The 57671-nt window shown below is 45.6% G+C and carries 51 protein-coding genes and 4 pseudogenes; 33 read left to right on the top strand and 22 right to left on the bottom strand.

Going from position 1 to position 57671, the window contains the following annotated elements; genetic code table 11:
- Positions 1-211 precede the first annotated feature (211 nt).
- The gene (locus RIM23_RS07025; protein ID WP_446365684.1) at positions 212-433 is read right to left on the bottom strand and encodes a hypothetical protein; all 222 of its coding nucleotides are present in this window, start codon (positions 431-433) and stop codon (positions 212-214) included.
- Positions 430-1221, bottom strand: coding sequence for a YybH family protein (locus RIM23_RS07030; RefSeq protein ID WP_446365686.1), 792 nt, complete (start codon positions 1219-1221; stop codon positions 430-432). Before RIM23_RS07030 ends, RIM23_RS07025 begins: the two co-directional genes overlap by 4 nt.
- A 296-nt stretch (positions 1222-1517) precedes the next feature.
- On the opposite strand from RIM23_RS07030, the gene murG reads away from it, so the two are divergent.
- The 14 genes and pseudogenes from murG to RIM23_RS07100 all read left to right on the top strand — a co-directional run bounded on the left by murG (position 1518) and on the right by RIM23_RS07100 (position 15818).
- Complete coding sequence (gene murG, locus RIM23_RS07035; RefSeq protein WP_446365688.1) at positions 1518-2585, top strand: undecaprenyldiphospho-muramoylpentapeptide beta-N-acetylglucosaminyltransferase; 1068 nt, start codon at positions 1518-1520, stop codon at positions 2583-2585.
- Positions 2586-2591: 6 nt separating this feature from the next.
- Complete coding sequence (locus RIM23_RS07040) at positions 2592-2804, top strand: hypothetical protein (RefSeq protein ID WP_446365690.1); 213 nt, start codon at positions 2592-2594, stop codon at positions 2802-2804.
- Entirely contained in the window at positions 2788-3117 is a 330-nt protein-coding gene (locus tag RIM23_RS07045; RefSeq protein ID WP_446365692.1) for a hypothetical protein, read from the top strand. Before RIM23_RS07040 ends, RIM23_RS07045 begins: the two co-directional genes overlap by 17 nt.
- A 426-nt stretch (positions 3118-3543) precedes the next feature.
- Positions 3544-3826 (top strand): annotated as a pseudogene (locus RIM23_RS07050) (amino acid permease); the annotation flags it as partial.
- Positions 3827-4080: 254 nt separating this feature from the next.
- The gene (locus RIM23_RS07055) at positions 4081-6444 is read left to right on the top strand and encodes a hypothetical protein (protein WP_446365694.1); all 2364 of its coding nucleotides are present in this window, start codon (positions 4081-4083) and stop codon (positions 6442-6444) included.
- 205 nt (positions 6445-6649) lie between these two features.
- On the top strand, positions 6650-8863 hold the full coding sequence (locus RIM23_RS07060) for a type I restriction-modification system subunit M (protein ID WP_446365696.1): 2214 nt from the start codon (positions 6650-6652) through the stop codon (positions 8861-8863).
- Positions 8864-9223: 360 nt separating this feature from the next.
- The gene (locus tag RIM23_RS07065) at positions 9224-9523 is read left to right on the top strand and encodes a hypothetical protein (RefSeq protein ID WP_446365698.1); all 300 of its coding nucleotides are present in this window, start codon (positions 9224-9226) and stop codon (positions 9521-9523) included.
- A gap of 52 nt (positions 9524-9575) precedes the next feature.
- The gene (locus RIM23_RS07070; protein ID WP_446365700.1) at positions 9576-9851 is read left to right on the top strand and encodes a UPF0175 family protein; all 276 of its coding nucleotides are present in this window, start codon (positions 9576-9578) and stop codon (positions 9849-9851) included.
- A gap of 266 nt (positions 9852-10117) precedes the next feature.
- Positions 10118-11452, top strand: a complete 1335-nt coding sequence (locus RIM23_RS07075; protein ID WP_446365702.1) for a restriction endonuclease subunit S — start codon at positions 10118-10120, stop codon at positions 11450-11452.
- 8 nt (positions 11453-11460) lie between these two features.
- Positions 11461-11715, top strand: coding sequence for an antitoxin (locus RIM23_RS07080; protein WP_446365704.1), 255 nt, complete (start codon positions 11461-11463; stop codon positions 11713-11715).
- Positions 11716-11839: 124 nt separating this feature from the next.
- On the top strand, positions 11840-12055 hold the full coding sequence (locus RIM23_RS07085) for a hypothetical protein (protein WP_446359433.1): 216 nt from the start codon (positions 11840-11842) through the stop codon (positions 12053-12055).
- The gene (locus tag RIM23_RS07090; RefSeq protein ID WP_446359434.1) at positions 12045-12461 is read left to right on the top strand and encodes a putative toxin-antitoxin system toxin component, PIN family; all 417 of its coding nucleotides are present in this window, start codon (positions 12045-12047) and stop codon (positions 12459-12461) included. Before RIM23_RS07085 ends, RIM23_RS07090 begins: the two co-directional genes overlap by 11 nt.
- A 9-nt stretch (positions 12462-12470) precedes the next feature.
- Positions 12471-15491, top strand: coding sequence for a type I restriction endonuclease subunit R (locus RIM23_RS07095; protein WP_446365706.1), 3021 nt, complete (start codon positions 12471-12473; stop codon positions 15489-15491).
- Between the two features lie 18 nt (positions 15492-15509).
- Positions 15510-15818, top strand: coding sequence for a ChaB family protein (locus RIM23_RS07100; protein ID WP_446365708.1), 309 nt, complete (start codon positions 15510-15512; stop codon positions 15816-15818).
- On the opposite strand, the gene RIM23_RS07105 is transcribed toward RIM23_RS07100, so the two are convergent.
- The 6 genes from RIM23_RS07105 to RIM23_RS07130 all read right to left on the bottom strand — a co-directional run bounded on the left by RIM23_RS07105 (position 15769) and on the right by RIM23_RS07130 (position 20085).
- Positions 15769-16035, bottom strand: coding sequence for a hypothetical protein (locus tag RIM23_RS07105; protein WP_446365710.1), 267 nt, complete (start codon positions 16033-16035; stop codon positions 15769-15771). The genes RIM23_RS07100 and RIM23_RS07105 overlap by 50 nt on opposite strands.
- 101 nt (positions 16036-16136) lie before the next feature.
- Positions 16137-16748: a hypothetical protein gene (locus RIM23_RS07110; RefSeq protein ID WP_446365712.1), complete on the bottom strand. Its 612-nt coding sequence runs from the start codon at positions 16746-16748 to the stop codon at positions 16137-16139.
- A gap of 85 nt (positions 16749-16833) precedes the next feature.
- Positions 16834-17475, bottom strand: coding sequence for a Uma2 family endonuclease (locus tag RIM23_RS07115; protein WP_446365714.1), 642 nt, complete (start codon positions 17473-17475; stop codon positions 16834-16836).
- A 204-nt stretch (positions 17476-17679) separates the two neighbouring features.
- Positions 17680-18744: a fatty acid desaturase gene (locus RIM23_RS07120; protein WP_446365716.1), complete on the bottom strand. Its 1065-nt coding sequence runs from the start codon at positions 18742-18744 to the stop codon at positions 17680-17682.
- A 194-nt stretch (positions 18745-18938) separates the two neighbouring features.
- On the bottom strand, positions 18939-19187 hold the full coding sequence (locus RIM23_RS07125; protein WP_446365718.1) for a hypothetical protein: 249 nt from the start codon (positions 19185-19187) through the stop codon (positions 18939-18941).
- Positions 19188-19422: 235 nt separating this feature from the next.
- On the bottom strand, positions 19423-20085 hold the full coding sequence (locus RIM23_RS07130) for a class I SAM-dependent methyltransferase (RefSeq protein WP_446365720.1): 663 nt from the start codon (positions 20083-20085) through the stop codon (positions 19423-19425).
- A 75-nt stretch (positions 20086-20160) separates the two neighbouring features.
- Between RIM23_RS07130 and RIM23_RS07135 the strand changes: the two genes are divergently transcribed.
- Entirely contained in the window at positions 20161-21132 is a 972-nt protein-coding gene (locus RIM23_RS07135; RefSeq protein ID WP_446365722.1) for an alpha/beta fold hydrolase, read from the top strand.
- Between the two features lie 363 nt (positions 21133-21495).
- On the opposite strand, the gene RIM23_RS07140 is transcribed toward RIM23_RS07135, so the two are convergent.
- The gene (locus RIM23_RS07140; RefSeq protein ID WP_446365724.1) at positions 21496-22551 is read right to left on the bottom strand and encodes an anthranilate phosphoribosyltransferase family protein; all 1056 of its coding nucleotides are present in this window, start codon (positions 22549-22551) and stop codon (positions 21496-21498) included.
- A gap of 233 nt (positions 22552-22784) precedes the next feature.
- Here RIM23_RS07140 and RIM23_RS07145 point away from each other — a divergent pair, with 233 nt between their 5' ends.
- Together RIM23_RS07145 and RIM23_RS07150 are read left to right on the top strand one after the other, a co-directional pair.
- The gene (locus tag RIM23_RS07145) at positions 22785-22988 is read left to right on the top strand and encodes a hypothetical protein (RefSeq protein ID WP_446354058.1); all 204 of its coding nucleotides are present in this window, start codon (positions 22785-22787) and stop codon (positions 22986-22988) included.
- 98 nt (positions 22989-23086) lie between these two features.
- Positions 23087-23524 (top strand): hypothetical protein, encoded by a 438-nt coding sequence (locus RIM23_RS07150; RefSeq protein ID WP_446365726.1) that lies wholly within the window; start codon positions 23087-23089, stop codon positions 23522-23524.
- Positions 23525-23734: 210 nt separating this feature from the next.
- Here RIM23_RS07150 and RIM23_RS07155 read toward each other — a convergent pair whose 3' ends face one another.
- Positions 23735-25636 (bottom strand): ferredoxin--nitrite reductase, encoded by a 1902-nt coding sequence (locus RIM23_RS07155; protein ID WP_446365728.1) that lies wholly within the window; start codon positions 25634-25636, stop codon positions 23735-23737.
- A 251-nt stretch (positions 25637-25887) separates the two neighbouring features.
- Here RIM23_RS07155 and RIM23_RS07160 point away from each other — a divergent pair, with 251 nt between their 5' ends.
- A complete protein-coding gene (locus tag RIM23_RS07160; RefSeq protein ID WP_446365730.1) occupies positions 25888-27084 on the top strand; it encodes a HEAT repeat domain-containing protein in 1197 nt (398 codons plus the stop codon).
- 238 nt (positions 27085-27322) lie between these two features.
- Here RIM23_RS07160 and RIM23_RS07165 read toward each other — a convergent pair whose 3' ends face one another.
- Positions 27323-27565 (bottom strand): hypothetical protein, encoded by a 243-nt coding sequence (locus RIM23_RS07165; RefSeq protein WP_446365732.1) that lies wholly within the window; start codon positions 27563-27565, stop codon positions 27323-27325.
- Between the two features lie 66 nt (positions 27566-27631).
- Entirely contained in the window at positions 27632-28429 is a 798-nt protein-coding gene (locus RIM23_RS07170; RefSeq protein ID WP_446365733.1) for a DUF4058 family protein, read from the bottom strand.
- Positions 28430-28738: 309 nt separating this feature from the next.
- Between RIM23_RS07170 and RIM23_RS07175 the strand changes: the two genes are divergently transcribed.
- Positions 28739-29191, top strand: coding sequence for an Hsp20/alpha crystallin family protein (locus tag RIM23_RS07175; RefSeq protein WP_446365735.1), 453 nt, complete (start codon positions 28739-28741; stop codon positions 29189-29191).
- 605 nt (positions 29192-29796) lie between these two features.
- Here RIM23_RS07175 and fdhD read toward each other — a convergent pair.
- From fdhD to RIM23_RS07190, 3 genes and pseudogenes are all read right to left on the bottom strand, one after another.
- On the bottom strand, positions 29797-30630 hold the full coding sequence (fdhD, locus tag RIM23_RS07180) for a formate dehydrogenase accessory sulfurtransferase FdhD (protein ID WP_446365737.1): 834 nt from the start codon (positions 30628-30630) through the stop codon (positions 29797-29799).
- Positions 30631-30658: 28 nt separating this feature from the next.
- Positions 30659-32065 (bottom strand): annotated as a pseudogene (locus RIM23_RS07185) (molybdopterin-dependent oxidoreductase); the annotation flags it as partial.
- Between the two features lie 120 nt (positions 32066-32185).
- Complete coding sequence (locus RIM23_RS07190) at positions 32186-32650, bottom strand: hypothetical protein (protein WP_446365739.1); 465 nt, start codon at positions 32648-32650, stop codon at positions 32186-32188.
- A gap of 98 nt (positions 32651-32748) precedes the next feature.
- Between RIM23_RS07190 and RIM23_RS07195 the strand changes: the two genes are divergently transcribed.
- The 3 genes from RIM23_RS07195 (at position 32749) to RIM23_RS07205 (ending at position 35933) form a co-directional block, all read left to right on the top strand.
- On the top strand, positions 32749-33474 hold the full coding sequence (locus RIM23_RS07195; protein WP_446365741.1) for a sulfite exporter TauE/SafE family protein: 726 nt from the start codon (positions 32749-32751) through the stop codon (positions 33472-33474).
- 795 nt (positions 33475-34269) lie between these two features.
- Entirely contained in the window at positions 34270-35166 is an 897-nt protein-coding gene (locus tag RIM23_RS07200) for a hypothetical protein (protein ID WP_446365743.1), read from the top strand.
- A gap of 158 nt (positions 35167-35324) precedes the next feature.
- Entirely contained in the window at positions 35325-35933 is a 609-nt protein-coding gene (locus RIM23_RS07205; RefSeq protein WP_446365745.1) for a DUF3859 domain-containing protein, read from the top strand.
- A 6-nt stretch (positions 35934-35939) separates the two neighbouring features.
- On the opposite strand, the gene RIM23_RS07210 is transcribed toward RIM23_RS07205, so the two are convergent.
- A complete protein-coding gene (locus RIM23_RS07210; RefSeq protein ID WP_446365747.1) occupies positions 35940-36548 on the bottom strand; it encodes a hypothetical protein in 609 nt (202 codons plus the stop codon).
- Between the two features lie 255 nt (positions 36549-36803).
- On the opposite strand from RIM23_RS07210, the gene RIM23_RS07215 reads away from it, so the two are divergent.
- The 3 genes from RIM23_RS07215 to RIM23_RS07225 all read left to right on the top strand — a co-directional run bounded on the left by RIM23_RS07215 (position 36804) and on the right by RIM23_RS07225 (position 41520).
- Entirely contained in the window at positions 36804-38579 is a 1776-nt protein-coding gene (locus RIM23_RS07215; protein ID WP_446365749.1) for an asparagine synthetase B family protein, read from the top strand.
- A 306-nt stretch (positions 38580-38885) separates the two neighbouring features.
- Positions 38886-40061: a diaminopimelate decarboxylase family protein gene (locus RIM23_RS07220; protein ID WP_446365751.1), complete on the top strand. Its 1176-nt coding sequence runs from the start codon at positions 38886-38888 to the stop codon at positions 40059-40061.
- A gap of 187 nt (positions 40062-40248) precedes the next feature.
- Positions 40249-41520 carry an MFS transporter permease gene (locus tag RIM23_RS07225; protein WP_446365753.1) on the top strand — a complete coding sequence of 424 codons (1272 nt, stop codon included), beginning with the start codon at positions 40249-40251 and terminating at the stop codon, positions 41518-41520.
- A 211-nt stretch (positions 41521-41731) separates the two neighbouring features.
- Here RIM23_RS07225 and RIM23_RS07230 read toward each other — a convergent pair whose 3' ends face one another.
- Positions 41732-43450: an asparagine synthetase B family protein gene (locus RIM23_RS07230; RefSeq protein WP_446365797.1), complete on the bottom strand. Its 1719-nt coding sequence runs from the start codon at positions 43448-43450 to the stop codon at positions 41732-41734.
- A 134-nt stretch (positions 43451-43584) separates the two neighbouring features.
- Here RIM23_RS07230 and RIM23_RS07235 point away from each other — a divergent pair, with 134 nt between their 5' ends.
- Positions 43585-44943: a TrpB-like pyridoxal phosphate-dependent enzyme gene (locus tag RIM23_RS07235; protein WP_446365755.1), complete on the top strand. Its 1359-nt coding sequence runs from the start codon at positions 43585-43587 to the stop codon at positions 44941-44943.
- Between the two features lie 10 nt (positions 44944-44953).
- On the opposite strand, the gene RIM23_RS07240 is transcribed toward RIM23_RS07235, so the two are convergent.
- A complete protein-coding gene (locus RIM23_RS07240; protein WP_446365757.1) occupies positions 44954-45547 on the bottom strand; it encodes a hypothetical protein in 594 nt (197 codons plus the stop codon).
- Positions 45548-45630: 83 nt separating this feature from the next.
- Positions 45631-47496: a cellulase family glycosylhydrolase gene (locus tag RIM23_RS07245; RefSeq protein ID WP_446365799.1), complete on the bottom strand. Its 1866-nt coding sequence runs from the start codon at positions 47494-47496 to the stop codon at positions 45631-45633.
- 779 nt (positions 47497-48275) lie between these two features.
- On the opposite strand from RIM23_RS07245, the gene RIM23_RS07250 reads away from it, so the two are divergent.
- A complete protein-coding gene (locus RIM23_RS07250) occupies positions 48276-49169 on the top strand; it encodes a hypothetical protein (RefSeq protein WP_446365759.1) in 894 nt (297 codons plus the stop codon).
- 66 nt (positions 49170-49235) lie between these two features.
- On the opposite strand, the gene RIM23_RS07255 is transcribed toward RIM23_RS07250, so the two are convergent.
- The 3 genes from RIM23_RS07255 to RIM23_RS07265 form a co-directional block, all read right to left on the bottom strand.
- Entirely contained in the window at positions 49236-49409 is a 174-nt protein-coding gene (locus RIM23_RS07255; RefSeq protein ID WP_446365761.1) for a hypothetical protein, read from the bottom strand.
- A gap of 90 nt (positions 49410-49499) precedes the next feature.
- Positions 49500-49856 carry a hypothetical protein gene (locus RIM23_RS07260; RefSeq protein ID WP_446365763.1) on the bottom strand — a complete coding sequence of 119 codons (357 nt, stop codon included), beginning with the start codon at positions 49854-49856 and terminating at the stop codon, positions 49500-49502.
- A gap of 690 nt (positions 49857-50546) precedes the next feature.
- Positions 50547-50687, bottom strand: a complete 141-nt coding sequence (locus tag RIM23_RS07265; RefSeq protein ID WP_446365765.1) for a hypothetical protein — start codon at positions 50685-50687, stop codon at positions 50547-50549.
- 123 nt (positions 50688-50810) lie between these two features.
- Here RIM23_RS07265 and RIM23_RS07270 point away from each other — a divergent pair, with 123 nt between their 5' ends.
- From RIM23_RS07270 to RIM23_RS07295, 6 genes and pseudogenes are all read left to right on the top strand, one after another.
- Positions 50811-51047: a helix-turn-helix domain-containing protein gene (locus RIM23_RS07270; protein WP_446365767.1), complete on the top strand. Its 237-nt coding sequence runs from the start codon at positions 50811-50813 to the stop codon at positions 51045-51047.
- A 17-nt stretch (positions 51048-51064) separates the two neighbouring features.
- A pseudogene (locus RIM23_RS07275) lies at positions 51065-52187 on the top strand (RNA-guided endonuclease InsQ/TnpB family protein); the annotation flags it as partial.
- A 758-nt stretch (positions 52188-52945) separates the two neighbouring features.
- Positions 52946-54727 carry a group II intron reverse transcriptase/maturase gene (ltrA, locus tag RIM23_RS07280; RefSeq protein WP_446365769.1) on the top strand — a complete coding sequence of 594 codons (1782 nt, stop codon included), beginning with the start codon at positions 52946-52948 and terminating at the stop codon, positions 54725-54727.
- A gap of 77 nt (positions 54728-54804) precedes the next feature.
- Positions 54805-55077, top strand: a pseudogene (locus RIM23_RS07285) (hypothetical protein); the annotation flags it as partial.
- Positions 55077-57104: a M48 family metalloprotease gene (locus RIM23_RS07290; protein WP_446365771.1), complete on the top strand. Its 2028-nt coding sequence runs from the start codon at positions 55077-55079 to the stop codon at positions 57102-57104. The pseudogene RIM23_RS07285 and the gene RIM23_RS07290, both read left to right, overlap by 1 nt.
- Before the next feature lie 100 nt (positions 57105-57204).
- Positions 57205-57630 (top strand): hypothetical protein, encoded by a 426-nt coding sequence (locus RIM23_RS07295; protein WP_446365773.1) that lies wholly within the window; start codon positions 57205-57207, stop codon positions 57628-57630.
- Positions 57631-57671: the final 41 nt, after the last annotated feature.

Raw genomic sequence — 57671 nt, forward strand, 5'->3', positions numbered from 1 at the left:
TTTATGTATTGTAGAAGAATTCTATCCCAAATATATATTTTTTTTACTAAAATCTAAAAGCGAATTCTTCGACAAACCACAAGATCATATTTTAGACAATCAACAAAACCCATATAATATGTTAGCAAATAAAAAACACAAAGATAAGATTTTATCAATTCTCGAACCATAAGATCAGATATAATTCTCTTCAAAACCACCATATCACATCTTATGCTACGCCCAACCCCCAGATCAGATGTTCGCCAATCACCAACCCCCAGATCAGATCTTCGCCAATCCCCAACCCCCAGATCAGATCTTCGCCAATCCCCAACCCCCAGATCAGATCTTCGCCAATCACCAACCCCCAGATCAGATGTTCGCCAATCCCCAACCCCCAGATCAGATGTTCGCCAATCACCAACCCCCAGATCAGATCTTCGCCAATCACCGATCAACAACATTCAAGCGTCGAGTAATCATAGTCATCCCATCACCCCGAATCAATACGGCTGAAATCCAGCGATCCTGGGGGTTTAAGGGTGCTCGTCCCACTTTAAAAATGCCGCCTGCGGATAGTAAATCCAATTCAAAGTCACTAGGTTGGCTGTAGCGATCGCGACTGATCGGTTCTTCTAAGGCTGTTCCCAATAGCAGGTTATCTCCGAGGGGTTCTTGGACGATCACATCAAAGTTAAACGACTGACCAATACGCACCTGTTCCGGTAGAATCACTTGCAGGTTAGGGGGATTGACGCCAGAGGTGAGTTGGGAACGTTCTGCCAAAATTTCCGAGGAAACGATTTTTTGGTTTTCGTAGCGTTGGCGCGATCGCAACGTGGATTCAAGCTTAATCATCGTACCGCCGTTTGGCTGAGTTCCGGTTACGGTAGTTACTGTTTCCGCCACCATACCATCGCCTTGATTTTCCCAAGACTGTAACTCGGTGCGATACATCAATTGGGGATAGCGTTCCCACAGTTGCTTCAGGGCTTGCTCCATCTGCAGATGAGTCAAGCCATCAGAATGTTTAAAATCCTGGCTATAGAACTGCATCACACCCTGCACATCTCGGCGATTTGCTGCTGCATCGATTTGCGCCAGGAGTTCTTTTAGCTGAGGTGGGGCGGTTGCTGGATCTTCTGCTTTTGTCGCGGTTGCCCATCCCACAGTTAAACCCACCGCCAAGCACAAAATCATTGACCCATTCAGGGAATACGCCTTGGTTTTCGCACTCAAGGAACCTGGCTTTTCACACCCTGGGGAGAATTCAAAGCCGCTCTCTAACCCCCCTTTCAAAGGGGGGCAAGGGGGGATGGAGAGAGGTTTTCCATATCCCGTGAAAAGTACACTCAAGGAACGGGAAACGCGACGAAATAAATTGACCGGATGGTGCATTAGGGGCATCGTAGGAAATAGTTTATATAAAGAAATTGGCTTCCAATTGGACAGATAAAATGGTATATTCGCTTGCTTTACTACCAATTTTCGATTTTAACTCGACACAAGAGTAGCCTTTAGGAGGAACAACGACCTTGGCTGACACTCCAATTCGCTTATTGATTGCTGCCAGTGGCACAGGGGGACATTTATTTCCGGCGCTGGCGCTAGCTCAACAGTTACCAGAGTACCAAATTGAGTGGCTGGGCGTGCCGAACCGTGTGGAACAATCTGTGATTCCCCAACACTATCCCCTGCACAAGATTCCTGTCGAAGGCTTTCAGAAACCCTTGGGACTAAATACAGTTCGCATTTTTGGACGCCTCGTGGGTTCCATCCGACAGGTGCAGCGACTCATCCAAACCGGGCAATTTGATGCTCTGTTTACCACAGGCGGTTATATTGCAGGACCTGCGATCGTCGCGGCACGTTTACAGGGATTGCCTGTTATTTTACACGAATCCAACGCCATTCCCGGAAAAGTCACCCGCTGGCTGAGTCCCTGGTGTAATCAGGTGGCGCTAGGATTTGACGCCGCCTCGAAGTATTTACCCAAAGCCCATACTGTCACCGTGGGTACACCCGTTCGGGCTGATTTTAGGAAGCCTCAGCCCTTAGATTTACCGATTCCCGAAAATGTGCCTTTAATCGTCGTGGTTGGCGGTTCCCAAGGAGCGGTGAGTGTGAATCAACTCGTGCGTCAATGCGCTAAGACTTGGTTTGAATTGGGCGCTTGGATGGTACATTTAACCGGGGAGAAAGACCCAGACGCTTCCACTTTAGAGCATCCCCACTATATCGAAATGCCTTTTTATAACAACATGGCAGCCCTACTACAACGGGCGAATTTAGCCATTAGTCGGGCGGGTGCAGGTTCGTTAACGGAACTGGCGATAACGGGGACACCGGCTATTTTAATTCCTTATCCTTACGCCGCAGAAGATCACCAAAGCTTTAATGCCGCTAGTTTTGCCCAAAAGGGAGCGGCTCTTGTTTTTTCTCAATCTGAACTCACCCCCGAATTACTCGAAAGTAAGGTTTCCTATTTGCTCAAATCTCCGGAAATTCTCCAGCAAATGGCAGAAAAAGCTGCATCGTTAGCGGTAACGGATAGTGCGGAACAATTAGCAACGTTGGTGCGTAGGCTGGTGGAGAAAAAATAAGATAGCTTGGCGGTTAAAACCGCAGCTACACAAACGAAACCTGCCTACGCAGGTTTGATTGGTGCAGGAACTACATTACTAGTTGCACAAAATCATGAATTGCCTGCTGTTGGGATAGAAATTAACCCATTTGCCGCTTTTCTCAGTCGAAATGTATCTATACTTTTAGAAAGTTGGAGCAACACCTTAGTGAAAAATACTCATGATACGTCACACTGAAGGAGCAGGATTTAAACTTGCCGCCACCGCCATTATCTGGGGTTTTGCCACGGGAATGCTAGGGATTTGCATTCCATTAGTTTCGATGACTGAAAGTGGTGTTATTTTACCATTAGCGGTGATTATAGGAGCCAGTTTCACGACTGCCGTAGTTTGGTTATCGTTCAATCGAGTATCTAGAAATAGATTAGATTTGATTAACAGCATTGAGTCGTTAAATGAATCAGAAGCCACGTTAAACACTATTGATAACAGTGACAACGTTGATAGTCACAAAAGATTCAAACAACTGGAACCGATAGATAACGAGTAACAGTTGATTGAAATTTCCCATGTATCCCTGCGTAGGGGCGCACCGACGTGCGCCCTTGATACTGACGTGCGCCCTTTTCCCTGACTGACGTGCGCCCTTGATTAAGTGAGCGATCGCGTTGCCTCTAATCGATGATTCTGTGGACAAAGGTGGAAAACTAGTCACCTTTGTAGGTTGGGTAGAGCGTAAGCGAAACCCAACGCCATCGTTAGCCTGTTGGGTTTCGTTCCTCAACCCAACCTACGAGAACATTTTGTGCAAAACTGACATGCTCCCGTGGGCATTGCCCACCCTACGGTATATTAAAGATTTCGGCAACACCAAAATATTTCTGGGCGCAAGGATGGTGCCCCTACATTTCTTAAATTCGACTCTATTAGAGTTGGTACGATCAGCAGCATAACGATGACTCAGGGGAGTATCTCAATGCCAGAATCCAACGCGCCACCCTCGCTAAAACGAGAATTGGATGTCCGGGGTGCTATCCTAGTCGGACTGGGTTCGATGGTGGGAACCGGGGTATTTGTCAGTATTGGTATCGCCGCCGGAGTCGCTGGAACATCGGTAATCTTAGCCGTCGCGATCGCAGCCTTACTCGCCGCCTGTAATGGGTTAAGTAGCGCCCAACTCGCGGCGAATAATTCCGTTAGTGGGGGAACTTATGAATATGGTTATCGCTATCTTACCGCTTGGCTGGGCTTTACCCTTACCAACCTTTGTGCTCTACGACTATCTGCCCAAGAACGACTGTATCCCAAATGGATAGCTGGGGTAGGATTAGCCGGGTGTCTCGTCTTAGCCTTTTGGGTGGAACAACAAATTTGGTTGGTTGGTCTGGGATTAATTGTAGCCGGATTAGCCTGGAAAACGATAGTATTGCCATTGGCTTTAGGGTTACACAATCACTAATTCAGTGCAGCGATGATCGGTGATAATGGGTCAGCAGGTGAAAGGGGGAAACGATTGTCCGGAGTCACAAAGAGACGCCGCAGACGAATCCGGAAAAAATCATCAGCCAACGGCTGTTTGGTTGTATTAGGTACTATCGCAGCATTAATCGCCACGGGTGCGATCGTTACTGGGGGAATATGGCTAGGGATTCGCCTGATGATTGATCCCAATGCGGCGATCTGGCTGAATCGCATCTTACCCGGATGGACAAACATCCCCATCGCTGATGCTTCACCGCCGCAAACCCTGGCAATGATACGCGACGAGTTGCGCCAAAATGGGTTAATTGCGGGAGAACTTGTATCCCTCAATACAGGGGAACCCTATCGAGAAACCCCTATTTTATTACCCATCTTAAAATCTAAGCCGAACTGTCAAACCAATTGCCAAAAAATTGTCGAACTGAGACTCTATCAACCTGTCGAATTCCAGCAAACGGAACTCGCTTACCAACTGGTCACTCAGCTTACCATCAACGAACCAGAAGAGTATTTTGTTCTTTCCTCCACCGACGCCATTAATGGGAGTGCGTCTCGTTCCCTAGCCTTTACTCAATTTAACCGTTTAGAAAATAAAGCCCCCGCCACAGGAGTTTGGTTTAACCTTTGGGGAGTTCGCCTCACCGATGAATCCCCGAAAAGTTATGGACAAATCCTCCATTACAACCCCGAACAAATGCACCTGAGTGTTCTGTTGGAATGGCAAAGTCCCACTGATAAACCCCCCTATTGGCAACAAGTCACCGGGGAATCAACCCCAGAATTAGTGATTAATCAAACGGTGGGTTTAGAACCCAAATTCCAGGTGTACCAGGTTCAACCTCGCCAGTTTCTGCTCAATCCGATTCAATTAACCGAAATTTCTCTGAATACATTTGCTTCCGATAGTCCCACCTATCGCAATTCCTTAATGTTAGCCCGGAATGGGTTATGGTCTTGGGCATATCGACGATTGCAACAAGACAAGAAAAACACTGAATCTGCGACAGTCCAAGCGCAATTGGATGTGATTCGACTTCATGCCCAATTTACCGAGGCACAAGCCAACAAAACTTGGGCAAGTCAAGGACAACAAATTCTAGCCTATCTCATTGATGGACGCTGGACAGATGCCTTGCAGGTATTTCAAACCGCCGCCTTGAATGGTTCCGCCCAAGACATTGCTAATTTACTCAAAACCGATACAGAGGGATTATGGCGACGGGTAGAAGCTGCCCTCAATATTAGTCCTAATGATCGCACCGTAAAAACCTGGGGGGCTTTAATTCTCGCCGCCCAAGAAGGGCGGGCTAAAGCCATCTCTTGGTTGCAGCAACTCCCACCCCCTGAATCAGAATCCGATCAGCCTCAACTGGATAATGATGCCCAGATTTATGCTTACCTCGATTCTCTGGATGTCGCCTTAGCCCAAGTCCCACCCATCATCCCTCATTTAAGTCAAATTTTAGCTACTGCACAATCGATTGAAACTGTCAAGCCCGAAGATTGGCGACAACCGGAAGTGGGAAATGGTACAGCAACATTTCCTGTATCATTCACCGCCCAATCCTCAATCCCTAATCCCCAATCCCTAGTTCTCCAAAAAGCACCCCAACAGGTTTGGTATCAGATAGAAGTGGCGGCGTTTAATGATGGTCAGCGCTGGCGTAAAACGCCATTTAGAGACTTGCAATTACCAACTGTTGCACCAACTCAGCGTCTTTGGCAATATCTCGGCTTAGATACTGATCCGCGCCTGCAAATCGCCGTCTGGTCGGCGGAGGGACGCCAGGAGACTATCTTCGCGACTGTCCAAGCGGTGTCTTATCGAGATGGTGTGATCCAGCTTTTAGCCGCAGGAGGTGCCTTACCTAGCAAAGAAAATAGCCGTCCTATGGCATATTCTCAAACAGCGCTACGCTGGCTAGAACCGGGTTCAATTAGCTTATCGGATCTCAACCAACTTCAGCCGCAATGGGTAGCGGCAATATTACCAACACTGTGGCAGGAATTGGTCAAAAGTGGCAAGCGATCGCCTGAAGTCGAACCCACTATCCCGATGATGTTGCAAGAGATCGGACATTGGTTAGTACAGCCTCTGGATTTGACCGGGAATGATGAACCGGAAGCCGTTTTAACCCTGTATGAGGATCTATCGAGTACCAGCCAAACCCTGAATATCAAACGCCCGGAAACGAACAAGCAGGAGTATAAACCCCGGACATTAATATTTTCGGAGAAGGGGGCGTTACTCTACAGTGAATTCTCCACCAATGGGAATACATCACTAACTGCGATCGCGGATTTGGGGGATGGGGGAACAGCGGCGTTAGTCCTAGCGGGTGAGAATAAATATAGCCTTAAGCGTTGGTCAGATCAGCGTAAACGTTTTGAGTAAAAGCAGATTGATCATCCTGAAAATGAATGGCACTGAAAATTTGCCTGGTTAGATCGCCAAAACCTTTGATATACCGTAGGGTGGGCATTGCCCACCAGCATACCAGTCAGTGACATTCTCCTTAAAATCATTGTCATGTAAGCATCTTATTCGCGACCCATTCCTAGAAACTTGGCACAATAAAAAACAACCCTATTAAACCTCTATGACGACTACCGTACAAAACGCCAATCATCAAGAGTTAGTCGGCTTGATCTGGAGTATCGCCGATAAACTCCGAGGTCCCTACCGCCCCCCTCAATATCGTCAGGTGATGTTACCGATGATTGTGCTGCGTCGTCTTGATTCTGTCCTAGAACCCACCAAGGAAGCCGTTTTAGCCGCAAAAAGCAAGTATGAGAAAGTCTTGACGGGGGAGGCGTTTGAAAAGGCGATCGCGAAAGTTGCGATCGGGGAGAATCGCCAACAGCCTTTATATAACCTCAGCGAGTTTACCTTTAAGAAGCTTTTGGGGGACTCGGAAGGATTAGCCGATAACCTCCGCGCCTATATTAATGGCTTTTCTCCCCTGGCGCGGGACATCTTCGATAAGTTTGACTTTGACAAGCAGATTCAGAAACTCGATGAAGCCAATCGCCTCTATGAAGTCATGCAAGCGATCGCGAGTCCGGATGTAGATTTGTCTCCGGCGCATCTCTCGAATCTACAAATGGGGTATTTGTTCGAGGAATTGGTGAGGAAGTTTAATGAACAAGCAAACGAAGAAGCCGGAGACCATTTTACCCCCCGTGAAGTGATTCGCCTGATGGTAAATTTGGTTTTCTGTGAGGAGGAGGATGTTTTTCAAAAAGGGATTTATCGTACCGTATACGATCCCACGGCGGGAACCGGCGGAATGCTATCAGTAGCCGAGGAATATATTAAACGGCAAAACCAGGACGCAAATTTGGCATTATTTGGGCAAGAATATAACCCCGAATCCTACGCCATTTGTTGTTCTGACCTGCTGATTAAAGATGAACCGATTAATAATCTTGTCTATGGGGACACATTAGGACTCAAAGACGCGAAGCAAAAGAGTAATAACTTTGTTCCCCACGATGGTCATAGCGATAAGAAGTTTCACTATATGTTTGCTAATCCGCCCTTTGGGGTGGAGTGGAAACCGGAGCAAAATTTCATCGAGTCTGAATATCAAACCCTGGGGTTTAAGGGTCGCTTTGGCGCAGGTTTACCCCGGATTAATGATGGGTCGCTGTTGTTTCTCCAACACATGATTTCTAAGATGTACCCTGCACCGGAGGCGAAGGGAGATGGGTCACGCATTGCCATTGTGTTTAATGGTTCACCTTTATTTACTGGGGATGCGGGGAGTGGGGAGAGTAATATTCGCCGTTGGATTATCGAAAATGATTGGCTTGATGCAGTGGTGGCGTTACCGGATCAGATGTTTTATAACACGGGAATTTTTACTTATATCTGGTTAGTGACGAATAAGAAAGCATCCCACCGGAAAGGGAAGGTACAGTTAATTGATGGGACGCACCATTATCAGAAGATGAAAAAGAGTCTGGGGAATAAGCGGAATGAGTTATCTTCTGACCATATCGCGGAACTGGTGCGACTTTATGGGGATTATCAGCATAATGGGATAAGTAAGGTGCAGGTTGATGGGGAAAGCCAAGAACGGGTTTGTTCTAAGGTTTTTGATAATCGGGAGTTTGGTTTTCTTAAGATTACGGTAGAACGTCCCTTACGGCTGAATTTTCAAGTCAGTGAGGAACGCTTGGCGCGATTGTGGGAACAAACAGCATTTGAGAATTTGGCAACCAGTAAGAAGCGCAAAGACGAGAAGGGGAAGCAGCTTGAAATTGAGATGGGGCAAGATTTACAAAAGGAGATTATTGCTGCACTGTATTGTCTGGATGGGAATAAACTTTATTTGTCCCGTGAGGTGTTTATTAAGGACATGGAAAAGGTCTTAAAACAAGCCGGATTAAAGCTGAAAAGTCCAGTTAAAAAGGCGATTTTAGCAGCATTGGGGGAAACTGACCCAGAAGCGGAAATCTGTCGGGATAGCAAGGGAAAGGTTGAACCGGATACCAGTTTACGAGATACGGAGATTGTGCCTTTACCGGAGGATATCCCTTTACCTTTACCGTTGGAGTATGACGGCAAAACGGGTTTAGATGGGTTAAATAAATTAGTAAAAGTGCATTGTTTGGCGTATCTAGAGGCGGAGGTTTTACCCCATGTCACTGATGCTTGGATTGATTTTGATAAGACGAAGGTGGGGTATGAGATTCCCTTGAATCGGCATTTCTATGTGTATCAGCCTCCTCGCCCCTTGGCGGCGATTGAGGAGGATATTAAGTCTTTAGAGGCGGATATCATGGCGATGTTGGGGGAGGTAGTGTAACATTGGTGGTGACTTAAGGTAGAAAGTTCGACAAGGGGAGCTTTTCACCCTCATCCCCTAACCCCTTCTCCATCCCCCTCGTTCCCCCCTACGATGCTGCTGGCGAATTGGAAAAACCTAACCCCCCATCCCCCTTCCCACCCCTCTCGTTCTCCCCTACAAGGGGAGATGGCAAAGGATGCTTCGCTTTTTTTTGCACGGAAGGGGGAGCATCAAAGCCCCTCCAAATAAAAAATATATTCCGTTTCCCTCTCCTTGTAGGAGAGGGCTAGGGAGAGGTTTGGAGAGGGGTTGAGCTTAAGTTGACACGGATGGTTGTGTAATGAATCAGCTAAAAGAATCAAAGGGAGGATAAAGGTTATGCAGGTAACGATTAATTTACCGGATAAGTTAACGGCAAAGGTACAAAATAAATGGGGGAATTTACCGCAAGAAATTCTCCGTCAATTGGTGTTGAAAGCGTTTAAGGAAGGGCTAATTGATTTTGAGGAGTTTCAGGAGTTGGGAACCTTTGCATCTAAAGGGGATTTAAATGAGTTTTTAAAGCAAAATAAGATGCTTCATAGTTCGGGGTTACTTAATTTATATGGTTGCTGTGCAGATGATCCGATTGAAGTTGATAACTTGGGGGTAGATGATAGCCTTGATGATGAGTTATAAAAGAGTTTGAACAAGTAAAGGGTTTAAAGATTGAGGATTGGGAGGAAAATTAATGGCTTTAATTATTTCAGATGAACAGTTGGAAACTATCGAACTTCCGGCTGAGGTGCAGCAAAAAGCTTTACAAAAAGCCAAGGAGGGCTATGTAATGATTTTACTAGAAGCAGGGGAGATTACCAGTAGTCGGGCGGGGAAAATTCTAGGATTTTCTCGTTTAGACGTTATTGAAAGGATGAAACAAGGGGATATTTCCATTTTTGATGATTCTCAAGATTTGGAAGAATTAGCCCAGGAAGTTGAACAGGCAGAATTAATGTTGGAGCAATAGAAATCTTGAATGATTATCGTTTCTGCTTATTTAGGATTCTACTTTCTGGATTTATCCACCTTTGTATAACAAGATTTTGGAATTATACCAAGTTGCAGTCTAAAGTAAAATCTGTCATGCTGAGCAAAACGCAGTGAAACGGAGTGACGCGAAGCATCTGTCCAGATTCCGACGCTCGTTCCTCGCTATAGCTGCGCTTCACGCTTCGCTCAGAATGACATGATAGAACGCAACTTGGTATTAGCAGGAGAAAAGGAGGACGAATAATGGGAAAGTATCAGGGGTATGAAAAGTACAAGGATTCTGGTGTTGAGTGGTTGGGGGAGATTCCTGAACATTGGGAAATCTGGAAAGTAACTCACGGATTTAAAAATGTGGGAAGTGGTACAACACCCAAAAGCGATAATCCTGACTTCTACGATGGTGATATTCCTTGGATCACAACATCGGAGCTTAGAGAAAGTGTAATTGAAGATACTTCTCAAAAAGTTACAAAAGAAGCTTTAAGAAACTACTCTACTTTAAAAATTTATCCGAAAGGTAGTGTCGCAATTGCTATGTATGGAGCAACTATAGGGAGGTTAGGAATATTAGGAATTGATGCAACGGTTAATCAAGCTTGTTGCGTATTCTCAGAATCAGAAGTTTTCCATTTACCATTCTTTTATTATTGGCTATGGATGCATAGACCTAATTTAATAGCTCTGTCGGCTGGTGGTGGACAGCCTAATTTAAGTCAAGATGATTTAAAACAATTGAGATTAGCAATTCCGCCACTAGAAGAACAGGATGCGATCGCACAATTTCTCGACCACAAAACCAGCCAAATAGATGCCCTCATTTCCAAGAAAGAAGCCCTCCTCGAAAAACTCGACGAAAAACGCACCGCCCTCATCAGCCACGCTGTCACCAAAGGACTCGATCCAACCGTCCCCATGAAAGATTCTGGCATCGAGTGGCTAGGTGATATCCCTGCACATTGGGAAGCGGTAGGCTTAACCAAATATTTGCAGTCCTTAGTAGATTATCGAGGCAAAACACCGGAAAAGACAAAAGATGGGGTTTTCTTAGTAACAGCAAAAAACATTAAGAATGGTGTAATTGACTATTCATTATCTCAAGAGTTCGTCAAAGAAGATGAGTATGATGAGATAATGAGACGCGGTAAACCTGAAATTGGCGATGTTTTGTTAACAACTGAAGCACCCCTTGGAGAAGTGGCAAATGTTGATGATACCAATATTGCTCTTGCCCAAAGGATCATAAAAATGCAAGGAAAAACTGATAGTTTAGATAACTACTTTTTGAAATATTGGATGTTGGGAGCATTTTTTTATCAAAACCTTCAATCCCTTTGTACTGGTTCGACTGCACTAGGAATTAAAGCTAGTAAACTTTGTTTACTAAAGGTTATTCTTCCGCCACTAGAAGAACAGAAGAAAATTGCTCAATATTTACGAGAAAAAATAGCCGAAATTGATCAACAAAAAACAAAAATTCAACAAGCCATCGACCTCCTAAAAGAATACCGCACAGCCCTAATTACCAACGCCGTAACAGGCAAAATCGACGTGCGCCAAGTCCCCATTCCTCAACCCTAGAAACCCCTATGAACACCGAATATCACGTTAAACTCATCCAACAAGGGAACACCCAAACCCTACCCATTCCCCCAGAACTTAACCTAGACACCACAGACGTTACCATCCGTCAAGAAAATGGCAAACTGATTATCGAACCCTATAAAAAGAAATCCCTTCTCGAAGTTTTCTCCACCCTCGAACCCTTAGATAAGAATTCCCCGATATTGACGAAGGATTACAGCAGTTTGCTCTGCTATGCGGTACATTGTCGATCCCCCTAAATCCCCCTTAAAAAGGGGGACTTTGATCTACTGTACTTTATGGAGAGCGCAAAGCGCTGTATTACCCCTAGATGACATCAAACTTTAAAAAAGCTATACTCCTATTTAAAGGACTTTAGAAACAATGAAACAAACCCTTAAACAAATCAAAATTAGTGATATCCCTGATGCACTGCAACGCTTGGGGATAAGCCAAGACACCACCATTAATTTAACCATCGAAACCGTCGAAGAAGAACAAGAAGACATCCTAACCCTATTTCAACAAATTGGTCAGGAAGCGCAAGCCAAAGGACTAACTGACGAAATTCTAGAAGAACTGTTAGCTGATGAATCCTGACTTAATTGTTATTGACACTAATATATTTATCAGCGCCGTTCTTAGCCCGAATGGAACTGCATATCAAGCCTTTAGCAAAGCCATTAAACACTTTACGATAGTTCACACCGACCAAACCTACCAAGAACTCGCCCAACGGATTTATAAACCTAAATTTGATAAATATATTTCTAACCAAAGGAGAGAAGACTTTCTAGCCAGTATCCGCAATAACAGTCAATTCAGTCAAACCACATTAGCAATAACCGATTGTCGCGACCCAGACGATAACAAATTTCTCGAATTAGCCCTAGAAATTCAAGCCAAATTTTTATTGACAGGCGATAAAGACTTACTCTCCCTCAAAACTCAAACCCCATATCAAAACTTAATTATCAGTCCCAGAGACTTCCTAAACCTCGACTAATTTAATACCATGCACCAAGAAAAGGAATTTGAAACTATCATCGAACAAGAACTCCTCAACCACTACAGCTATCACCCCGGAAACCCAAAAAACTACGACCCAGACACCGCCCTTTTCCACAGTGAGATTATCAACTTTATCCAAACCACCCAACCCCAAAAATGGGAAAAACTGACTCGCACCAGCCCAGGAGAAGCCCAAAAAATCCTAATCGCCAGCCTCACCAAAGAACTCAAAAGTCGGGGAATGCTTGATGTCCTCCGTAACGGCTTCAAATGCTACGGTAAAACCTTCAAAGTTGCCCACTTCCAACCTAACACCGGGATGAACCCCGAAACCATCGCCCTCTACCGTAAAAATCGCCTCACCCTCACCCGCCAAGTCACAATCAAAACCAACGGAATTCCCGATATTATCCTCAGTCTCAACGGCTTACCCATCGCCACCATCGAACTGAAAAACCAACTCACCGGACAAACCTACCGCAACGCCATTCACCAATACCAAACCGAAAGAGACCCCAAAGACCCCCTATTTCGCTTCAAAGAACGTTGCTTAGTTCACTTCGCCGTCGATACCGAAGAAGTCTGGATGACCACCAAACTCGCTGGAACTGAAACCACCTTTCTCCCCTTCAACAAAGGCGATAACCACGCCGCCGGGAATCCCCATGTTCCCGGAGAATACCGCACCAGTTACCTTTGGCAAGAAGTCCTCCAACGCGATAGTATTTTAGACATTCTCGCCCGTTTCCTCCACCTAGAAACCCAAGAAATCCAAATCCCCACCGCCACCGGAATCAACTACCAAACCAAAGAAACCCTAATTTTCCCCCGTTACCATCAACTCGATGTGGTGCGGAAACTCATCGCCCACACCAAACACCATCAATCAGGACATAACTACCTAATCCAACATTCAGCCGGATCAGGAAAATCTAACTCCATCGCCTGGTTAGCCCATCGCCTCGCCAACCTCCACAATGACCAAGATGAAAAAATCTTTGATACCGTCATTGTTATCACTGACCGCAAAATATTAGACCAACAACTCCAAGACACCATTTATCAATTTGACCATAAAACCGGAGTTGTTCACAAAATAGATGAAAACACCCAACAACTCGCCAAAGCCCTAGGTGCAGGTGTCCCCATCATCATCTCCACGATTCAGAAATTCCCCTTTATTTCCCAAGCAATCCAAACCCTAGAGAAAAAAGGCAAAACCGTCACCATCACCACCAAAGACAAACGCTTTGCCATTATCGTCGATGAGGCACACAGTTCCCAAAGTGGAGAAACCGCAGCCGAACTTCGAGGAATCCTCAACAACGATGGGATTGAAGCAGCCATCGCCCACCAACTCCTCGACGATGAACCCGATGATAACCTCAGCGACGAAGCCCAACGAAAACTATTACGAACCCAACTCACTCGCACCAAACAACCCAACCTCAGTTACTTCGCCTTTACCGCCACCCCCAAACAACGCACCCTCTTACACTTCGACGAACCCGGAGAAACCGGACAAGCGCCCTTTCATCTCTACACCATGCGCCAAGCCATTGAAGAAGGCTTTATTAAAGATGTACTCGCCAACTATACCTGTTACGCCCGTTATTACCAGTTAATACACCGCTCAGAAACTAACCCCAACCTCCCCCGGCGCAAAGCCGCCAAAGAAATCGCCCGTTTCGTCGAACTCCATCCCCACAACATCGCCCAGAAAGTCGAAATCATCGTTGAACATTTCCGCAACCATACCCGCCATAAAATCGGCGGTCGGGCTAAGGCGATGGTGGTCACCAGATCCCGTGAACAGGCGGTAAAATACAAACTCGCCTTCGACCAATACCTCAAAGACAAAGGCTACACCGACATTAAATCCCTCGTCGCCTTCTCCGGTTCAGTCCCCCTCAAAGAGTTCCCTAACGAAAGCTTTACCGAAGTGAGTATGAATGGCGGAATCAAATCCACCGAAATCCCAGACAAGTTCGCCAGCAATGACTACCAAGTGCTACTCGTCGCCAACAAATTCCAAACCGGCTTTGACCAACCCCTCCTCCATACCATGTTCGTCGATAAACGCCTTGCTGGAGTCCAAGCCGTGCAAACCCTCTCCCGCCTCAACCGTACCGCCCCAGGGAAAGAAGACACCTTCGTTCTAGATTTTGTCAACCCACCCGAAGACATCTACAAAGCCTTTAAACCCTACTACGAACAAACCCCCATTGGCGAAACGGCTGACCCCCAACACCTGAATGACCTCGCCTTCCAACTCTATCAATGGCGACTCTTTAGCCAAGAAAATGTTAACCAATGGTGTGAAATCTGGTTCCGCCCCAAAACCTCCCTCACCGGAGGAGAACACAAAAAGCTCAATACCCTACTCGACCCCATTATCAACCAATACAAAACCCTAGAAGCAGCCGAACGAGACCAATTTAGAAGCCAACTCACCAGCTTCCGTAATTTGTACCTTTTCCTCGCCCAAATCATCCCCTACCAAGATTCCGACCTAGAAAAACTCTATGCTTATAGTCGCTTCCTCCTGAAGAAACTCCCCCGCAGTACGGATGCGCCTAACGTAGACCTATCAGGGGATATCGAGATGAAGTTCTATCGCCTGGAAAAAATCAGTGAAGGCAAAATCGACCTCAACGAAGGCGAAGCCAACCCCCTCAAAGGAGCAACCGCAGTAGGGACACGCCAACCGGATCAAGAGGTTCCCCTCTCTCAACTGATCGACTCTCTCAACGAACGCTTTGGTACAGACTTCACCCCCGCTGACCAACTCTTTTTTGAGCAAATCACCAAAAGCGCGATCGCGAACAACCACCTCAAGCAAGCCGCCCAGGTCAATACTAAAGAAAACTTCGCCCCCGTCCTCGACCAACAGCTTGAAAACCTCTTCATCGAACGCATGGAGGGGAATGAGAAGATCTTTATGGAGGTGATGAACAACCAGGAGTTTAAACAAGTCGTCTTTGACAAACTGCTCGAATCAATCTATAAGCAGCTAAATTCATAGGCGACACAGAATGAAGATTTGGCTATAAATGTAAAAATCTGTAACAAACAAGCGATCGCGGATTTGGGTGATGGGGGAACGGCGGCGTTAGTCCTAGCGGGTGAGAATAAATATAGCCTTAAGCGTTGGTCAGATCAGCGTAAACGTTTTCAACAGATTTTCTGTGCTGCCTATAATAGCGCATCTCGCGATGGACTCAATGATAACCAAGCCCATCAAGTTGCGTGGAATTCGGTTAAAAATAGCTACGAAGAGGTATTATTTGGCGATATCTTGGCTATAAACCAACCAAATCAGCATCAACGCCCCTATTGTCAGATCCTGTGAGATAGCCTACGTCAATAGCTCCAGAATAGCTGGGGCTAGGGAATTCTTGAGGCGCAGCTTCTTTCTCGGCTTCAGTTTTCTGGTGACTTGGTAAACCGCTTTGTAGTTCGAGAGCGATCGCGAGCCATTCGGATAGGGAGATACCAGCACTGTCAGCTTGTCGCTTCAAGGCTGCATACACTTCATCACTAAGTTCTAGCGTTACAACTTGGCTCACGGCTGTTCCCTCAACGATTGCTATACAACCCTAGAGTAACATTCCAACCTACAGGAGTGAAACCGCAGTGCGCGATCGCACCTTATTGGGTATCCTTTGGATTACTCAAAATAAATTCTAAAGGGTTCCGATAGAATACCTAATATTTGATTTAACTGAGGAATAAAATATTCAGTCAAATCAATTTTTACCCGATCCTTTTCTAAAAGTATAAACTTCCAGTTCGTTCCGGTTGAAACAGCACCATACACCGCTTGCTGTTCTCGTCCATTACGATTGTTAAATATTTGGGCGGCAACCATTTGAGCCACACATTGTCCCAAACCAATGCGGATATCATTATCTTTGGCTTCAACTAAGGTTAAGACAGGAGCAGTTACCAGTGATTGATTGCTGGATGCACTTAACATAAAATCACAAGCCCCCATTAAACCTTTAGCGTCATCAACATTAAACGTATTTCCCGAAAAATAACCAATTTTGTTCTGAAATCTGCGCCTTATCTCCAACAATATTGGCGTAATAATTAATTCAGAACGAGCTTTTTCTGTACTAATACTTACGGCTAAATCTAAGTTTTCTTCTAAGGTTTCCTGAAGGCGTTGGGAAGGTTCAATCGGGGCAACCTGACTAAAAAAATGAGGAATATCCTCAACAGTTAATTCCAGGTTAGAAACCGCTTGATCAAGACTTTTGAAGTCACTGTATGACATAGTTCCAGAGTCAGCAGCGAAATGGGAATAGGATAACCAGCATTAATCAATGAGCCGTTCTTGGGACGATAAACGATAGAATCACTCAAGCTTGAAACTGGGACAACAACCAAGCGCTCACTTTACCATGATTCATTTGCCGACTACGCCGAAACGCTTCTTCTAATAGAGAAATCTCTAAACCAGGAAAAACCTGAGATTGGTAAATTCGCCGACTCCCGCCATTTTGAATCTCAAAGGCGATAACCTGAACATTTTTTACATCAATAATCCAATACTCCCGAACTCCCAAGGATTCGTAAAGGAGACGTTTTTCTCCTTTGTCATCGGCTAAAGAAGAATAGGCAACTTCAATGACTAAATCCGGGGGTGGGTAGGTATCAAGATTGATAATCGTCGCTTCCCAAGGTACTACTTCCGCCTTCTCACCGACATAAAACGAGACATCCGGTTGGGCTTCCTCACAGCCCGTCTTACGATACGTGCAGTTATCATGACCATCAAAATCAATCTGATTGAGTCCTGCAAAGAGGCAGACGGCGTGAATAACGATAAGGTGGTCACGGGAATGGGGGTTACCCGGTGGAGACATCTCTAGCCTCATACATCCGTTATAGTAGTAGCCTTTCGCTTTTTCGTATGCTGGATCACTGATTGCCTGAAGGTATTCCTCCCAAGTCGCATTGACCCAGGTATCGGTTGGTAGTTTGGTTTGCAGTTGACTCATGACAACCTTGCTGATGGCTCGCGATCGCTAATATTGTAACTTAGCACGCTCAGATGAGGATGGTGGGCATTGCCCACCCTACGATCAAGGGTGGAGGCGATCCCAAGAGGCTTGTTGAGCGTGCCATTCAAATTAATACCAGATCCCCGACTTCTTCAAGAAATCGGGGATCTCAGAGTTTACTCGATTCGTGACAATACCGTATTAATTGTCTCCAGCCAAGGCTTTTCGATAGTCTTTAAACGACTGATAGCACTCTTGTTGACTATAGAGGTGACATTGGTCGGTAATTTGTTTCATCAACGACCAAGAAAAACGGCATTCTCGTAGTTCATCTCCCCAATTTTCCTTGAGAATCCGATGGGCTAACCGCAAATTATAGGACGGGATCGCACTGGAAACGTGATGAGGAATGTGAACATTAATGTCATGGCAGAGAAATTCTACCCAACGGGGATAATCACAGTGAACCGAACCAAATAACTGAGCCTCAGCCTCATTCCATTCCGGTTCCGGGGTAAAGGGAATATCGGGTGCTGTGTGGTGAACAATGGTAAACGTACTCATCCAGAAATGGTACACCAACCAGGGAATCAGCCAGAATTTGACGACTCCCCATACACCTGTTGTCGCAATGAGTAAGGGAAATGCAACAGCAGCAAAACCGATAACAAGCAAGGCTGAAAACTTGACCTGAGAACGCTGTTTTCCTTGAAAATTCCCCCACTTAAAATGCAGTAATGCCCAATGGAATATCGAGCCAATCCACCATAATCGACTTCGTGTTAGTTTGTAAAACAACTTCACTAAAACCGAGTGGCTGGCATAATACTCTACTGTAAAGGGTTCCCATGCATTATCTTCGCCAAGCTTATTCGTGTGGGCATGATGGTAGTTATGGAGAATGCGCCAGCTATGAAAGGGATAAATTAAAGGTAAAAATGCCAGGTGTCCCACCAAATCATTCACCCAACGGCGATTGGCAAAGGAACGATGACCGCAATCATGACCGATGACAAAAAAGCCGGTCAATGCTGTACCGGTGAAAATCCATAATAGGGGTAAACAAAACCAGGGTGCGATCGCTAAACCCCCATAGCCTAGACCCACCATTAAAATATTCACCAGAACCACTGTCCAGGCTTTGCGACGGTTTTTTTGAAACACTTCACGCGGTAACGTCTGCAAAATGTCTCTCAACCTTAAGGTAGTCGTAACCCTTTTTAAGGAGTAATCGGGAGTTTGTTCTTTGATTGTCGATATAGTCATGAAAGAATTCAATACATGAGATTTAGTGAATTGCGAATAGTCAGGCAAAAAAAATCCTGCCCCGTCATCTATTATTGGCAGATAGAAGGGTATCTCCTTGTGCTGATCAGTCAGATTCAGCAAAACTTAGCACCCCGATAATGAGTTCTGGGGTGCTGTCACAGCATGACTTAAACCAAACACTACGATTCCCCTTAGTTATTGGCGTCGGATTGTACCGTAGCCAACCGTTGTTTTTGGAGGATTTGGAGCTGCTGCAAGAGTGAATCTACTTCTGCTTGCAAATGTAGATACTTGACTTGCTGATCAGCCTGGTAAATCGACTTCATTAATTTTATCAGCCGTTGGTCACTCGTGCCGCTTACCGTCCCGCGATCGCTCTCAGTTGCAGCTTCCCGATTCGGGTTTGGTGGACAGATTACACTAGATGAACGATTTAGCATTCGTTAAATAGTTATTTTTACTTACTCACACCACAGGCTATTGTATACTGAACATCAAGTTTTGTTGCATCATATAGGTCAATTTTATGACTGGCTGAGTCATTCATTATGAAAGCCAACGGACTTGATAGGCTGGAACCCCCATCTGTCAAGTATTTTCCTCGCGGTAGGCTAATCGTCTTCCATTCCCGCGTAAAACCCCAATCTCGTAAACGTTGCATCATTTAACTCTTCCTTAGACTCCCTGTTGGTTGTCTTGACGTTGGGCGATGACGGCGTAGAAGGGATCACCCCCGCCAACTCCCAGCATTTGCAAAAAACTGGGAACAGAAGAAGAACGGGTAATTACTTCTGGGGTACCAAATCCGGGTACAGATTGAAAATAACGCTTGACAAGTTGCACACGACTTGCATCAGTCCCCTCTCGCCATGCCGCGATCGCTTTTTGGAAGAACATTCGATTAGAAAAGCTGATAATGGCGATACCACCGGGTTTGAGGATGCGGTGAATCTCCTGAAACACGGCATCAGGGTATTGTAGGTACTGAATCGAGACACAGTTGAGAACCGCATCAAACTCTTGATCTGGCAAAGGTAGCTGAGGATTTTTATTCAGATCTTGGACAAAGGAATGGTTTAAGCGGGGATTGCGTGCTAGTTCCTGTTCATTCATCCCGTGTCCTTCAACATGGGCGAATTCCATGTCATCGGGCAAGTGGGACACATGACTACTCATCATATCCAGGATGCGAGTATGAGGTTTCAGGCGTTCTCTATACAGTTGAGTGAGTTGATCCAAAAACCCAGCATCAACATGGGTGACGAAGCGAGGGAAAGAGTAAAACAGCGTATCGTCGGTATCGTCTAGTTTCGTCCGTTGGTTGGATTGCAGCAGCATAGTCTTTAGCGGAAAATTAGGATGCTATCTTTTAGTTTAAGAAAAATTACGCAATGTTAAGTATACCCATCGCCTATGCCCGTCTACGGTTGTGATCCGATCGCCTTTGAGGGAGTTACGGGTGAGCGTTATTGGTTCTACGAACCGTTTCATTTTACGGGAATTCGCGATATTGACGAACGGCTGAGTAGTTTTCCCGTTGTCGTCTTTTTGCCACAGGCTCGACCTGCCGATCAGACACCGTTGGTGATTGGCATTCAAGGAATGTGTGCGCCTTATGGCTGGAATGCCTTTATTGTGCCAACTCTGACCCAGATGGGGATTGCTGTGGCATTATTTGACACACCCCTAGCAGGTGAACGCAGTTTCACCCGGACGTTTTCGGGGGTGGCGCACGTTGAAATCAAACCGCTTCTGGATCGCGGTATTTCCTTTGATACTCAACTGATGCTGCGGATGTTCAGTGTCACAGCGCGGGATATTGGCTTAGTGCGGAATTTCTGTCGCGATCGCTATCATCTCACTGATCCTCGGTTGGCGCTATTTGGCGTTAGTATGGGCGTTTTGTTTAGTGCGTTTGCCTTTACCACAGAGGGGATAGGAGAACGATTACTGGGTGCGATCGGTCATGCTAACCTGCAAACCTTTGCCAAAAGCTGGGGTGGCTTTATTTTGCCAGAACTGGCTGCATCGCCTCTAGGGTGGTTAGCCGAAGCGCTGCTGGGCAAAGTTCAACCAGATCTCCAGAGTTTCGTTCCCCTATTGCGAGTCGCTAATTCTCTCAAACATCCTGATAAATTTGGTCAAGCTTGTAACCCGATGACCTATGCGGATCGGGTAGAGTCTCATCGTCGGATTCGCTTCTTAGTCGGTCAGCGCGATCGCATGGTTAATGTAGCAGATGCCAAGGCTTGTGCCAAGCGGTTTCCTAATAGTGATTGTTATGTTGTTCCCGGTATGGGTCACGGGACAAACGATTTTGGTCCTACGTTTACCGATCATGTTCGCTATTTTCTCGTAACTCAGTTAGCAGATTGGCAAGGTTAACGTAATGGCGGCTAAACCAACAAAGTTCGCTTGACAAGGAAATGAAGAAAAACTAGGGATTTTGAAACCCGCCTGCGCGGGTTTCGTTTGTGTAGCTGCGGTTTTAACCGCCCAGTTAACGGTTAAGTTAACTTTCAACCCCTATTTAGGGCTGGCTGCACAACGGCAAAACCCTTATCTATCAAAGCTTTGAGTAACATGGACATTGGATCATCTTCAAGGAAATAGGGTAAAACCCCTTCATACCCTTGCACCGCTATCAGGGAAAATGTATGATTGCTCCCCCTGCTCCCAGACGCGCCATGGCGCGTCTCTACATGCTCCCCCTGCTTCAAGAACTCCCTACCCCTCCACAAGACTTATTCAGCAACCCCTATTTACAGTAGACTCAATCTCAGCCAACTGCTGCTGAAGTGCACCTGTTATTAACAAAGACTCCGCCTTGCTTAATCCATCTTCTAACGTAGGGCAAACCCCACAACGCCAGAGATAAAACCCACCATTCCAAATCACTGATTTTTGAAATTCTGAAGATTTTCCAGCTAAAACCTCTTGAATTTTTACTAATAATTGTTCCTTTGACTCTAAAGGAACATCCTTGCCTTCAAAGCCATAATCCCTAGGGTGAAGTTTCAGGCGTTGGTAGGGTTCGCTGTCTCCAGGTTTATGGATTGAAATAATCGCCGTCCGTTCCCGGGGCAAATCGCAACTTCCCTCTAACCCCTTGACTAATGTGTAATTGTTGACGCCTCGTAATGCTAATGTTCCCTGCATAAATTCTTCCGTTGGGGGATGGACAAAACCAGCCACTAGATGTACCTTCCCAGCATAAGGAAGCCAAATTAATTCAACAGTGGCAAAGGGTGGACGCTTACCAATCTGATCCCGATAGGTAACCAAACCTTGAGTCGCCGGAAAATGGTTAGGGGTATAAATAAAACCAAAGCGAGTTGTTTCTAAAACCTGATGAACTTGGGCAAGATTAAAGCGGGTAAAATCGATTCCCAATCCTTGCCAAATTTCCACTAAGGGAATGCCATATTTGGTGGGCATACAGTCGCCGCCATGTTGGATTACCGGAACCCCTGAAGCCGCCAGCATCAGCGCCGTTAGGGGAGTAACTGGGGCGGTTCGCGATCGCCCGTCGTAAGGTGTCCCCATTACCGTTACTATCGGATCACCGGATAACCGGGGTATTGTGCAACCGAATTGCTCATACGCATCCAACATTCCCGCAAGTTCGTCACTCGTGGGGCGCTTAATTCGATGGGCAATTAAAAACGCTCCAATTTGAGCCGGAGTCGCTTCTTCATTCAGGATCATTTCTGTGGCTTTGGCTGCTTCTTCACGAGTTAAATCTTTGTGAGTGTGGCTACCGCTACCCACTTTCTTTAGCAGTTCTCTGAAAATAATACTCATGATGGGGGATGAAAAATAGGACGATGGGACTATAACCACAATGGTTGAGGACGATAGCAGATTGAGAGAGAACCATTAGTGATTCCTGAACAAAGATGCCATCGCTTCGGCATTGAGTGGCTGTGAGGATTAGTTAACAAATCTACAATTAAATTTTATGTATTATTCGATACAGATTTTTATTTTGGTATATTCTGATACAAGAAGCCGATCGAGAATCAGACGGAACAGATATGAAAAGCCCAAAACCGCAACCCCCTCTAACCAGCCTCTCGGCTAGTGAAGTTTTTCGCTATCTGCAACCAGGAATGTGGCTGAGACTAGAGGAACTCCCCAATCCATTCGCCCACTATGAGGCGTTGATACTCTCCCAAGTCTCGGATCATGAATGGCTAACGTGGATTCCTGAACATGGAGAATATTTGTTAGTGCTGTAGCCACTTTTAGCGAAAGGACAACCTCCTCTAGCTAAGTTTTTCAGCCAATATTACCTCCCTAAAATACTTACATTTATCGAAAAATTGGAGTTTTGGCAATGATTAAGACGAAACTTTCTCCCTGCGAGAGTTTACTCTATCACTGGATTCTGTTTCATACTAAAACCAATCAAAAAGTCAATTTGAATTGGCATAACTTCCAAGCTTGGACGGCAGAATTCCTTGAACATTCGGTTAGCTTGAGCGAAGTTCACACCGCACTCACGGAGTTACAGAGACTAAAATTAATTACCGTCCAAGGAACCGAAGTTGCCCCAAACAACACCCCAAACAACACACCCTTAGAACTTTCACCATTACCACAGAAATTACTAACCACCAATCGGAAGTTTAAGCTTTTTTCCTGGGGTTCTGTTATGTCCTTAATCTTTTTAGTATTGTGGTTAGGTTCAGGAGCTATGTATTTTAAGTTGTACTCAGGAGACTCAAATCATTATACCAACCCCTATCAATTTTTGGGTGAAAAAATCAAATAATTTGATTGCCCAATTTAGTCAATAGGGGACGGAAAGGATGAAGGGTGAAAGAGTTTGCCCGAATGTAGGGACTCTTTTCACTATTATCTTTTTTGGCTTCACCCGAATTGCACTAAACCCGTCCCTGACTAAATGGGAGAATTATTTATTCGACAAACCAACGACAAATGACGTAGCTTGCTTCTCGCTCCCTTGGGTATGACAAATGCCTTAAGCATCAATAACCACTTGTCCTTCAGGCAAAGCACAACAGGTCAAAACCATTCCCTCCTCTAAATCTGCCACTGCATCATAATTTTCCTCATACTTCACTCGACCTTTCAATAACTTTTTAGCACAAGTTCCGCAAGTGCCAGCACGACAACTACTTTCGATTTCAATACCTTGGCTTTCAGCCGTATTCAGGATAAATTCCTGGGAATTACAGTCAACCTGCTTCCAAGAGTCCGCGAAAAATATTTTTGTTTGGGCTTGATCTCCGTTTGTTTCCGTCTCAGGTGAAGGTTGAGTCTTCTGCGGAACAGTCTCCTGGATGTCTGGTTCTGGTTCGAGAACCACTCCATCCTTAAGTTTAGCCTCAAAGTTTTCAATTAATAGATTCCGGAGAATCGGTTTTAGATCATCGCAAGCAATTCCTTTTTCCAATAAGTCTCCTAATTTTGCATCTTTGCCCACTTTTCCCCCGGTATAAAGATTCACCCCTTCGACAGGTTTGCCATCTTTACGAACTTTCGTACCCATTAAGCCAATATCGGCAACTTGAGGTTGTCCGCACGAGTTTGGACATCCTGTCCAGTGTATCCGAACTCTTTGGGGAATATCTAATTCTTGATCTAGTTCTTGCGCCAGTTTTAATGCCCGTTGTTTGGTTTCAATGATGGCAAAATTACAATAGCGATTCCCGGTACAAGACACCAATGAGCGGGTGAGAGTCGAAGGATTAATTGGAAACTGCTGTAGTAACGGTTCACTCAGAAATGCTTCGAGTTTTTCATTAGCAATGTAGGGAATAATTAAATTTTGTTCAACCGTTAAGCGAATTTCGCCATTCCCATAAACATCAGCTAATCGGGCTAAATCAAACATGGTGTCGGCTGACAAGCGCCCCACTGGAACCAGTAAGCCAACATAGCTGTAGCCTGGTTGTTTTTGGGGATAAACCCCAATGTAATCCTTTTTCTCTTGAGTAATCTCATTGTCAGGCGCAGCAGGGAGAAGTTCTTTGCCATAAGTTTTTTCGACTTCTGCCCGGAATTGCTCAACTCCCCATTTATCAATTAACCACATCATCCGGGCTTTTTGGCGGTTTTTTCGTAATCCTTCTTTTAATCCATTCTTGGTATAAACGGTGAGAATCGCACCACTCAAGTTAATCACATTTTCTTCATTTACCGGAACCCACGCATTTAAGGGAATCGCTTCGACACAACGCTGAGCTGATAAATAACCGCCGACTAAAACATTAAAGCCTAATTCTCCATCTCGATAGGCAGGGATAAAGGCAATGTCATTAATTTCAGCGTGAATGGAGTTATCTCGTCCTCCTTCAATGGCAATATTGAATTTACGGGGAAGATTAGTAAATGCATAATTACCTTCTCCGTTATTGGTAATCATGTCCTGCAATTTTTGCAGCATATCACGGGTGTCAACTAACTCGTCAGCATCAATTCCGGCGACGGGTGATCCGGTTAAATTCCGCACATTATCCATTCCCGACTGCATACTCGTCAGATTAACGGATTGCAGTTGACGGAAAATTTCCGGAATATCTTCTAAACGAACCCCTCGCAGTTGAATATTTTGCCGAGTGGTAATATCAGCACTACCATCATCACCATAACGCTGCACAATATTGGCGAGAATTCGCATTTTCTCACTGTCAAGAGAACCATTCGGTATGCGTAAGCGCAACATGAATTTGCCAGGAGTCACTGGGCGGAAAAAGACACCTAACCACTTGAGGCGGAGTTCTAAGTCGGTTTTATCAATGTTTTCCCAGCCAACTTGGATTAAGCTTTCGAGTTCCTGTTTAATGTCTAGCCCATCTTTCTCGGCTTTGGCTTGTTCCACTTTGTTTATTTTTATGGATACGTCTGTTGTTGTAGTCATAGAGCTATTGTGATGAATTTTTACGGTTTTCGGTTCTCTAAAATTTAGCCTCTTAATTTCAGTAAGGTAAGCAAGGTTAAGGTGGTAAATTGTATATTTGGATACGCTTTTGATTTGAATTTGAAAAAACTGCATAATTTAAATGCAATTTGTGAATAGAATCTGTATAAATCACCGATTTCATGAAACGATAAGAGTGAGGCTGACGTGGCATACCATTCAGTCTGGGTCACGATGTAATTGATCAAACAATGGAAAAACTTCTTAAACAAGCCACAGTTGCAACAGAGCAAGGGGATTGGTTGTCAGTCACTCAATGTTTGCAGCAATTACCGTTGCATGAGTGTAGCTATAATAGTTCCAACCCAGAAACAAAGGAATTGCCCTTAGGATTGGCAATGGCGTTAACGGTTCTGGAACAGGGAGATTTTCAGGCGCGTTGGGATATTGCCAAGGTTTTGCCACAATGGGGAGAAAGGATTGTAGCGCCGTTGGTGCAAATTCTGGAAGATGAGGAGAAAGATTTAGAGCAACGGTGGTTTGCGGGGCGGATTTTGGGCGGATTTAATACGCCTGACGTGATTCGGACATTGGTGAAATTACTGGATCACAGTGCAGATGAAGAGTTAAGTGCGATCGCAGCTAGTGCGTTAGCCGCTATCGGACAACCTGCGGTTGAGGCGTTGACTGATTTGCTGGTGCAACCGGAATTCCGTCTTTTTGCTACTCGCGCCTTAGCTCAAATGCGTTGTCTAGAGGTGATTGATCCCTTATTGAGCGTCGTTCATGATCCAGATGTTCAGGTGCGCCTCACCGCCATTGCCGCCCTCAGCAGTTTCCATGACGATCGCATTGTACCCGTTTTCCAAGTCGCGTTAAAAGATTATGCCGCCTCTGTGCGTAAGGAAGCGGTGATGGGTTTAGGCTTAAGCGCCTCCTGTGAAACAGAGTTAGAGATGGTAACGCATCTGCAACCCCTGCTGTATGATGTGAACTTAGAAGTCTGTGAGCAAGCCGCGATCGCGATTGGTAGAATCGGTACAGATAAAGCAGCCGAGGCGTTATTTCCGGTTGTGCGATCGCCTTTAACTCCCCTTCCCCTGCAACTTACCGTCATTCAGGTATTGGCGCGGATAGAAACGGCGACGACATTGGAGTATTTACACCAAGCATTACCCGCCATAGCCGAAGACTCCATCTTAGAAATTGTGCGCGTTTTTGGGCGGATTGAAACCCCAAATCTGAAATACCAAGCCGCTAAAATTTTGCTGGATTTCTTCGAGTCTGGACATCCTAGTGTTGAGACGACGGTGATTAAACAGGCGTTAGCCTACAGTTGGGGACAATTAGGAGTCGCTGATGCGATAAAAGCTTTAACCCAACTCCAGAATGATCCTCAATTGAGTGTCAAATTACACGCTAATGCGGCAATCAAACAACTACAGTAAAGGTTTCCAAATCTTCCATCAAAAGTAGTATGATCGCCATCTAATCCTCCTCTGCTCTTCTCTTCTCATCCTCTGTCCTATGATGAAGGGCGGGTTTTGTTGAAAGGTTATCGATAAGTACCAAAATTAAACGGCTAAACCCGCCCCTACAATTAGACCCTTTGACTACGCTCAGAGCCTGCTTTGTAGAGGCGTTGGGTTTCATTCTTCGACCCAACCTATTAGCTAGAGTCGCGGATCAGACTCCGTTAGTCGCAAGTTGAGCATTAATTAGGGTAAAGATTCGCTGGAGTTCCGAGATTCCTGCATATTCCGCTTCTTCTGTAGGGGTTAGTTGATTCGTTTTTCGTTTCTCTAATAGTTCTTCAAAGCGAGATTGTAGCTCATCATTGAACCGAAAGAGATAAATATTACCGAATTCGCTCATTTTAATGCCGGAGGACATTAGGGCTGAGGGTTGAATCATGAGTTGAGGTGTCATTGGGCTACCACGATTATCAATTGCTCTTTATCCTACTATTTTAGATGGGTCACGCTAGGACAATCGCTACAGTAATCCCTTTTCAACTAGCAGCGTATTCAGCCAAACCGCTACCTCAGAAGAAACAGCAGGAGTGATTGACTGACGATAATCAATGCGGAAGTGATACCCTGCACGCTGATAAACGCCATCCAGAATAAGTTTTAAATCAAGGATGGGACTTTTATCTTCCCCCTGCAACGGTAACTCGACTTTAGGAATCGCATCTGGTAAATTAAAGGCATAAAGCTGGGCATGAGGTCTTAACTCGCTGCGACTAATCAAAATCCGATAGTCTGTTAACTCAGCTACCCCTTGCATCGGCATAGCTTTTCCACCGCGAAGTAAATCAATTTCTACAAAGTGGGTGGAACGGGTTAAAATTTGCTGGCGTTTGCGTAGATACGCCTCCCTCCCCTCACCTGCTCGTTTATTCTTAGGTGAAAGGAGTTCAATCGTGGTGACAACTTTTCCCGTTTTAGTGTCTCGAATCTCTAAATAGCGTTCTTCTACCTCTTCCGCCAAAGGAATCGTTACTGTTTGCGGTTGATCAGGCTTCGATAAGGTAGCGGTAGCCCTGTTGCGCGTGGCTAATTCTGGAGACGCCTCTACCCCTGAATAGACAACGGAAACATCGGGAATGCCAATCAGGATATTATCCTCAGGAGTGCTACTATAGACACGCTTTTCAATGGCTACATAATAGTTAGGAAGTAACGCGGGTGCAATCTCATCCGCGATCGCGACAATTAGACGGCTATGCACCTCAGACCATAATTCTGGATTTTCCAGATAGGGATTCATGCCAGGAAACGGAGATGTCATATCGCTAATTGTTGCCGAGTGAGTAGCTGTAACCTAATTATTTCTATACTGACTACTATAGTATCATCAAAAACTGAAACGCCAGATAGGCAATGGCACGCTGCTTCTGGTGGGCAATGCCCACCCTACGGTATATCAAGCTACGAATCGGCGAAGACAGCGCAACTACGAATTGGACGGTAATCATTAGTAAATTAGTCGTTAAAACCGAATTGGCAGTGCTTTTGGTTTGTCTACTATGGGAATCAAGGGATAGATGGTAATGCTTCATCACTTCCCTAAACAACCTATTCTAGGAGAGATAAAACTATGGCACTCGTTTATTGGCATCCTCGGCGTGAAACTGAATTCCTACAACGGCAAATTACTCGCTTATTTGAGGATGCTTTAGTACCCCGTTCTGGGCAAAAGCAGGAATACATTTCAACTGTTCCGCTAGCGGAGATGCAAGAAACTCCAGAAGCTATTCATCTGAAGCTAGAAATTCCGGGAATGGAAGCCAAAGATATTGACGTGCAAGTCACCGAAGACGCTGTTTCCATCAGTGGTGAACGCAAATCGGCACAGAAAAGCGAAGACAAGGGTGTAACTAAGACTGAATTCCGTTACGGCAGATTTGAACGACTGATTCCATTACCCGTGCGGATTCAGCATACCAATGTGAAAGCTGAGTACAAAGATGGTATCTTGAATCTGACGTTGCCTAAGACGGAACAAGAAAAGAACAAAGTGGTCAAAGTTCAGCTTGAACCAGCCGCTTAAGTTAGACTGGGATCTTTCACCATTCTAAATTAGCTTGATTAACCGCCCGACACCTGACGCCCGGAGTTCAAACTCCGGGCTAAAAGCTTAAGTCAGCTAAAGCTGACTGGATTGAGTGATACCCAATCCGGGTTAGCCACCCCGGTTATAAACCAGTCCGCGAAGGCGGACTTTGTTTGTGTAGCAGCGATTTAAATCGCCGTGGCAAAAGGGGGTTATAAAGGCTCGGATATACTGTATTTCATTAACTGGAAATATGTTTTATAGCAGTAGACACATCGATTAGGACAAATGAACTGTTGTTCCAGACGTTCTGCCGGAGGAGTCTCTCCCATACAGCAGTTTGCTCTGCTATGCGGTACATTGTCGATCCCCCTCGCATCCCCCGTGCAATAAAAGCGAAGCATCCGCTGGCTTCCCCCTTTTTAAGGGGGACGGGAGGGGGATCGAAAAGGGGGACTTTTATTTACTGTACTTTATTACAGCGCAAAGCGCTGTAAGATGCATCCTAACCGCTATTGCGATTGCTATAAATAGTTGGCATAAAAGAGTTTTATTCTCAAGTCTACCCAAAATTTGATTGTACATCTTTGGGGCTAACCGATTTACTTCTCCTCAACACCTATCCGTTCTTTTCCTGTATAAATATTAAACCGTTTTCCGCGCAGGAATCCGACTAAGGTGATGCCAAACTCCCTGGCTAACGCAACGGCTAAACTGCTGGGTGCAGATACCGCACAAATAATAGGGACACCTGCGGTTAAACATTTCTGTACTATCTCAAAGCTGGAACGTCCACTCACCAGAACAATTTGGTTGGTTAAAGGCAATTGATCACTCAAGAAAGCGGAACCCATTAGTTTATCTAAAGCGTTGTGGCGTCCAACATCTTCTCGTACTGAAAGTAACTTTCCTTGATTGTCGAATAAGGCGGCGGCGTGTAATCCTCCGGTACTTGAGAAAATACGCTGGGCGGTGTGTAATTGTTCAGGTAGGTTATAAATTACATCTGGACTAACTTCTAATCCTTTGGGGATAACTGGACATCCTCGTAAGTGTAAGGCTTCTAGACTGGCTTTCCCACAAACACCACAGGCGCTGGTAGTAAAAAAGTGACGTTCTAAGGGTTGCAAATTAACTGATAATCCTGGTCGAAGTTTTACATTAACAATGTTGTAACGTTGTTCCCCATCAACATCAGGATCGACACAATAACTGATCTGCTGAATATCATCGCGATCGCGAACTATCCCTTCAGCGTACAGGAAACCCGCCGCTAGTTCAAAATCCGCCCCCGGAGTTCGCATCGTAACCGCTACGGTTTGCTGGGGAGAGGTGAGACGAATTTCCAGGGGTTCTTCCGTCGCCACCTGATCCTGGCGCGATCGCACGTTACCATTGTCTATAACCCAAACCCTGGTTTTCGTTTTACTTCCCATCGACAAAAGGAGTTAAAGGATGTATGTTCTAACTTAAATAACGTTCCAATCGTACCAGGGCATTATAATCAGGGATGGCGACTTCACGCGATCGCTTATTCTTGTCTAAGAGTATATTCCCTTCGGGCCAATGCACTTGCAGGTTCCCCGGTTTGATGGGTGCCGTATACACTCGTCCCTTAAATTCCCCAACCTCATTCTTGAGAATCACGGTATCGCCATCTTTTAATCCTAATCCTACAGCATCCACTGGACTGATCAACACCGCCTCACGTACTGCACCGGTAATCGCGTCTTTCTTTTCCTGCACCATACTATTAAACTGCTTCCCGCGCCGGGTGGCGACTAAGAAACACCCCTCTGGTAAATCCCGTTGTGGTGGGGATAAAGGAGTAAACCGCGCCTTCCCATCCGGTGTGGGGAAATTCCAGCCAAAACAAAGATGAGAACCCCCATATTGAAACTGATCTCCCGCTTCTTTAAGATGTTGAATCCCAGCATATTGGGGAATTATTTGGGCAATTTCTTGGCGAATCGTGGATGTTCCGTCGAAGTTTAACGGCGTCTTGTCATCGTTTTCTCCGGCTAAATCGGGACGTAATCTCCTGGCTAATTCCATGAAAACCTCCCATTCTGGACGCGCTTCGCCAATGCGAGATCCCTTAATTTCGGGACTAAAAATCACTCGTCTTTCTGTCGTTGTTTCTGTTACTCCTCCTGGCACTTCGTAGCGAGTGGTGGCTGGGAGTAAAATTACCGTATCCGCCGGATCAACTAACATTTGGCTGGAACAAATAATATCCTGATGCACCCGTAGGGGGACTCGCTTTAATGCCGTTTCCACATAGTCGGGTTCGGGTAGAACTTCCAGGAAATTTCCCCCTACCGAAAACAGGACATCCAACTCTCCCCCATAAGCCGCTTGAATCATTTCCGCTGCGGTTAATCCTGGGGATGTTGGCACCTCAAATCCCCATTTTTCACTCAACTGTGCTGCATTTTCTGATGTAATCGGCTTCCCTCCAGGGAGTACCGTGGCGTAGCATCCCATCTCAGCCCCCCCTTGTACCCCAGAATGTCCGCGAATCGGCATCAAGCCACAGCCTTCTCTGCCGACAAAGCCTTTAGTTAGTGCTAGATTAATAATGGCTCGCACGTTATCTTCGCCACATTCATGCTGGGTAATCCCCATACTCCAGACAAAGACAGCCTTGTTCGCCTCAGCCACCATCTGGGCAAAGGCATACATCTGATCACGAGATGCCCCAGATAGCCGTTCGAGTTCCTCCCAGGATTGGCACTCTAGGGTGGCTTTTAAGTCTTCAAAGTTGTCTGTATAGGTGTTGATAAACGAGTGATCAACCCAATTATTGGCGATTAAATGTTTCAGTGTGCCATTGATGAACGCCATATCCCCACCCATATTTACCGAAAAATTGGGTCTAAAGCCTCGTTCTTCTAGGACGACTTTGTGTTAAAATTAACGCCAGAGGAAAGGGTGTTTAACCTCTATAAAAACCCAGAGCCGAGAGGCATCGCACCTTGAAAACTAGGCTTAGAGGGTTCTGTACAGGAATGCTTGTACAGGTAAAAAGTCTAAGCACCAAGTACCAGAAAACACATTTTTTCTTGTTTTCAATAGTACGGTAGGGCATATCGTAACTAGCTTCTGCAATGGAGCAAAACGCTTCTTCCAGAGATGCTCCTCTGGTATGAAATAGGACCCCTGTTTCATAGTAAGAGCGCTCGATGAAAGAAGAATCCTCATGCCTTTAGGCTGAGGAGTGTCAAAGACATGAATGCCTTCTAAGGTCCAGTCTTTCATGCCCGTGGTACCTAAAGCACAACCGTCGCAAACCCCTTGGTTAAGGATGTCCCAGGCGTAGGGAAGTTGATCCCGGTTTAAGAAGATGGCGCGAAATACTTCCCAGTAATTGTTCGGGTATTGTTCGCCGATACCGAACGGTTTCCAAGTTGCCCAGTATTCAGGAGTCCAGCGCTTTTTAGGTTGAGGTAACATAATTGGGAGTGGTGCTAACGCAAGGGATTCTTTAAGGCTATCATTGCCCTAATCTAACAAGATGGTATTGTTAGTCCTATCATGACTTGGCGATTATAATGTTAAGCTTATTATTATTTTTAGCCCTGGGTTTTGTGGGCAGTGGTCATTGCGTGGGCATGTGTGGTCCTTTTGTCATGGGCTATACTCGACCTCAGTCTAATCCCTGGTATTCTCATGTTTTGTATGGGCTAGGGCGTTCGACAACCTATGCCGTTCTGGGATTTCTTGCCAGTAGCTTTGGTCAAATTATACAGGGTTTACTGGGATTACGAGCCAGTATTTTAATTGTGGCGGGGCTAATTATGGTTTATTTAGCCTTGGGACAGTTACATTTATTACCAGTGCAACTCCCGCCTGTGCAAAATTGGCGTTGGTATCAAAAGAGTATGGGGCGGTTATTTGCTAGTACGAGTTGGTATCGCACCTATCCTTTGGGTCTATTGTTGGGGTATATTCCTTGTGGATTAACCGCGATCGCACTGAGTCTGGCTATCACTCAACCTATTCCTATCGCCACTGTGGGTATGTTTCTGTTTGGCTTAGGCACAATGCCGGCTATGGTGGGATTTGGGCTATTAATTCAGCGGCTGAAGGTTCCCAAACTGCAACGGTATATGGCAGGGGCGATGGCTGTATTGGGAGTGTTAACGATTTGGATGGGGATTCATCGTTTAGGTTGGCTTCCTGCACCGCCTCAGAGTGCATTACTGATGCGATTACATCCGACTTCGATTCCCATGGAAGATTCGGAGATGCCCCAAATGCACCATCATCATTATTGACATCCTCACCACGCCGTAGTAGGGGTTTGGTTACCCATTGGTGTCAACTTAAGCGCCAAAAGCAGGGGGAGCAATGTAGAGACGCGCCATGGCGCGTCTGGGAGCAGGGGGAGCCCTATAGAGGTGTTCCGAGGGAACTATGACTTGTATAACGTTTTTATTTCTGTCGCTAATTATCAGAAAATAAACCCAAGGATGTTATCTACAAAGAGAGATAGTTTAGCAAAGTAAAATTTATCTCTATAGGCGGAAAATAATAGCCCTTTTATTAGTGTTGATCTCAAAAACAGTACCTAAAGGTAGATATAACAAGAAGATTTGTTAAATTAAGATTAAATTGTTAGTCTTCTAAAGTGCCGCGCCGTAGTAGGGGTTTGGTTGCCAAACCCCTACTTATCCTGTAACACTCCTCGTATGAAATCCTGTGTAGGTTACCGGAAGCTTGGGTCAAAAGCCTCCCCCTAGAAGGGGGACTTTTTATTATGTCTGTGTTAACTGCGGGGTGGAACACGATCGCGATGATAACGCATCGGCAAACATAGAAAGAGTCGGGGTAGGGCATACCCACGACATTAAATGGACAGGGAGCGCGTGTAAGACCCCGCCAGAGGCAGTGTGTGATGAACTGTCAACCCAACAAGAGTCTAGGCAGTCATTTCTTGACTGGCTGACTGGAAAGGAATCACCGTCCTTGTAGGGCGGTGAGGATGTCAATTACCTGTAACCTTCCTTGGTTATCAGGTTTGATGGCGGGATAGAGTTCGCCCATAGTTTTCGATTACAGTAAAAAAGGCGGTGGCGCTATTATCGCCGACGACGGATGGTGGTGCGATCGCGTATAATTTTTTCCTAGTTTTTACTATGGCAAATTCTAGGCAATTGACAACAACGATAGACGCGAAAGCGGGTCAGGTGTATATCCCCGACTCTCATCCTGACAACCGAAACGCCTACTGGCGGCGTATCCACGGGATTCAGTGGCTGGTGATTCTCACGGTTGTGGGGTTGGGTATGTTTGGCTGTAAGTCCTCTCAACCCACTCAAGACGCCCAGCGTTCCTCACCCCCCGCATCAGAAACACCCGCAGATTTTTCCTTTCCCGTGATTACCCCGAATGTCTCACCCCTTCCCACAGAAACACCGACGCCCTCACCTCTCCCCACGCCCACGATTTCACCCACGCCACCAGAGATAGTGGTTTTACCGACTCCTGAACAAGTCCCCAATAATACACCATCTGTCCCCCCTCAGATACCCTCGCCCACTCCAGAAATTTCTAAAGCTGTCCCACCCCCTTTACCTAAACCACCGGGCGTTGATACCCCTAAGCCGACGATGAAAGGTTTACCCGATGGCAGTTATTTTTATGGCGAATCAGCGGAATTTGACCGTCCGGGTAGTCGGTATTTAGTGTTTATCAAAACTGATGATAGGCTAATTGGACAGGAGTATTTTTGGCAAACTGAGCAGAGTCGTTGTTTTAAAGGGATAGCTAATGAAAATATAGTCAAAAATGTGAAAACTGCTTATCGCGAACCCTCTCGCGAGGCGGAAGAGGTACAATGGTCATTTGAAGATATGAACCCGATAAAGCTGAGTGAACTTCAGCCGATTGGCTGGGAGAAAGCGCCTGATTTTGCTAAGAGTAATTTACAAGAATGCGTGAAACTTTTTAGTGTTTTTAACGATTAACTGAATCTAAAGAAAGCAATACCTTGAGACAGACCCCACCCTCACCCTCTCCTGATCAGGTGAGGGAAATTTTCGTCGCGCTGACCTTGACGGAATATGGATTTTATGGTATAGAGAAAGTAGGTAGTCTCAAGCTTCTAATTTAGAAGTAATTAATTGTGACTAATGAACGACTTACTCAAGATCAGTTAAGCCAACTCGTCGCTGAGGTGGATCAATTAGCTAGACGCCACGAGGCTGAAGTTGACCGCCAAGAAGTTCAGCAGATTTTGCAGGAATTGAATTTACCACCAGAGTTGCTGGATGAAGCGCTGTTACAGTTACGCCGTCGCCAAGCCTTAGCCGTTCAACAAAAACGGAATCGCTGGATTGGGATAGGAGTGGGGGTGGCGATAGTGGGTGCGATCGCAGCCTCCACAGTATTCATTGTAAATCGCCAACGTGCGATCGCGGCAATGTCTGTCTCTCAAAGTTGCATTACCCCGAATCAGCAGACGTGTGAACCCATATCGGAGATTAATCGCCAACAGATAGCCTACCGCGTTACCTTACAAGACGCACCTGTAGGACAAAAGCTTTCCTTACAGTGTGATTGGATTGACCCCAATGGTCAAATTGTGCATCAGAATCGCTATCAAACCCAGAAAATTGACCGAGAGGTTTGGCATACCTATTGTCGTCACACCTTAGATTCTACGGGAACTTGGCAGGTGCAGATGAGAGTAGGCGATCGCACACTCACTCAAAAATCATTTACAGTTAGATAATCTGAACTATTCACTCAAATTTTGTTCGCATAACTGAAAGACAAAATGAAGTAAGCCTAAAATCTCTTCAATATGAGCAATTCCATAGAGTAACGTTTCATAAACACTGCCTTGAGAGGTCAGTTTATAAAACCGCCAACCATCGCCATTCGTCACCACTCCCAAAACATCAATATCCTTACCAATCAAGCGATTTTGCCATTGACAGGCTTGCATCTCAATTAAACATTGAGCCAATCCTTGTTCAAAATCATCTTTTTTAGCTTCGACAATACATAAAAATGGCGTTTCTAAATAGCGCCTACGTTCAGCAATTAAATAATCGACATTGCCGCTAGTTGTCTCACCTTCTAGACTCGCCCCTTTCCAGATTTTTAGCCGTTCAATTCCTTCAAGTGCTTCCTCGCAGATGGCATCAATTACAAGTTTCTTGGATTCTTCATAGCTTTCCAAGTCGAATCGTTGCAACCTCGCCCAGCGTTGTTGAAAGAAGTCGCTCACTTGAATCGGCTGAAACTTAATCTGCCAAGGGATTAAGTCGATTAGGTTAAGTTGCTTAAATGCCTGAGCTTTGTTGAAACTGGAAATTTTTTTTTTCTTAAGTTTTTTATCCATCGGAGGGTTGCGGATTGAGCAAATAAATTTTATTTTATACTATAGCGTTCGTAGTGGCGCTGTCTTCGCCATAAACCTCACGAGGAAACAAGTCCTGAAATATTGAACGCCACTGGCGTTAAACCGCCTTGAGTTGAAACCCAAAGACCAACGCGAAAGTCGTCTAAAGACGACTCCATAAGAGTTTTAGTCCACAAAGCGTGGAGTTGCTTTCCTTGTTGTAGAACTTGAGTTATTGGCAGATGTTGAGGCTTAGTGATTAGTCCCTATCAATTTATCGGCTATTGGGGTCTTAATTCACCCGAAAAACTCGAAGCGACGTTAACTAAGTTACTCGTCGCCGCGACAGGTTTGGAGATATCAACGCGGTTTAGAAATACTACCGATAAAGTCTCTGGAAATAGTCCTTTGAATTGGGGTGTTGGTTATATTGGCAATAATCCTGCTCCTTCCTTAGCCAATAAAGACGGTATCATCGCCGCGTTATCCGCCTCTGGTTTTAACGACTCAGCCGATGCTTGGGTGAAGGTAGAAAATAATCATCTAATTTTAGGACGTGAACCCTTTGGACGAATCCCTCTCTATTGGACAAAACAGGAAAAGGTTATCTGGTTTGCGTCTAAGTTACAGCTATTATTACCTCTGCTTAAAACACCAGAGGTGAATAATCATGGATTGTATGGCTATAGCTGTTTTTCTTATGTTCCCACACCGTTGACGCCAGTATCTACTATTTTTTCCGTAGCGGCTGGAACCCTAGAAACCTGGCAAATTACCTCTGAACACGACTTAACCCATAGCACTCACCGTTATTATCAATGGCAATCAGCTTCTGTACTGATTCACGATGAAGACGAAGCCATCTCTCAACTGCAAATCCTCTTAAAAAATGCCGTTCATCGACAACTGGAAAATTTGCCCAGTGAACCCGTTGGTGTTTTTCTGTCTGGCGGGTTAGATTCATCTACAATAGCGGCATTATTAGTGCAAGCGGGAGTAAAGGTTAAAGCCTATACCTTAGATTTTGGGTTAGCGGGTGTCTCAGAAGTACCCTATGCGGAACAGGTGGCTGACTATCTGCATATTCCCCTAGTTAAAGTTGATGCCACACCTCGTCGAATTAAGCAAGCGATTCAAGCGACAGCGACGGCGTTAGATTTGCCCTTTGGTGATGGGGTAACGGTTCCGTTATATTTATTGTGTCAAGCCGCGAGTCAAGAGACAAGCGTTATTTTTAATGGGGAAGGCGGCGACCAACTTTTTGCTGGATGGACAAATAAACCGCTAATTGCGGCTGGTGTTTATAATCAAGAACATCCGGGCGGAAATACAGAGTTTATCCAACAGTATTTACGAACCTTTCACCGTCTCTGGGGATATGAGGAGGGGGTATTTCAGAATCAGATAAACCAGGAGTTATCGATACCACCGGAACAATGGTTAGCAGAGGCTTTAGATTCCAAGTTTACCACGACTCTTTTAGATCGATTGCGTCGGGCGACGTTAATGTTAAAAGGCGCACAAAATATCCACCCACGGGCGACTAACTTAGCATTCTCTCATGGATTGTGGGTGCGATCGCCCTTTTGTGATATTCCGTTATCGGAGTGGACATTTCAGATACCGGGGGAGTTCTACCTGCGGGGCGCTTGTGAAAAATATATCCTCAAACGTGCGGTGGAATCTTGGTTACCGCCAGAGGTGGTGTGGCGGGAAAAACGGGGGATGGGAGTGCCTTTAACGGCGTGGTGTTTAAATGAGTTATGGTCTGAGGTAGGATATTGGTTAAATTCAGGTATTTTAGCAGCCGAAGGACGATGGCAACCGCAATTACCCCTGCAACTGATTAAAGGGGAATTTAGTGCTTATTTGCGAGGGCGACGAGTGGGTGAGATTCTCTGGTTACTGATGATGTGGCAAGTTTGGCGCAGGAGGGTATTAAATGAAACAGTATCTGGGTATTCTGGGTTACATCCCTTTTGGTTCCCGTCTCGATTTTGGCGATGGTATTGGAAATTACAGGATGAATGATGAATTGCCTATTACCTGTTCCCTTAGAAGTTCGTAGTAGGGGCTTTAGCCCCTAATGTCCTAATTTTCATTCTGGTTGTGAAAACCTAACCCCCCAGCCCGCTTAAGAGCGTAGCTTGCTTCCCCGAAGGGGTGGGAAGGGGGATAAGAGAACCTAAATGTTGAGGAATGTAGGGGCGCCTCGTCTTGCGCCCTCACATCAGAACGAACAAAGGGCGACCCGACAAAATTGATAGGAAAAGAGTTGTTAATTGATGTAAGTGGGTCGCCCCTACAAACACCGATATTACCAATGACAAATAACCCATGACAAATGACCAAGAATTACTGGATATCTACGGTTCACCCCTATATGTTTATCAAGGCGATCGCATACGGGATACAATTCGTTATATCTCTTACGCTGTCCCCTATCCGCGCACTCGGTTCCAGTTTGCGAGTGTGACGAATGGTAATATTGCGTTGCTGCAAATTTTCCAGCAAGAGGGGTGGGGGCTTCATGCAAACACCCCCGGAGATATCTATTTAGGCTTAAAGGCGGGATTCGCCCCGGATAACATTGTTTACAGTGGCAGTAATTTGAATTATCCAGAAATGGAGCAAGTTCTCCACTGGGGAATTACTACCTTAAATTTAGATAGTGTCTCCCAATTGGATTTATGCTGTCAAGTCTATCACACCCTCGATTCTAAATTACCTCGATTAAACTTAGGATTACGCTTAAATGTACCGGAATTAACCGGAGATAGCCGGATTGGAGTTCAACCCAAAGATTTCCCCGCAGCGCTGAAAATTACCCAATCGGCGGGATTAAAACTCAATGGTATCCATTTCTATCGCGGAACGGGGACAAATGCGACGAAAGCCTTTACTCAAGTGATTGATTCCTTATGGGAGATTGGTCAACAATTACCTGATTGGAACTATTTAGACTTTGGCGGTGGATTTGGCTATCCTTATCAGGGGAATGGCGTCGCCTTTGATTGGCAAGGATTTGGTCAGGCGATAACTCAGAAGCTAGAGACAGTAGGCAGAACTATAGACTTAATTATAGAACCTGGACGTGCCGCGATCGCAGGATGTGCTTCCTTGTTGGCAAAAGTCGTTTCTGTTAAGTGGCAAAATGGCAAACAAATTCTCGGCGTTGATACCACCGTAGCGAATTTATCGGTTCCTTCGGTACATGGTGGCTATCGAAAAATTGTCAGTTTCACTGATAAACAGCAAGAATATTATCCTACAGATGTGTGTGGCAATACAACCTATTCACGGGATTACTTGGGGCGCAATTGTCAACTCCCAGCGTTAAAGATTGGAGATGTTATCGCGATTCTGGATAGCGGTGCTTACGGATATGCGATGTCGTCTCATTTCTTACACCGTCCGCGTCCGGCTGAGGTTTTAGTTGAACAGGGAACTCACCGATTGATTAGAAAGCGGGAAGATTATAGTATTTTATTAAATAGTCAGGTATTTGCTTAATTTCACAGGTGCGTAGGGGCGAACTGACGTGCGCCTTTTACCTAATGTACACCTTAGTAAACCTCAAAATTATATTTTTTCAACGCAGAGGTACGCAGAGGTTGACGCAGAGGGACGCAGAGGGATGGAGAGTATGTGAGTGATTTTTTTAGCCAATAGAAATAATTAAAGATAAGAATCGCTGATCATGAAATGTATTCAATGTCAAACTGACAATAATCTCAAAGACCGCACCGCCAATCAAGGGCGATGTAAAAATTGTGGACATCCTTTTGTCTTTGAACCCACGACGATGGGTCAGCCAAAATTCACTGATCCATTTTTTGCTAAAGCTATCTTTGATTTATCAGTCAACGGGAGTCTATACTTTACCCCTCAACAATTATACTACCTCATCGACAAGCGACTTAAACGCAAAGTTAATCATCTTGCGCTGCAAATATTTGCCTTGATTTTGAGCGCAATCATCCCTTACATCGGGATTCCGCTATTGATTTTTTCTTGTTACAGAATAAGTAATTCTGCCAATACACCCCGAAGAACCCGTCGTCGCAATGCCAAATACTTACAAATTATTGGTGGATTTATTCTCGCCTATGGAATTTTATCCCTTTTTACCTCTACTGTATCTGAAAGTAGTGCTTTATTGATGTTTTTCCAATTCGCGATAACTATTATTGTCGGTATGTTATCGTTGTATTTAGGAATTCGTCAGTTGCGTCGCCAAAGCACATTAGTCCAAACCTTTTCGATGACACTGCATAAATTCCAAGGTTGGTTAGAACGTTGGCAACAAATTAATGGTACGGTTGGGCAACTATTACCTCCTCCAAATCAGGAACGTTTACCCACATCGGTTAATCCGGATATCACCGTCTATAGTTTTGACCGAGTTGTCATTTGTGATAGTGCTACTATTGCTCAACTGTTGATTGCTAATAATTTTCACTTTGAAAATAACTGCGCGGTGTTAAGTATTACGGGGTATCCTCAAGGCATTTTTTCAACGGTATTAGAGATGCTGCGACGCAATCCCGAATTAAAGGTTTACGCCCTTCACAATGCTAGTCCCCACGGTGTCACTTTGATTCATAACTTGCGAACGAGTTCTTATTGGTTTGCCGATAGTACCGTGACGATTTATGATTTAGGATTACTTCCCCGTCATGTCTTAAATAGTCGCAATCTTTTTATTGAATCTTCCCCAGAATCAGCCGAACAGGCGAGACAATTAGGGGTAGAGGTACGGCGAGAGTTATCGGCTGAGGAACTAGCATGGTTAGAATCCGGTAATTTTGTCGAGTTGGAATCATTTACACCGCAACGGCTATTACAGATAGTAACTCAAGGAATTAATCGGAGTCAAATTAGTACAGGGGGGAGAGATTCAGTATTTATAGACGTTGAAAGTGATAGTAGTAGTGATGTTTATTTGGTTTCCTCCGACAGTTTTGGTTAAAAAGTATAATCAAAGCTCCCACTTTAAAGGTAAATTTAGGGGACTCTCCAATATATTTAGGACTTGCTGAATAAATCTGGTGGTGGGGGTAAATTTTAGGTATTAGGTATTGGTTTTTGCCTCCTCAACCCTTAACTCCCTCTGCGCCCCTCTGCGTAAACCTCTGCGTCCTCTGCGTTAAAAAATATAATTTCGATGTCACCCATTTAAATCAACAATTAAGCCAATATTCCAAACTCACCAATAACCAAAGTTTCACCCCATAACGGTTCCAGTTATCCCCACGATACTCAATCCAATCGCGAATTACTGCCTGATTTAAATAAGGCGATATAGCACATTTTTTCGACAACAACAACGCCTTGGTTTGTCGTTGCCAATAGTGACGAAACCAAAACTGCACCGGCACCATCATCCCGCTTTTGGGACGCTGAATAATTGCCGCTGGTAAGATATCAGCAACGGCTTGCTTGAGGACGGCTTTCTCCTGATTTCCCGCCAGCTTATATTCCGGCGGAGTTTCCATTGCCATCTGCACAATTCGCTGGTCAAATAAGGGAGAACGCCCTTCTAATCCAGCAGCACGAGTCAGATTATTCACCTTGGTTAAAATATGATCCGCACCTTTAAATTTAATATTGAGTCCCATTAACCGATTCAGATACTGCGCCGATGAAAATAAGTCCGCCTCAAAGACAGATGGCGTGGTTTTAACCGAATCCCATATCTCTGGATTCAACAACTTCGGTAAATCAGCAGCGCATTTTTTAAAGGAGTTCAAATAAGCCGCAACTAAATTAGGGTTATTGTCCGGAGAACCGTATAACTGGTTAAGCAACATCGGCTGATTTTTCGGTCCACCAAAACAGGGATCTCCCCCTTCGCCATTGAGAATAATCTTAACCGCTTCTTTCGCTAGTTGGGCTAATAAATAATTGGGAACCGTTAACGGATCACCAATCGGATCATCCAACTGTGCCATAGTTATTGGTAATTGACCCCACATTTGTTCTGGAGTAATTTCTAAGATGTGGTGCTGCGTGTGGCAATGTTGGGCAACTAAATCGGAGAATTCTAATTCATTGGGACAATCTGCGCCAAAATGAATCGAGTAGGTATGAACTGGATGGGGATGAAATTTAGCCGTGAGTGCAGTGATGCAACTCGAATCCAATCCCCCCGATAAATAAACCCCCACAGGTTCAGTATTGGGTAAGTATTCCTGAACCACCTGATCGAGGCGCGATCGCAACTGTTGAGCGTGCCATGATAAACTGTGCTGAGGATGGGTAATTTGTTCTTGAGGTTGCCAGTAAGGTTCTGGCTGTCCATCGGGTAACTGTAACACCGTACCTGGGCGCAATTCCCGCACCTGTTGCCAAAGTGTGCGTTCTCCGGGGACAAATGCACAACCTAAATAATCCCGCAACGCAACTAAATCCAAGTCGGCTGAATGGTGGGGGCGCAGGGTTCTCAACCGAGGCGCAATCCAGCAAGAGGAACCCATAGTTGTATAATATAACGTCCTACCGCCGACGCGATCGCGCACCAACCACAACCTCTGACTCGGCTGATGCCAAATCGCTAGTCCAAATACCCCTTCCAGGTAATCTAAACAATCCTGTCCCCAACGTTCCCACAGTAGCGCCACCAATGATTGATCTGTTCCCCGCCAATCCCTAGGTGCAATTCCTAAGAGTTGCAACAATCTGACAGAATTACTTAACCAGATATCCCCAACTACCCCATAGTCTCCTTGAGGACTAAAAGCGGGTTGAATCAGACTTACCGCTAACTGGTTGGGAATCAAGAATGTACAATTTGGCGGTTCAGCGCGAAATTGCCCCCAGGCTAACAACCAAGCCGGGTGAACCGAGGGAATGGACTCGTCAACTTGTTGCTCATTTAATCCAGAAAATAGCCATCTCATAATATCCGATTTCATCCTTACTGTTCCCTGTTCCATTCCTCCCTCAATCCTAGTTTCACATCTTAAATGAAAATGCTATATAAGATAAATCTCAGCCATGACGATTTGCCTAAACCCTAATCTCACTAACTAATATGCAGATTAAATATACCCTGTCCGAAAGCCAAATGCCCAAAGCTTGGTACAACATCCAAGCGGATTTACCCAAACCCTTACCAGGAGTTCTCAATCCCGCCACCGGTCAACCGATTACGCCGACTGACTTGGAACCGCTTTTCCCTATGGCATTAATTCAACAAGAAGTCAGCACCGAACCGGAAATAGAAATTCCTGAGCCTGTACAATCAATTTATCGTCAATGGCGTCCCACTCCTCTTTATCGTGCCAGACGCTTAGAGAAACACCTGGATACACCTGCCAAAATCTACTATAAATATGAAGGCGTTAGTCCAGCCGGAAGTCATAAACCTAACACCGCCGTTGCTCAAGCCTACTACAACAAAGAGGCTGGAATCAAATGCCTAACTACAGAAACCGGGGCGGGACAATGGGGTTCAGCCTTAGCCTTTGCTGGGGCGCTGTTTGACTTAGAGGTTGTGGTTTATATGGTGAAAGTCAGCGCCGAACAAAAGCCCTATCGACGCGCTTTAATGGAAGCTTATGGTGCCAAAGTCATCCCCAGTCCCAGCAATGAAACCCAAGCTGGACGCTCGATTCTGGCAGATAATCCCCATAGTACAGGCAGTTTAGGGATTGCGATCGGTGAAGCGGTGGAGGTAGCGTTAGGGAATAAAAACACTAACTATGCCTTAGGTAGCGTTCTAAATCATGTTCTTTTACATCAAACGGTGATTGGGTTAGAGGCACAAACCCAATTAGAAATGGCAGGGGATTATCCGGATATTATTGTCGCTTGTACAGGTGGGGGGAGCAACTTTGCTGGAATTGCCTTTCCTTTTCTGGGTGACAAGTTACGGGGTAAGCAAGAAACGACTCGATTTGTCGCCGTAGAACCCACCGCTTGTCCAACCTTAACCAAAGGAAAATACGCCTATGATTTTGGCGATACGGCTCATCTAACCCCCTTGGTTAAAATGCACACATTAGGCAGTTCGTTTGTGCCGCCAGGGATTCACGCAGGTGGATTGCGCTATCACGGAATGAGTCCTCTAATCAGTCATTTAGTTGAATTAGGGTTAATTGAACCCCGCGCCTATCCCCAATTAAGTTGTTTTGCAGCGGGGGTCATGTTTGCCCGTGCTGAAGGGATTTTACCCGCACCGGAAGCCAACCACGCGGTTAAAGGGGCAATTGACGAAGCCTTACGCTGTAAGGAAGAAGGGATTAGCCGCACGATTTTATTTAATTTATGTGGTCACGGTCATTTTGACATGCAATCTTACCTTGATTATCACGCGGGACGATTATGTGATAGCGAGTATAGTGACCAGGAAATTGCCATGGCTTTAGCTGGTTTGCCGATTGTTTCATAGGATTTGTGGCTTATGAATTCTTAGTAGACCAACGCTCGGAAATTGTCCTGATTGCGGCAATCGCGATACAAGCGATACCTCCTAATTCCAATATCCAGTTCATTCTCAATCCCACCAGTTGCCAACCTAGCAAGGCATCAATATGATGAAATGATGAGGCGCGAATGACAATAAAACAAGAAAGAAACATTAGACCTAAAAGCGCTAATCGATAGGTTAGTCGTTCAGCATAGACGGCGCGTCCGATAACTGAGAGTAAAATTAACGCCGCAATCACGATTCCCCCAATGAATTGCACCTGAACCATGCGGCGCTGCTGATACCAACCCTGGGATATTGCTAATTCCTTGCCAACTGTAGTCAACCAAGACTGAAGATCGAGTTGCTTGTTAATACCCAGCAATACTAAAATAAGGGCGAAGAATCCCCATAGCCAAAGATTTCGATTCACTCGCTGTAGAAGGACGAGCCGATGAGGTAAGGCACAAATCAGGCACAATAACGCTGTGATGAAATACACCACAACTGTAAACCAGCCCATGAACGTAGGATCACCGATTCCGGGTTGCCAGTGACCATTAATAATAACCGCAAAGAGTTGCATTTTGTTGGGAAAAACATTCTAACGTACCCACATAGAGTAGGGACACGACATATCGTGTCCCTACTTCTTTTATTTATACCCTATTATCGACTCGACGCCACAAGTTGCTGAGGCTGGTAATCGGAACCCTGCTTATTGGCACAAAATCCCAAATCACGCTTTTGTCCCGGTTCAATCACCTGTCCCCAATCCATCGGCGTGACAATATAGTGCGATCCTTTCTGTTGAAAATTCCCATTCCAACTCTGATTAATCGCCGCCTGATTAAGGTTAAATTGCACTTGCCAGTCGCGCACTTTGTTATCCGTGGGATTGATTACCGCTAAACTCATGCAAAATCCCTCTTGCCAATCGGATTGTAGATTAGAGACGACTTTTAATTGGGGTGGAGTGGTGGGAATCCTAACGGCGGGGGAAAACTCAGAGTTAGGGCTAACCGCTACTGCTGAAAGTTGTCGCGGCTGATAATCCGAACCTCGCTTATCAGCGCAAAATCCCAACTCCTGGCTTTCTCCCGGTGCGATCGCGCGTCCCCAGTCTAAGGGTTTTCCGACATACTCTGAACCCTGGGCTTTAAAGTTCCCATTCCACGTCTGACTAATTGTCGCCTGATTCATCTGGAACTGCACTTGCCAATCCTTCACCGCCTGATCTGTGGGATTGCTTACCTCAATACTCAAACAAAACCCATCTTGCCAATCTGATCGCATCGTCGAAGTCACTTTTAATTCCGGTTGACGGGGACGAGGTTTTGGGGTGGGATTAATCCCTATGGACGGAGTGGGTTTAATATTAGGAATTAACGCGGTTGCGGGCTTATGGGTAAACCGAGTGGCAATTAGGACTCCTTGCAGTAAGTCTTGCTTCGGTTCCTCCACCGTCAACCAGTCATCTTTGAGCAGTCCTCCAGTATCATCACTATTGGGATTCCAACTCCAGTAGGCAAAACCCAGATTCTCTTTCTGCACAAAATTAACCAGCTTCCGTTGCCAAACGCCTTCCTTGGATTGGGAATCAACTTGTCGTCCGCCAAACTCACCGATAAAGATCGGCGCGATCCCTTTTCTAGCAATATAATTCCAGCCAATTTCCCAGCGACGGGTGAGATTTTGGGGAAAACTCGGTTCAGAAAACCAGGGTTGATCAAAGACACCAGCACCGTATTCATGGGGGGAATACACCACTTTGTTGGGACGGGACAATCGCACTGGGAATCGTTCCACGCCCTCTAAATTGGCGCCCATCCAATGAATAGCCAGTTTTTGACCAGGAACGTTATTTTCCACCCCTTCGACAACAATTAACCAATCCGGGTTTATCTCCAGAATCGCATTCCCAGCGCGTTCCGCCGCCAGTCGCCAATCGGTTTCCAAATCCCCAGTTCCCCAACTGGCGCGACCATGGGGTTCGTTTTTCAGGTCAGCCCCAATCACGTTTAATTGATTTTTGTAGCGTCTGGCTAACAGTTTCCAGGTGTCGATCCAGTCTTCCTCTGTGAAGCCATCACCGTACCACAATTCGGGAATCCGTTCGTCGTTGAGTCGGTGCGAGTCCAACAGAATCATTAACCCTTGGCGATCGGCTTCCTGGATAATCATATCCATCACCTCTAGGGGCGATTTTCCTTCCAGTTCGGCATTGGCACCGATACTGTAGTCAATACCCGTCACGTCTTCTGATCTGAGGGATTTTACGGCATAAGGAAGTCGGATCATGTTGTATCCTAATCCTTTTATCTGAGCCAACATATCTTTGTAGTCCCGTTTCCACAAACCGTGGGGGGCGTGCATTTCGGTTTCAATACCAAACCAGTTCACGCCTCGCAGCAGGACAAGTTGACCCGTCGCATCCACGATTTTCGCACCCTGGGTCGAAAGGGGGAAGGTAACGGTAATTACTGGATTGTTCGTCGCCGCCACAGGTAAATCAGCCGACCAATCTACGCCCATCACCAGTGACAAGAGGAAGGCTAAGGCGAAACAAATACCTCGGCGCAAGCCCCGGGATTTTCCCATCCGGTATCTGTTGGTCTGAGTCTGTTGGTCTTGGACAAATGGGGAAACACCCCCAGGCTTGTCTCTACACCGATCTGGGTGGCGTGGAAATGATGTCAAGAGATTCCACATCCTGTGTAGAAACAGGGATAGGGTGTGGCTAATGGATAAAAGCGGGTCTCGGAAGAATTTAAACATAGTGCTGTGGACATCCGAATCAGAAACGGTGATGATTTCAACCTCGGCTTGGCAATTCCTGTAAGTTGCGGTGGACTTTTATTCCGATCGACTCCTCAAACCGATCACTTTCCTGTCTAGTAAACATTCTAGATAAAGTCTAGGGGTTACAGCCAACTGGCTTAGGGTTAAGAACTCAGCCAAAAATTGTGAGAACAGGGTAGAGCTTGGTAGTTTTTGGTTAAGACTGTTGATTAACCTGTCAAGTTTGACCAAAAGTCCCTCTCTTATGTTCCCTCGTATGAGTAATATTTTCTCTCTTAGAACTTTAATTGTAAAGCTATTATGAATATGTAAAGTCTTTGTAAAAATACGGATTAATTCCTGGATTCTTAATCAGAAGTTCATAAAAATATATGGACATTTTTTGATACAAAGATTAATCTAAAACTAGCACTCATTGACGTGCTTCTGCCAATCGGAATTTCTCTAGCCAAATCTTAATAGTAATCAGCAGTAGGACGACTACTGTAAATTGTCACTAGGAACTATATATTATGACGGGTTCTCCACTACAACGATTCGTGATTATACCAGCGGTTATTTCGGCAGCAGTCTTTGGTGTGTTGACCTTGCCCTTAGCTATCTTTGGGGATCAGCCAGTAACCATTCAACTTCAAGATGAACCGATATTTCATGGGCAGCTCAGAGATCCCGATGTGGCAATGCCTTACCTAGGTTTAGCGGCTGTACTCGCCTTAACTGCAGGAACGTCTAGCATCGCCGTAACAGGTTGGCGTCAGTCTGCCCGTAAATCGGCGGCGGCACAAGCCCAACTCTCCAGTTTGGAGCAAAATTTGAAAGAACGAGACCAATTGTTAGAATCTCTCAAAGCTGAAGAATCTCGATTAACCGCCTCTGGCTTAGCTTCCTTTTTGGATGAAGAACTCCAAAGCGAACTCCAGGCGTCTTCAGAACACAAGCAGACTCAATCCGAATCAGAACCACCACCCCAACAGAGTCAACCGGAACCCGCCTTGTCATTACCCCAAGTGACTAAACCGAAACCTGTACCGACTCCCCAGCCAGAATTCAAACCAGAACCTGCACCGTCATCCCCTCCCTTTGTGATTAGTACCTCACTGGTGACGGCACCTTCTGGGAGTTCTGCTCAAGCCACAGTACAATCCGCCGCCGCCAAGTTTGCTTCAGCCCAAACCTACATGGCTTATGCGTCCAAAAAAGCCATGAGCGAACCGCAGAATGTGACCCCTGCGCTTACTCCCTCGGACTTAGAAAAACTTCAAAGTCAATTTAAACAGATTAAGGAGCAAATGGAATTTCTGCACAAGGCAATAGAAGCCCAGCAGGATAAAGCACCCGATGCCTCAGGGACACACCCAACACAACTCCGTGTGATTAAACATTGGTCTGTGGAAAAAATTTCTTAGCCTTTATTACCCCCTGCAAGAGGCGATTGAAATCGCTGCTACACAAACAAAGTCCGCCTGCGCGGACTAGTGCAAGAAGGCAGAAATAACTGAACAGCTAACATCTCCCTCTGCTCCCCCTGCTCCCCCTGCTCCCTCTGCTCCCCCTGCTCCCCCTGCTCCCTCTGCTCCCTCTGCTCCCCCTGCTCCCCCTGCTCCCCCTACTTCATCGTATCTACGAAGCTGCTCAAGTATTTCCATGCCTGCGCGGACTAGGTTAGAACGAGGGTAGCATTCCCCGGATTTGGTATAACCCCTTCGCTTCGCTCAAGGGCAGGCTTTGGGCTAGGTTTAACCTTGAAGCTGGTTGGAGAGCATAGAAATAATTTGATCCACTTTCCGGCGATTTTGTTCGCCAATCCATAACGGCAGAACTTGAGTCTCTGCTAATTGTAAGACCAGGGACATAATTTCGCTGTTCGATGCTTCTCCATGGAGAAGTAAGACTAACATGGCTTGGTGTTCGTCTGCCATGCGTTTCGCTTGCGGCAAAATCTCTAGGGACTTAGCCCAGTGGACAGGGAACATCAGGTGAGGCGGTTGATTAGCTCCAATGTCAACGAGGGTTGCCTCTAAAATGGCACAAGTCCCGTCCTCTTTTTCATACCAAGGGCGATTATTTTGGGGAGAAGCTGCTTGTGATTGCATAAGATTGCCCATTGATTGTCTGAATTATTTTTTTCCTATTTAATCAAATTTTTATAAAGATTGTCGAGCTGATCTCAAAAAATACCGTGGAATTACAAACAGGATAATTTCCGAAGAAATAAAATTAAGTAAATTCCACGAGTTTGATTGGTTAATCCATGGATTTCCTTAAAAATTTATTTGATTAAATATTAGGGCGAGTCGCTGGACTACTGTAGATGGGGCAATCGATTAGGGAGGTTAACTCGCCCTTAAGCAGATCAAGCGCGATCGCACTCTTCGTGGGCACATCCCAAACTTCAGTGGAACCAAGGATCTAAAGCGAGAGTCAGATAGAAGGTTAACCCCTCATTCAGCCAGAAAAAAGATCCTCCGTCGCAGGAAACTCCGTGTCTTTAGACCGGAGAGGAATGCGCGGTAGCGACTTTAGTCGCCTACCCCCTTTAAGTGTGGTGAGGGTCATTGATGTATCTCTGAATGGCTTCGGTGCTGACAAAAACAACCCCCATTATAAAGGAATAATGGGGGATTTTTCACCAATCAAAAAACTGCTATTGTTTCGACGCTTTCACGACCTCAATAGCAGCATCCTCTAGGAAAGATACAACGTGTCTCAATTCTGGCTGGTCGTAGAGCCAACTACTCAGAACTTGAGCAGGGCAGGACTGACCCACCCTGAGAGCTAATCAACTAGCGGCGGCTCCAAGCCTGGACAATGGCGGCTTGGGCTTGGGCGTGAGTGTTGTAGTGTTTCTTGTCGTTGCAGCAGAAGGGTTCAGCAATCCACTTTCCATCGACCGGGGAGCGAAAGAATGTTCCCAGGAGTTCCAAGCCCCGCCAGACGCGGTAGACGGGCGCCTTCTCTATGCCTTAAAGATAACACGATAATAGTATCGCGGCAACAGCTAATTACGATATTGACATCGTAGTACCATGTGATGGTAGTATAAAGACATGAAAGTGATCAGCAAGCTGCCAACGTTAATGAAACAGAAAAGCTTAAATCAAAAAACTTTAGCGGCTCAAACGGGATTAAGCCCCACGACCGTAGGTAAGTTGTGTCGAAACCACTTTGATCGGATCGACAACCACACAGTCAAGACGCTCTGCAAATATTTTGGACTCAGGAGTATTAGTGAACTAATAGAGATTGAGTGGGAGAAAGACGATGTTGAGGGAGTAAAAGTGTAAGAGAGCGTAGTTCGGCAATGCCTAAGAAAAAGAAACCTAGAGGGGTACAGCAAATGCTGCTGCATCCCGACAAAGAGACAAAAGCGGTTCTGGAGTATCTCTGCGAACAGTCAGGAAAACTCTATAACATGGGCGTGTACTTTGCTCGTCAAACGTTTTTCAAGACAAATAAACTCCTGACTGGAAAGTTTGATTTGATTTACGAACCCAGTATAGGAAAGAGTCAGATTGCCCAGTCCCTACCTTCAACACCCGCACAGCAAACCCTATTAAGTGTCGCTGAAGCGTTCAGGTCTTACAAAGGGTTGCGTCAAGCTTGGTTTAAAGGGCAATTACCAAATAAGCCTAAGCCACCCAGTTATCTAAAAGGGTCAAGGCTGTTCAAGGTAGCTTATCCCAATTCAGGAGGACAGAAGCCTAAGCTAGTTGATGGTCAACTTCAGTTTTCACGCTTGTTTAACCGTTAGGCGTTGGTTCGGAATTGATAGCTTCAGGCTACCTGCTCCAAGCAACCTTGATATTGCTAAGGTCAAGGAATGGACTATTTTGCCTAAAAATGGTGTTTTTTACCTGGAGGCTTCCTACGAAATTCCCAAACAGGAGACATTCGTGGGGATTGACGACCAAGCATTAGCAATTGATTTAGGTACAGCCGACAATCTAGCTGCTTGTGTTGATACTCGGGGCAACTCTTTTCTAATTGATGCCCGTGCCATGAAAGCATTTAATCAATACTGGAATAAGCAGGTTTCGACCAGGAAAGAAGGAAAACCACAGGGGTACTGGGATACCTTTCTTGACCGAGTGACCCGTAAACGCAATCACCGGATGAGGGATGGCATTAACAAGGCAGCTCGGTTGATTATCAATCACTGCTTAAAATATGGCATAAGTACGATTGTTCTAGGATGGAATGAGGGGTTCAAAGATAATGCCAATATGGGTAGACTGAACAACCAAAAATTTGTTCAAATGCCATTGGGTAAACTAAAAGACCGATTGCAGCAATTGTGTGAAGTTTATGGCATTCACTTAGAAGTCACCGAAGAGGCATATACCAGTAAAGCTAGTTATCTTGATGGAGACTCCCTACCTAAGTTTGGTGAAAAACCAGACGGGTGGAAAGCATGTGCGATTCGTTCTGGAGAAACCTAGAAATAGGGGGGATTCCAGGCTTTAGTAGAGTAACCCAATAGGGTAGAGTTCGCACTTTAATCCTCTACTAATTGACAACTTACTATCCATATAGGTGAAGAAACCTAGTCGAGCAACAGCTAAGACAACTAGGGGAGGAAGGGAAAAATGGTCACACTGACATCATAACCCAATCCAGAAAACACTAAATCCTATCGCCCTGGTGTGGGGTTGAAAGCACACAGACTACCAGACATCTGGTAGCCCCTACAGAAGAGACTGACTATCAAATCTGTAAAGCGGGGGTGAAAGCAGTAATAGGTGGTAATAGCTGAAAGCACCTACTGCAAGCAAGAGTTCATTGGGTAGAACAAACGAAGTGTCATCCGAACCACCGTAACCACTCCGCCAAGGGAAATAAGCTTGTAGGTTCACACCTACCTCTTGGGTCGGAAACATCCGACAAGGGTAAAAGACTATCAGGATTATGCTACCGAGATAGCACACCTCTTAAAACCCCGGTGGAGAGACACGCCCTAAAGACTCTATCAATGGATAGTAGGAACGAAGCAACCCATCCATTGCTCCTTATCGAGGTCGATTGATAAGGTAGGTAGTCAAGCCAGATGCAATGGATAGGTGGGATGGTTCAAGAAGCAAAAGCCCAACCCGAAACAACGGGTAATGCCTGAAAAGGGATGGCGTAATTGCCGGGATACGCAGACGTGAACCGCAATGTGTGAAAGCTAGAGTCATGAGTAGTGATGAACAAGCCTAATTCTGATTCACTAAATACAGAGGGATGGAAGTCTATCAATTGGCGAACAGCCGAACGATACGTCTTCAAGTTACAAAAGCGAATCTATGCTGCTTCACGTCGCGGCGATGTCAAGCGAGTTCGTAAACTCCAAAAGACGTTGATGAGGTCTTGGTATAACAGGGTCTTATCGGTACGACGGGTTACACAAGATAATACTGGCAAGAAAACGGCAGGAGTGGATGGTGTAAAATCTCTGTCCCCAACAGCACGATTTGAGCTAGTAGGTCAACTCAAACTAACGGGAAAATCCCGCCCTACTCGCAGGGTATGGATACCAAAACCCGGAAGAGATGAAAAACGACCACTAGGAATACCCACAATGTACGACCGAGCCTTACAAGCGGTAATCAAAAATGCCCTTGAGCCAGAATGGGAGGCAATATTCGAGCCAAACTCCTATGGCTTTAGACCAGGAAGGTCATGCCACGATGCGGTAAAACAAATTAAGAATTGTATTCAGAGTAAAGCTAAATTCGTATTAGACGCGGATATAGCCAAATGCTTTGACCGCATCAACCATGAGAAACTGCTTCAAAAGTTGAAAATCAAAGGTAAGGTCAGGCAACAAATAAAAGCTTGGCTGAAATCTGGTGTAATAGACCAAGGAGCATTTACTGCTACATCTGAGGGAACACCACAGGGCGGGGTCATTTCCCCACTACTGGCAAATATCGCCCTCCACGGATTGGAAGAACGGATTAAAAAGGAATTTCCCGAAATGAGTCATACCATGAGGGAAACTTGGTTTCACAAAAAAGGAACCAAGTTTAAAACACCCAATTTAATTCGGTACGCCGACGATTTCGTTGTCCTACACGAGGATAAGTCTGTTGTCCAAAGATGCCGGGAAATAATCTCGGAATGGTTAAGTGGTATTGGTCTGGAGTTAAAACCCGAAAAGACGAGGCTAACTCATACACTCCATCCAGAGTTAAGTGAGGATGGTAAAGCTGGATTTGACTTTCTAGGTCACAACATCCGGCAATACCCTGCTGGTAAATACCGGAGTAACATAAACGCTCAAGGTAGGATATTGGGATTTAACACACTCATCACCCCATCAAAGAAGGCGAGTAAGGCACATCAGGAACAGGTCGGAAGAATCATCAAAAAGCATAGGTCTTCATCCCAAGCGGCTCTGATTAAAGACCTTAACCCTGTAATAAGGGGATGGACTTCTTACTTCTCAAACTCTGACGCACAAACAGTTGGAGAATTAGCCAAACAAGACCACCTAACATACCTGAAACTTCGTAGATGGGCAAAACGTCGTTGTGGAAACATCAACGATGGTCATGCCAAATACTGGATAACCATAAATGGCAATAACTGGGTATTCGCAACCAGGATAGGGGAAGCGAACCCCCTGCGGTTACTTTTACATAAGGAATTTAGCAGCAGTAGCACCACTTTTGTAAAAGTTAAAGGCGATAAAAGTCCATTCGATGACGACCTAGTTTACTGGAGTTCAAGATTAGGAAAACACCCCGAAATGCCTAATCGAAAGGCTAAGTTGCTCAAGCAACAAAAGGGTAAATGTCCTTGGTGCGAACTACGCTTCCAAGAATGGGACGTGATAGAAGTAGACCACAAAATCCCTAGAGCGCTAGGCGGCAAGGATGAGTGGAAAAACCTACAACTGTTACATCGGCATTGCCACGATGAAAAGACTGCCCTAGATGGTAGTCTGAAGTCCTGTAGTGACAAAAGGAAACACATTGAGTAGCCGTGTGCGGTGAAAATCGCAAGCACGGTTTCGGATGGGAGGGGAGAAGTAGTAATATTTCTCCTCGACCCTACCCAGGAAGACGAGTAAAGCGTGGCTTGTACCGTAGTGGAAATGGCACAATTGTAAATGCTGATTTAAACGGCAGTGCTAATATTTTAAGAAAAGTAGCCAGAAAGTTAGGTATTGACCTAAACCGACTGGGTAGACGGTGTTTGACGACCGTAGCGAGAGTTAGATTATGGCAACTTCCACAGCCTGCTCTGTCAGCAGAATCCCCGCCTATGCAAGAGCGGGGAGCGTCAAGGCTACAATCAAACCCTAACGAGCAATCCCTGGAGATCGGCTGATGAAACTGCTCTGGAACTCCCTCCTACTCTCCTTAGGCATCCTACTGCCAACTTCGACCTCTATCGTTTTAGCCGAGTCTGCGAAAACTCCTGAATCCATTCGTTCTACTCAAAATCTAACCGTTTTAGATTCCCACAGTGAGCCAAGGGTTCAGACGCCAGATCCCCTCGATCACCAGATGTTGATCGGATCGCCTGAACAAGTCGCGGTTGAACACCAATTACCCGCAAACACGGCTGAAACTATTGTCATTCCAGACAGTCCCCCAGCCGCTTCCGCTTCAGTGATCGTCGCTGAGGATTCCTCGGAAACGCCAGAAACTATCGTCATCCCAGATGCTTTGCCGCGTTCAACTCCTTCAGCCCCTGAAGAGGAAACACCACCAGAGTTAAATACTCAATCCCCCTCATCTACAGTTGAAGACTCTACCGAAGTAGAGACAATAGAAACCCCAGAAACCGTCAGCGATGACTCGGCTGATGTAGAAGAAGACACAGAAACCACGGCGGAAGACTCTACCGAAGTAGAGACGACACCAACCTCACAAACCCCCAGCGACGACTCGGCTGATGCAGAAGAAGACACAGAAACCGCAGCCGAAATTCCAGAACTGACACCCGAACAACGGGAACGTCAACAGAAGCTGATTGAAGCCGATAGCCTCTACATGAGCGGTCAATTTACCGCCGCCCAACAGCTTTATCAGGAAGCGAAAGCCTCTTTTGAAACGGAAGCAGCCCCAGACAAACCCACCGCTATTTATCAACCCAGCGAACTCTCACCGGCGGGTGCGGTGTACTGGCGTCAGTCGGAGGAAGGGTTAGAACAGCAGCTAGAAACCAAAATTCTTATCCCCCTCCAGTTTTTAGTCGAACAGCAACCAGAATTTATTCCGGCTCATCTACGCTATGCTCAAGTCCTCCAGGAGTATAACCGTCAAGATGAGGCGATTCAGATATTGGAGCGGGCGACAACCTTATATCCAAATGAGCCGGATTTAATTAAAGCTAAAGTTATCGCCCTAGCCAATACCAAACGCTGGTTAGAAGCTTCTCTAGCCGCCCGTCAGTTTGCCATGTTTAACTTCAATCATCCCCAAGCGGAGGAGTTTGAGGTGCTAGCGGACGAGAATTTAGAACGGTATCGATCGCGCCTGCGGAGTGAACTGAGGGGAAACGCGATCGCGAATGTGGTTACGGGGGCGTTGGGTTATATTTTTACCGGAAATCTCTTTGGTCCGATTTCGGCAATTGAAACCACCACATTAATGCTGCGCGGTGAATCAGCCGTGGGTGAAAGCTTCGCCGGAAGGGTACAAAAGCAACTCCCCATGGTTGAGGATGAACAGGTGCTGGAGTATGTACGGGAAATTGGCAACAAACTCGCGATCGTTGCTGGGCGGGATGAGTTTGAGTATGAGTTTTATGTGGTCATGGATGACCAACTAAATGCTTTTGCTTTACCAGGTGGGAAGGTATTTGTCAATGCTGGCGCGATTTTGAAAACGGAATCTGAGGCGGAGTTGGCGGGGTTATTGGCTCATGAACTGGCTCATGCGGTATTATCCCATGGCTTTCAGTTGGTGACGGAGGGGAATCTGATTGCCAATGTTACCCAATATATTCCCTTTGGTCGCACCGCCGCGAATTTAATTGTTCTCGACTATAGCCGGGACATGGAACGTCAAGCCGATGCGTTGGGGACAAAGATTTTAGTCGCTAGTGGTTATGCGGCGGATGGACTGCATAATCTAATGATTACGTTAAATGAACAAGACCGCGATCGCCCCTTATTTGCATGGCTCTCCACTCACCCGAATACAGAGGAACGGATTAGCAATATTGAAACCCTGATTGAGCGCAATGGCTACAACCGTTATACCTACGAAGGCGTAGCCCGACATTTGGAAATTCAAGAGCGAGTGGCGCAATTGCTTAAGGAATACGAAGCGCAAAAAGAGTGCGAGGACAATGATGATGACGAGTGCGAACAGAAGGAGGAAACACATCAAGAGTCGCACAAATAAAGCTTTGCCACCATCCTAATGCCCACAGATATGATAACCCTGACAAATATTATCCAGTGTGTCTATAATTGGGGTTATATACTTTCCTGGTTAGAAAACAATGAAAGTCAGATATGTATTAACCAGAGGACTAGGGCTGGTTGGGCTGATTTGGCTCCAATTAATATCGGGAGAACCAGCCTTCAGCCAGACTGCGGCTAGTGTGGGTGTGAGTTGTTCTGGCGGTGGCGATCAATGTGTCCCTTTAGGAGATTTTAGTGATTTTAGTGGTAGCGTAATGGGTGGCGGGATAAGCTGTGCCAATGGTTCATGCGAATCCAGCGGGTTTTCGTTTTCCTGTACAAATGGTGAATGCAATAATCCACTTGACGAGGAAAACTTTATCAGAGATAAATTTGAATATTCTCCCCCAATGATCGATCCAGTGCCAACCTTTGATCCACCAAGTTTTATCTCTCCATTGGCTCCAGATCAAATCGAAGCAGAAGGGGAAAATTTTAGCATCGAGAACTGGTTAATGAAATAAAGAGGCTCTATTGACAAGCTGCTAGCTCGCATTCTCAAAAA

This window comes from Coleofasciculus sp. G3-WIS-01 (assembly GCF_040223135.1).
Classification (GTDB): Bacteria; Cyanobacteriota; Cyanobacteriia; order Cyanobacteriales; family Coleofasciculaceae; genus Coleofasciculus.

What these genes read in the sequence shown, in the direction of transcription:
- RIM23_RS07045 (WP_446365692.1), top strand. Translation starts at nt 2,788, where the DNA reads ATGATACGTCACACTGAAGGAGCAGGATTTAAACTTGCCGCCACCGCC.
- RIM23_RS07060 (WP_446365696.1), top strand. Translation starts at nt 6,650, where the DNA reads ATGACGACTACCGTACAAAACGCCAATCATCAAGAGTTAGTCGGCTTG.
- RIM23_RS07065 (WP_446365698.1), top strand. Translation starts at nt 9,224, where the DNA reads ATGCAGGTAACGATTAATTTACCGGATAAGTTAACGGCAAAGGTACAA.
- RIM23_RS07070 (WP_446365700.1), top strand. Translation starts at nt 9,576, where the DNA reads ATGGCTTTAATTATTTCAGATGAACAGTTGGAAACTATCGAACTTCCG.
- RIM23_RS07075 (WP_446365702.1), top strand. Translation starts at nt 10,118, where the DNA reads ATGGGAAAGTATCAGGGGTATGAAAAGTACAAGGATTCTGGTGTTGAG.
- RIM23_RS07080 (WP_446365704.1), top strand. Translation starts at nt 11,461, where the DNA reads ATGAACACCGAATATCACGTTAAACTCATCCAACAAGGGAACACCCAA.
- RIM23_RS07085 (WP_446359433.1), top strand. Translation starts at nt 11,840, where the DNA reads ATGAAACAAACCCTTAAACAAATCAAAATTAGTGATATCCCTGATGCA.
- RIM23_RS07090 (WP_446359434.1), top strand. Translation starts at nt 12,045, where the DNA reads ATGAATCCTGACTTAATTGTTATTGACACTAATATATTTATCAGCGCC.
- RIM23_RS07095 (WP_446365706.1), top strand. Translation starts at nt 12,471, where the DNA reads ATGCACCAAGAAAAGGAATTTGAAACTATCATCGAACAAGAACTCCTC.
- RIM23_RS07110 (WP_446365712.1), bottom strand. Translation starts at nt 16,748, where the DNA reads ATGTCATACAGTGACTTCAAAAGTCTTGATCAAGCGGTTTCTAACCTG.
- RIM23_RS07115 (WP_446365714.1), bottom strand. Translation starts at nt 17,475, where the DNA reads ATGAGTCAACTGCAAACCAAACTACCAACCGATACCTGGGTCAATGCG.
- RIM23_RS07120 (WP_446365716.1), bottom strand. Translation starts at nt 18,744, where the DNA reads ATGACTATATCGACAATCAAAGAACAAACTCCCGATTACTCCTTAAAA.
- RIM23_RS07125 (WP_446365718.1), bottom strand. Translation starts at nt 19,187, where the DNA reads ATGCTAAATCGTTCATCTAGTGTAATCTGTCCACCAAACCCGAATCGG.
- RIM23_RS07130 (WP_446365720.1), bottom strand. Translation starts at nt 20,085, where the DNA reads ATGCTGCTGCAATCCAACCAACGGACGAAACTAGACGATACCGACGAT.
- RIM23_RS07135 (WP_446365722.1), top strand. Translation starts at nt 20,161, where the DNA reads ATGCCCGTCTACGGTTGTGATCCGATCGCCTTTGAGGGAGTTACGGGT.
- RIM23_RS07140 (WP_446365724.1), bottom strand. Translation starts at nt 22,551, where the DNA reads ATGAGTATTATTTTCAGAGAACTGCTAAAGAAAGTGGGTAGCGGTAGC.
- RIM23_RS07145 (WP_446354058.1), top strand. Translation starts at nt 22,785, where the DNA reads ATGAAAAGCCCAAAACCGCAACCCCCTCTAACCAGCCTCTCGGCTAGT.
- RIM23_RS07150 (WP_446365726.1), top strand. Translation starts at nt 23,087, where the DNA reads ATGATTAAGACGAAACTTTCTCCCTGCGAGAGTTTACTCTATCACTGG.
- RIM23_RS07155 (WP_446365728.1), bottom strand. Translation starts at nt 25,636, where the DNA reads ATGACTACAACAACAGACGTATCCATAAAAATAAACAAAGTGGAACAA.
- RIM23_RS07160 (WP_446365730.1), top strand. Translation starts at nt 25,888, where the DNA reads ATGGAAAAACTTCTTAAACAAGCCACAGTTGCAACAGAGCAAGGGGAT.
- RIM23_RS07165 (WP_446365732.1), bottom strand. Translation starts at nt 27,565, where the DNA reads ATGACACCTCAACTCATGATTCAACCCTCAGCCCTAATGTCCTCCGGC.
- RIM23_RS07170 (WP_446365733.1), bottom strand. Translation starts at nt 28,429, where the DNA reads ATGACATCTCCGTTTCCTGGCATGAATCCCTATCTGGAAAATCCAGAA.
- RIM23_RS07175 (WP_446365735.1), top strand. Translation starts at nt 28,739, where the DNA reads ATGGCACTCGTTTATTGGCATCCTCGGCGTGAAACTGAATTCCTACAA.
- fdhD (WP_446365737.1), bottom strand. Translation starts at nt 30,630, where the DNA reads ATGGGAAGTAAAACGAAAACCAGGGTTTGGGTTATAGACAATGGTAAC.
- RIM23_RS07190 (WP_446365739.1), bottom strand. Translation starts at nt 32,650, where the DNA reads ATGTTACCTCAACCTAAAAAGCGCTGGACTCCTGAATACTGGGCAACT.
- RIM23_RS07195 (WP_446365741.1), top strand. Translation starts at nt 32,749, where the DNA reads ATGTTAAGCTTATTATTATTTTTAGCCCTGGGTTTTGTGGGCAGTGGT.
- RIM23_RS07210 (WP_446365747.1), bottom strand. Translation starts at nt 36,548, where the DNA reads ATGGATAAAAAACTTAAGAAAAAAAAAATTTCCAGTTTCAACAAAGCT.
- RIM23_RS07220 (WP_446365751.1), top strand. Translation starts at nt 38,886, where the DNA reads ATGACAAATGACCAAGAATTACTGGATATCTACGGTTCACCCCTATAT.
- RIM23_RS07225 (WP_446365753.1), top strand. Translation starts at nt 40,249, where the DNA reads ATGAAATGTATTCAATGTCAAACTGACAATAATCTCAAAGACCGCACC.
- RIM23_RS07230 (WP_446365797.1), bottom strand. Translation starts at nt 43,450, where the DNA reads ATGAGATGGCTATTTTCTGGATTAAATGAGCAACAAGTTGACGAGTCC.
- RIM23_RS07235 (WP_446365755.1), top strand. Translation starts at nt 43,585, where the DNA reads ATGCAGATTAAATATACCCTGTCCGAAAGCCAAATGCCCAAAGCTTGG.
- RIM23_RS07240 (WP_446365757.1), bottom strand. Translation starts at nt 45,547, where the DNA reads ATGCAACTCTTTGCGGTTATTATTAATGGTCACTGGCAACCCGGAATC.
- RIM23_RS07245 (WP_446365799.1), bottom strand. Translation starts at nt 47,496, where the DNA reads ATGGGCGTAGATTGGTCGGCTGATTTACCTGTGGCGGCGACGAACAAT.
- RIM23_RS07250 (WP_446365759.1), top strand. Translation starts at nt 48,276, where the DNA reads ATGACGGGTTCTCCACTACAACGATTCGTGATTATACCAGCGGTTATT.
- RIM23_RS07255 (WP_446365761.1), bottom strand. Translation starts at nt 49,409, where the DNA reads ATGGAAATACTTGAGCAGCTTCGTAGATACGATGAAGTAGGGGGAGCA.
- RIM23_RS07260 (WP_446365763.1), bottom strand. Translation starts at nt 49,856, where the DNA reads ATGCAATCACAAGCAGCTTCTCCCCAAAATAATCGCCCTTGGTATGAA.
- RIM23_RS07270 (WP_446365767.1), top strand. Translation starts at nt 50,811, where the DNA reads ATGAAAGTGATCAGCAAGCTGCCAACGTTAATGAAACAGAAAAGCTTA.
- ltrA (WP_446365769.1), top strand. Translation starts at nt 52,946, where the DNA reads ATGAACAAGCCTAATTCTGATTCACTAAATACAGAGGGATGGAAGTCT.
- RIM23_RS07290 (WP_446365771.1), top strand. Translation starts at nt 55,077, where the DNA reads ATGAAACTGCTCTGGAACTCCCTCCTACTCTCCTTAGGCATCCTACTG.
- RIM23_RS07295 (WP_446365773.1), top strand. Translation starts at nt 57,205, where the DNA reads ATGAAAGTCAGATATGTATTAACCAGAGGACTAGGGCTGGTTGGGCTG.